The sequence below is a fragment of the Methylobacterium sp. WSM2598 genome (genome assembly GCF_000379105.1).
Classification (GTDB): Bacteria; Pseudomonadota; Alphaproteobacteria; order Rhizobiales; family Beijerinckiaceae; genus Methylobacterium.
In genome coordinates this window covers 1022240-1077625 of the sequence record NZ_KB900609.1, presented here as the reverse complement: position 1 = coordinate 1077625, position 55386 = coordinate 1022240, and the positions used below count along the sequence as shown (strand labels likewise).

The window sequence follows — 55386 nt, the reverse complement described above, 5'->3', positions numbered from 1 at the left end:
TGTTTGTCACGGGGCACGAGAGCCGAAATCGACCGAGTCCCGGCCCCGATGAGATTACGATTTGGTCACCTGCTCTCATCCCGCCGCTCCGCTCGACCGCGGCCGCACTGACCTGACAGTTCGCGAGATTTGAAATGGTTCCGCCTCGGCAGCGTCGCCGCGCCGGCACGCGGCGCCTATCTGGGCCCTGTTTCGCCTGTTAAGGACGGCGCGCGCGGCACGCGTGACGGGCCTGCCGCCGGGAGGATGATGATGGATCGAGAAAAGGTCAGCGGGTTGCAGGTGGCGCGGGTGCTCCACGACTTCGTGGTCCGCGAGGCATTGCCGGGCACGGGCGTGTCGCCCGAGGTGTTCTGGGGCGGGCTCGCCGCCGTCCTGCGCGACCTGACGCCGAGAAACCGCGCCCTGCTCGCCAAGCGCGACGCGCTGCAGGACCGGATCGACGCGTGGCACCGCGAGCGCGCGGGCAGGCCCGTCGACGAGGCCGCCTACGAGAGCTTCCTGCGCGAGATCGGCTATCTCCTGCCCGATCCGGGCCCGGTGCGCGCCCGCACCGAGAACGTGGACGACGAGATCGCCAGCATCGCGGGCCCCCAGCTGGTGGTTCCGGTCTCGAATGCCCGCTACGCCCTCAACGCCGCCAATGCCCGCTGGGGCTCGCTCTACGACGCGTTCTACGGCACCGACGCGATCTCGGACGAGGGCGGCGCGGTCCGCGGCCCGGGCTACAACCGCACCCGCGGCGCCCGCGTCGTCACCCGCGCCCGTGCCTTCCTGGACCGCACCGTGCCGCTCGCGGGCGGGCGCCATGCCGACGTCGTGACCTACGCCATCGAGGGCGGCGCCCTCGTCGGCAACATGAACACCGGCGACACCATCCCGCTGGCGCGGCCCGAGGCCTTCGTCGGCTATCGCGGCCGGGCGAGCATGCCCTCGGCGCTGCTCCTGCGCCACAACGGCCTGCACATCGAGATCGTCCTCGACCGCACCCACCGGATCGGCCGCTTCGACGCCTCGGGCGTGGCCGACATCCTGATCGAATCCGCGATCTCGACCATCATGGACCTGGAGGATTCCGTCGCGGCGGTCGACGCGGACGACAAGGTCGTCGTCTACCGCAACTGGCTCGGCCTGATGAACGGCAGCCTCTCGGCGACGTTCCAGAAGGACGGCCGCGTGCTGGAGCGCCGCCTCAACCCCGACCGGCACTACACCGCCCCGACCGGCGGCGAGGTGACAGTGCCCGGCCGCAGCCTGATGCTGGTGCGCAATGTCGGCCACCACATGTTCACGGACGCGGTGCGCGATGCGGAGGGCAACGAGGTGCCGGAAGGCATCCTCGACGCCGCCGTCACGGCGATGATCGCGATCCACGACCTGCGCAACGAATCCGGCCTGCGCAACAGCCGCAAGGGCTCGGTCTACATCGTCAAGCCGAAGATGCACGGGCCCGAGGAGGTCGCCTTCGCGGTCGAGCTGTTCGGCCGGGTCGAGGCGATGCTGGGCCTGGAGCGCAACACGCTCAAGATGGGCATCATGGACGAGGAGCGCCGCACCACGGTCAACCTCGCCGCCTGCATCAAGGCCGCCGACGAGCGGGTCGTGTTCATCAATACCGGCTTCCTCGACCGCACCGGCGACGAGATCCACACCGCGATGGAGGCGGGACCGGTCATCCGCAAGAACGACATGAAGGCGACGCCCTGGATCAAGGGCTACGAGGAGAACAACGTCGATGTCGGGCTGGCCTGCGGGCTGCTCGGCCGGGCGCAGATCGGCAAGGGCATGTGGGCGGCGCCCGACGCCATGGCCGACATGCTGATGCAGAAGGGGGCCCACCCGAAGGCCGGCGCCAGCACGGCCTGGGTCCCGTCGCCGACCGCCGCGACGCTCCACGCCCTGCACTACCACGAGACCGACGTGCGCGCCCGCCAGGAGGAGCTCGCGCGCCGGCCCCGCTCGGCCCTGCACGAGATCCTGCAGATCCCGCTCGCCCGCTCCAACTTCGCCCCCGACGACGTCCAGCAGGAGATCGACAACAACGCCCAGAGCATCCTCGGCTACGTGGTGCGCTGGATCGATCAGGGCGTCGGCTGCTCCAAGGTCCCGGACATCCACGATGTCGGGCTGATGGAGGACCGCGCCACCCTGCGCATCTCCTCCCAGCACATCGCCAACTGGCTGCACCACGGCGTGGTCAGCGAGGAGCAGGTGATGGAGACGCTCCGGCGGATGGCCAAGGTCGTGGATCGCCAGAATGCCGGCGACCCGCTCTACACGCCGATGGCGCCGGGCTTCGACGGGCCGGCCTTCCGGGCCGCCTGCGACCTCGTCTTCAAGGGCCGCGTGCAGCCGAACGGCTACACCGAGTGGGTGCTGCATGCCCGCCGCCGCGAGGCGAAGGCGGCCGGAGCCCCGACCGAGAAGGCCCGCGAGGGCGCCACGGCGTGACGTCGCGGGCCGGCTCCCCCGGGAGCCGGCCCCGTCGGCAGGCGTCAGGCCGCCGGCCCGCCGGCGGGCGTCGAGCCGCCCTCCAGGCTCGCCCCGAGCCAGGGCTGGCTGTTGACCATCCCGACCCGCCAGCCGGCCCCGTCCGGGCCCTCGTAATGGTCGAGCCGGGTGAGCGAGCAATTCTCCACCGCGAAGGCCAGCCCGCCCTGGGGCGGCAGGGCGAGGGCGAGGGCGATCGCGGCCCGGATCGTGCCGCCATGCGCCACCGCGACGATGTCGCGGCCGCGGTGCTCCGCCGTCAGCTCCGCGATCGCGGCATGGACTCTCCCGCACAGCTCCGAAAAGCTCTCGCCGTTGGGCGGGCGCTCGTCGGCGGGGGCGAACCAGTAGCTGTCCGCCAGGGGCTGGCGCTCGGCGAAGAAGCGGGCGCGCTCCCGGCCCTGCCAGTCGCCGAGATCCTGCTCCGCCAGCGCGGGCAGCGCCGTCAGGGCGGGCGCGATCCCGTCGACCGTGAAGTCGCGCGCCTGCCACAGGGCCTCGGCGGTCTGGCGCGTGCGGCCGAGATGGCTCGACACCCAGGCCGCGCCGAGCGGCAGCACCGGGGCGAGGCCCGCGAAGACGTGGGCATCCCCGCAATCGCAGGCGATGTCGGAGCCGCCGTAGATGCGGCCGTTGTCGCCGCGCACGGGCGCGTGGCGCACCCACCACCAGCGGGTGCGGACGAAGGAGGGGGGAGGGGCCTTGCTCATCACCCCGCTATAGCCCGAATTGCCGGGAAGCCCGAATTGCCAGGACGGCGAACGCACCATACCGTCCTTTCGAAATGCGGAGCGGGCGGATGGCGGACGGGGCGGCGGATCTGATCTTCGGGGCGGACATCCCCTTCGCGCGGCTCTGCGGCGTGGAGGCGTTGCGCTTCGAGGAGGGGCGGACGCATCTGCGCCTCGCCCTCGGGCCCGCGCACGCCAACAATCTCGGCATCGCGCACGGGGGCGTCCTGTGCACGCTCCTCGACATTGCCATGGGGACCGCGGCGCGGCTCAATGCGGGGCGGCCGGTGGTGACGCTCGACATGCAGACGCGCTTCCTGTCCCCGGGGCGGGGCGTGCTCCTGGCGGAGGGGCGCGTGGTGCGGGCCGGGCAGTCGATCCTGTTCTGCGACGCCGAGGTGCGCACCGAGGGCGGCGCCCTCGTCGCCACGGCGAGCGGCGTGTTCAAGCCGACCGGCCTCGCCGAGCCGACCTCGCGGCCGGCCGGCGCAGCGAGCCCGTGAGGGAGCCGCGCCTCACGCGGCCAGGACGCCGCGCCTCACGCGGCCAGGACGCCGCGCCTCACGCGGCCAGGACGCCGCGCCTCACGCGGCCAGGAGTGTGCGCCCGTCGTGACCGGTGATGGCGAGGCGGCGCAGCGTGCCGGGCGCGACGCCCTCCGGCAGCCGCACCGGCAGGAACCCTTCCGTGCGGCCGGTGCCGCCGCGCTCGGCCAGCACCTCGCGCCGCTGCCCGACCTCCGCGGCGAGGCGGCGGGCGAGGGCGGCGGCGCCCGCCTCGCGCAGCCGCGCCGCCCGGGCGCGCGCGACCTCGCCCGGGACCTGCGGCATCCGCGCGGCCGGCGTCTCCGGGCGTGGCGAGTACGGGAAGACGTGGAGCTGCGTCAGCCCGCATTCCTCCACCAGGGCGAGCGAGCGGGCGAACTGCGCCTCGGTCTCCGTCGGGAAGCCCGCGATCAGGTCGGCGCCGAGCACGATCTCCGGCCGCAGGCGCCGGACCGTCTCGCAGAAGGCGACGGCGTCGGCGCGGGTGTGCCGGCGCCTCATGCGCTTGAGGACGAGGTCGTCCCCCGCCTGCAGCGACAGGTGCAGCTGCGGCATCAGCCGCGGCTCGGTCGCCAGCGCGTCGAGGAGGTCGGCATCCGCCTCGACCGAATCGATCGAGGACAGGCGCAGCCGGGCGAGGTCGGGCAGCGCCCGCAGCAGCGCCTTGACGAGACCCCCGAGGCCCGTCCCCGCGCCGAGATCCCGGCCGTAGGCCGTGAGGTCGATCCCGGTCAGCACGATCTCGCGGACCCCGTCCTCGACGAGATCCCGCGCCTGGGCGATCGCCGCCGCGACCGGCAGCGAGCGCGAGGGGCCGCGCCCGAACGGGATCACGCAGAAGGTGCAGCGGTGGTCGCAGCCATTCTGCACCGGCAGGAAGGCCCGGGTGCGGCCCGGCATGCGGGGCGCGGGGGCGGGCGAGGCGTGCCGCACCGCCATGACGGCGCCGACGCCAGCGGGATCCGGCGCCGCCCGGCTCTCGCCCGACCAAGTTCCGCCCAACCAAGTTCCGCCCGACCAAGTTCCGCCCGACCAAGCCCCGTCCGACCAAGTCCCGTCCGACCAAGTCCCGTCCAACCACGTCGCCGGCGCGAGCTTCGCGTGGTTGCCGACGAGGCCGGAGACCTCCAGCATCGCCCGGTAGGCCCGCGCCTCGACCTCGGCGCCGCAGCCGGTGACGACGATCCGAAGCCCGGGCCGCTCGCGCGCCGCCTGCCGGATCGCCTTGCGCGCCTGGCGGGTCGCCTCCGCGGTGACCGCGCAGGTATTCACGACCAGGAGGTCGCCGCCCGCCGGCCTGGCCGCCCCGGCCGCCCTCCTGACCGCCTCGCCCTCGACGGCGTTGAGGCGGCAGCCGAAGCTCAGCACCTCCACGGGCATCAGGCCGCGCCCGCGAACAGGGCAGGGGGGAAGCGGCCCTCCCATTCGAGCTCCGTCGGCCCGGTCATCCGCACGTGGTCGTCCTCGCCCCAGGCGATCACGAGGTCGCCGCCCGGCAGGGTCACGGTGGCGCGCCGGCCGGTCAGCCGCAGCCGCGCCGCCGCCACCAGGGCGGCGCAGGCCGCCGAGCCGCAGGCCCGGGTGAGGCCGGCGCCGCGCTCCCACACGCGCAGCCGGATGCGGTCCGCCGCGACCACCTGGGCGAGCGAGATGTTGGCCCGCTCCGGGAAGAGCGGATGCGCTTCGAGGAGCGGCCCGATCCGGCCGAGATCGTAGGTCTCGGGATCGCGGTCGACGAAGAACACCGCGTGCGGGTTGCCCATGCTGACCACGCCCGGCGAGTGCAGGATCGGCGCATCGATCGGTCCGATCTGCAATTCGATCCGCCGCGTGTCCGGGAAGGGCTCCGAGAGCGGGATCTCGTCCCAGCGCAGGTGCGGGTGGCCCATGTCGACGGTGAAATCCGTGTCGGAGACGCGGGTGACGGCGAGCAGCCCCGCCGCGCTCTCCAGGGTGAGCTGCTCGCCCGCGCGCCCCATGACCGGATCGGCGCGCATCGCCCAGGCGACGCAGCGGGTGCCGTTGCCGCAGGCGCCGGATTCCGAGCCGTCCCGGTTGTAGATCCGCAGGCGGGCGTCGGTGCCGGGCGTGACCGGATCGTGAAGCACCATGAGCTGGTCGAAGCGGGAGCGGGGATCGGCCGCGATGGCCCTCGCCTCCTCGGGCCGCACCACGTGGCTGCTGGCGCGCAGGTCCAGCACCACGATCTCGTTGCCGAGACCGTTCATCTTCAGGAAGCGGTGATCCGCGAGGGGGGACATGGTTGTGGCGGCTCGTCTTCAGGTCGCCCGTATATGGCCCGAAACGCCGCCGCGCGCGAGCGCCGCTCTCGCCGGGGCAGGCGAACCGGATTACGGTCTCGCCCGTTCGGATGGTGGCGCACGGCGCCGGCCCGACCCCCGATCCCGACCGGAGCGCTTCGCCCGTGATTGTGTCCCGTCTCCCGCTCGCCGCGCTCGGATTGGCCCTCGCCCTCGCCGCCGGATCGGGCGCCCCGCGGGCCCAGCAACCGCCCGCGCAGGCCAACCCGCTCCCGACCACCACCGATCCGGGGCCGGGGCCCCGCTCCGGCGAGGCGCCGGCCCCGCCGCTGCCCGAGAAGGCGGTGCCGCCGGGCCCCGCGCCGGTCGGCCCGCGCCAGACCCTGGTGCCGAATCCCGGGGATCCCTCGGACGTGGACGAGGTGATGCTGCCGGCCAAGCCCGCCGCGATCCTCGCCGGCAACGCCAAGTGGGACGCGGCGGTGCCGACCCTGCGCGACGCCTTCGCGCGGCTGGAGGGCGACCTCGCCAAGGCGGGCGTGCGGGCGGTGGGCCGGCCGGTCGCGGTCTTCACCCGCACGGACGACGACGGGTTCCAGTTCGAGGCGATGCTGCCGATCGAGCAGGTGCCGGACCCGAGGCCCGCCGGCCTGCCGGCCGATCTCCGCTTCGGCAGCACGCCGAGCGGCAAGGCCCTGCGCTTCGTGCACAAGGGCGCCTATGACGAGATCGACCAGACCTACGAGACGGTGACGGCCTATCTCGACGCCAAGGGCATCATCGTCCAGGACGCCTTCGTGGAGGAGTACCTGACCGACCTGAGGAGCGCGAGCGACACCGGGCTCGAGGTGAACATCTACGCGCTGCCGAAGGAGGGTGGGCCGCGGTGATACGACGTCCGACTGATCCGGGATCCGCTGCGGTCAACCGGAGCCCGGATCAGACCATCCGGCGGCCGGCCTGACCCGGCGCCGGCCCGCCCGCCTACTTCGCCGCGGCCCGCACCTTCTCCAGGAAGCTCTCGTAATTCTCCGCCGTCAGGATGCCGACGAGCTTGTCGCGGATGCGGCCGTCCGGGCCGATGATGAAGGTCTCGGGCACCCCGTAGACCCCGAAATCGATGCCGACGCGCCCGCTCTCGTCCATGCCCACGGCCCGGAACGGGTTGCCGTGGCGGCCGAGGAAGCGCCGCCCGTTCTCGGGCGCGTCCTTGTAGTCGATGCCGACGAGGTTCACCCCGTCGCGCGACAGGCGCATCAGCATCGGGTGCTCGATCTGGCAGGGCGCGCACCAGGACGCCCAGACGTTGAGCACCGTCACCTTGCCGGCGAAATCGGCGCTGGCGAGGCCCGGCACCGGCCCGTCCTGCCCCGCGAGGCCGGGCAGCCCGGGCAGCGCGAAGGCGGGGGCCGGGCGGCCGATCAGGGCCGAGGGCACCGCCGAGGGGTCGTAGCCCCGCGTGAGCAGGCGCCCGAGGAAGATCCCGGCCAGCGCGAGGAAGACCACGAGCGGCAGCAGGAAGAGGATCCGGCCGCGCCGGGCGGACGCCGCCTCGGCCTCGTCGGCGGCGCTCACGCGTCCCTCCCGTCCTGGAGCCGCGCCAGGGCGCGGCGCTGGGCGCGGAAATCGAGCACGGCGTGCAGGATCAGCGCCGCGACCACCAGGGCCGTGAAGGCGTAGGAGGCGAGGATGAAGGTGGCGTGCGGTCCGAGATCCACGGCGGGTCCGATCGGTCAGGCGATTTGGGGCGTCGGCACGGCGTCGAGCCGCTCCGCTTCGAGGATCGCCAGCGTCCGCACCCGGCGGCGCAGGATCTCGGTGCGCATCGTCGCGAGGTGCAGCGTGATCCCGAGCACCGAGAAGGCCGCGATCATCACCAGCAGCGGGTAGAGCATGGTCGGGTGGATGGTCGGCCCACCCATCCGCAGGATCGAGGCCGGCTGGTGCAGCGTCGACCACCAGTTCACCGAGAACTTGATGATCGGCAGGTTGACGGCGCCGACCAGGGTGAGGATCGCCACCGCCCGGGCGGCCCGGCCCGGATCCTCGATGGTGCGCCACAGCGCGAGCAGCCCGCAATAGATCAGCAGCAGCACCAGCATCGAGGTCAGGCGCGCGTCCCAGACCCAGTAGGTGCCCCACATCGGCTTGCCCCAGAGCGAGCCGGTGACGAGGCAGATCAGCGTGAAGGCGGCGCCGATCGGGGCGGCGGCGCGCTGCGCCACGTCGGCCAGCGGGTGGCGCCAGACCAGCGTGCCGAGCGCCGAGACCGTCATCGCCCCGTAGAAGAACACGCCGAGCCACGCGGCCGGCACGTGCAGGAACATGATCCGCACCGTCTCGCCCTGCTGGTAATCGGCGGGCGCGACGAAGAACGACAGGTAGAGGCCCGCGGCCAGCAGCACGGCGCTGAGGCCGCCGAGCCAGGGCAGGGCGGCGCCCGACCAGCGCATGAAGTGGCTCGGCTGCGCGAGCCGGGTGAGGAGGCCTTGTGCCATGGGGCGGGATCTAGCCCGGGGCCGCGGCCGCCCGCAATGCGGATGATCGGCGCATCACGGAACGCGCGCGGGAGAACCCCGTTGGGCTGCGGTTTCTCGGTCAAGGTTCCGCGACATGCTGAAATGGGCCCTCATCTTCTTCGTGGTCTCGCTGGTGGCGGGCGCGCTCGGATTCACCAACGTGGCGGCGGGCGCCCGCGGGATCGCCCGCCTGCTGTTCGGCCTCTTCCTCGTCGTCGCCGTGGTGATCGTGGTGGTCGCCTTCGCGCTCGGGCAGGCGGTGTTCTGAGCCTCGCGGCCGAGCCGGGGGCGCCGCGCGCGGCGGCGCGGGTCACTCGCTGGCGCGCAGCGCCGCGGCGGCCCCGAGCGTGCCGACGACGCCCGCCACCAGGCTGAGCGCGCCCAGGATCATGAGCGGCGTCGCGAAGGGCACGGTGCCGCCCGTGGCGGCCTCCGCCGCCGAGACCCCGAAGATCAGGGTCGGGATCATCAGGGGCAGCACCACCACGGCGAGGATCAGCCCGCCGCGGCGGATCGAGGCGGTGAGCGCGGCGCCCACCGCACCGATGAAGGTGAGGGCGGGCGAGCCCACGAGGAGCGTCAGGCTCGTCGCCGCCATGGCGGTCGGCGTGAGCGCCACCAGGAGCCCGAAGAGCGGCGCCGCGAGGGCGAGCGGCAGGCCGGTCGTCAGCCAATGGGCCAGGGCCTTGGCCAGCACCACGAGTTCGAGCGGCACCGGCGCCCCCGTGAGGAGGTCGAGGGAGCCGTCCTCCTCGTCGGCCTGGAACAGCCGGTCGAGGCCGATCAGGGTCGCCAGCACGGCCGAGAGCCACAGGATGGCCGGGCCGATCCGGGACAGGAGGTTGAGGTCGGGTCCGAGCGCGAAGGGCACCAGCACCACGATCATCAGGAAGAAGACGAGCGACAGGGCGCCCGAGCCGCCGATGCGGCCGGCGAGCCGCAGGTCGCGCAGGAGCACTGCGAGGAAGGAGCGGGTCATCGGGCGGCCTCGGCGAGGGGGTCGAGGCGCGCCGGGCGATGGGCCTCGATGGCGATCTCGCGGGCGCCCTCGAGCCCGAGCGCCTGGTGGGTCGCCGCGATCACGAGGCCGCCCTCGCGCAGGTGGGCGCGCATCAGCGCGGCGAGGATGCCCTGCGAGGCGACGTCGAGGGCGGCGGTCGGCTCGTCGAGGAGCCAGAGCGGGCGGCGGCAGACGAGGAGCCGCGCGAGCGCGACCCGCCGCCGCTGCCCGGCCGACAGGTAGGCGACCGGCAGGCCCGCCGCGTGGGCGAGCCCCATCCGGCCGAGCGCCTCGCGGGGCGACAGCGCCGCCTCGCCGAGGAGGTCGCGGGCGAAGGCGAGGTTCTCCTCGGCGGTGAGCGCGCTCTTGAGCCCGTCCCGGTGGCCGACCCCGTGCAGGCATTCGGGGATCGTGCGCTCGCCGACATCCTCCGCGCGCAGCCGCCCGGCCTCCGGCGCGAGACGCCCGGAGACGAGGGCGAGCAGGGTGGACTTGCCCGCGCCGTTGCGGCCCGTCACGACCAGCGCCTCGCCGGGGCCGAGGGCGAAGGAGAGGCCGGAGAAGATGCGCCGCCCCGAGCGGCGGCAGGCGAGCCCCTCGGCGATCAGCCGCACGGGGCCGCCCCGGCCGCGCCCGCGACGCCGCGTCCCGGCCCGCCAGGGAAGGGCGCGCGCCGCCCCCCGGGCGCGTCCCGGTGCCGCCTCGCCTGCGCGTCTCGTCTCGCCACCTCACACCCCCGTAGCGGCCACATTCGAAGTGTTCTATACGCATCCCTGGCTGCGCCGCGCGACCTTGAAGGCGTCCAAACCGTCTCTCGCGCAATCCCAGTCCGGGCACCCCCGGGGCGGCGCGCGCACCGTGGCCCTCCCGGCCCTGCCCGGGATGCCGCACGGGAAGCGGAGTCGTGCCCGCACAGGGGACCGGCGCCGCTCGCGCATCCGGCCGAACACATGACGTCTGGCGCAGGTCATCCCTGCGCCGTGTTCGACAACCCCTCGCGAGGACCACGCCGTGGCTTCCATCGACAGCTTCAAATCCCGTCAGACCCTGCAGATCGGCGNNAAGNCNTACGCCTANTACNCNATCCCNGNGGCCGAGAAGAACGGCCTGCCGGANGCGNGCCGGCTGCCCTTCTCNATGAAGGTGCTGCTGGAGAACCTGCTCCGCTTCGAGGACGACCGCTCCGTCAAGCGGGCCGACATCGAGGCCGTGACCGCCTGGCTCGACAACCGCGGCAAGGTCGAGACCGAGATCGCCTTCCGGCCCTCGCGCGTGCTGATGCAGGACTTCACCGGCGTGCCCGCCGTGGTCGACCTCGCGGCCATGCGCGACGCCATGGTGGCGCTCGGCGGCGACCCGAAGAGGATCAACCCGCTCGTGCCGGTCGATCTCGTCATCGACCACTCCGTGATCGTGGACGAGTTCGGCACCCCGAAGGCGCTGGCCGACAACGTCGCCCTCGAATACGAGCGCAACGGCGAGCGCTACACCTTCCTCAAGTGGGGCCAGACGGCGTTCGACAACTTCTCCGTGGTGCCGCCCGGCACCGGCATCTGCCACCAGGTCAACCTCGAGTACCTCGCCCAGACGGTCTGGACCAAGGCCTTCGAGAACGGGCAGGAACTGGCCTATCCGGACAGCCTCGTCGGCACCGANTCGCACACCACGATGGTGAACGGCCTGGCGGTGCTGGGCTGGGGCGTCGGCGGCATCGAGGCCGAGGCGGCGATGCTCGGCCAGCCGCTCTCGATGCTGATCCCCGAGGTGGTCGGCTTCAAGCTCTCGGGCAAGCTGCCGGAGGGCACCACCGCCACCGACCTCGTGCTGACCGTCACCCAGATGCTGCGCAAGAAGGGCGTGGTCGGCAAGTTCGTGGAGTTCTACGGCCCCGGCCTCGACGACATGGCGGTGGCCGACCGCGCCACGATCTCCAACATGGCGCCCGAATATGGCGCGACCTGCGGCTTCTTCCCGGTCGACGCCAAGACCATCGACTTCCTGAAGGTCACCGGCCGCGCCGACGAGCGCATCGCGCTGGTCGAGGCCTACGCCAAGGCGCAGGGGATGTGGCGCGACGCCGCGACCCCCGACCCGGTCTTCACCGACACGCTGGAACTCGACCTCGCCGACGTGAAGCCCTCGCTCGCTGGCCCCAAGCGCCCGCAGGACCGGGTGCTGCTCGATTCCGCCAAGGCCGGCTTCGCCGCCTCGATGGAGAGCGAGTTCCGCAAGGCCGCCGACATCGCCAAGCGCTACCCGGTCGAGGGCGCCAATTTCGACATCGGCCACGGCGACGTGGTGATCGCGGCGATCACCTCCTGCACCAACACCTCGAACCCGAGCGTGATGATCGGGGCGGGGCTGCTCGCCCGCAACGCCGTCGCCAAGGGCCTGCGCTCGAAGCCCTGGGTGAAGACCTCGCTCGCCCCCGGCTCGCAGGTCGTCGCCGAGTACCTGGAGAAGGCCGGGCTGCAGCAGAGCCTCGACGCGCTCGGCTTCAACCTCGTGGGCTTCGGCTGCACCACCTGCATCGGCAATTCCGGCCCGCTGCCGGCGCCGATCTCCAAGGCGATCAACGACAACGACGTGGTCGCGGCCGCCGTGCTGTCGGGCAACCGCAACTTCGAGGGCCGGGTGAATCCGGACGTGCGGGCGAACTACCTCGCCTCGCCGCCCCTCGTCGTCGCCTACGCGCTCGCCGGCTCGCTCCAGGTCGACCTGACCCGGGAGCCGCTCGGCACCGGCTCGGACGGCAAGCCGGTCTACCTGAAGGACATCTGGCCCTCCTCGGCGGAGGTGAACGCCTTCATCGAGCAGACCATCACCTCCGCCCTGTTCAAGAGCCGCTACGCCGACGTGTTCGGCGGCGACGCGAACTGGAAGGCGGTCGAGGTGACCCCGGCCCAGACCTTCCAGTGGAATTCCGGCTCCACCTACGTGCAGAACCCGCCCTACTTCGTGGGCATGGAGAAGACCCCGGCGCCGGTCACCGACATCGTCGGCGCCCGCATCCTCGGGCTGTTCCTCGACTCGATCACCACCGACCACATCTCGCCCGCGGGCAACATCCGGGCGGCCTCGCCGGCCGGCGCCTACCTGCAGGAGCATCAGGTCCGGGTGCAGGACTTCAACCAGTACGGCACGCGCCGCGGCAACCACGAAGTCATGATGCGGGGCACCTTCGCCAACATCCGCATCAAGAACCAGATGGTCCGCGACGCGTCCGGCACGGTGGTGGAGGGCGGCTGGACCCTCTACCAGCCTACGGCTGAGAAGATGTTCATCTACGACGCGGCGATGCGCTACCAGCAGGAGGGCACGCCGCTGGTCGTGTTCGCCGGCAAGGAATACGGCACCGGCTCGTCGCGCGACTGGGCGGCCAAGGGCACGAAGCTGCTCGGGGTGCGGGCGGTCATCGCCGAGAGCTTCGAGCGCATCCACCGCTCGAACCTCGTCGGCATGGGCGTGGTGCCGCTGGTCTTCCAGGGCGAGACCAGCTGGGCCTCCCTCGGCCTCAAGGGCGACGAGACCGTGACGATCCGCGGCCTCGCCGGGGAGCTGAAGCCGCGCCAGACCCTGGTGGCGGAGATCACCGGGGCGGACGGCGCGACCCGGGAGGTGCCGCTCACCTGCCGGATCGACACCCTCGACGAGCTGGAATACTTCCGCAACGGCGGCATCCTTCCCTACGTGCTGCGCCAGCTCGCGGCGTAACGAACCGGGCCGGGCGCCCGCCCGGCCCCCTCCCGAGGGCCCTTCCGCGCCGCGGAGGGGCCTTTTTGCTGGGCGCCGCGCGCCCCGGAGACAGCGCATGACCGCGGATGACAAGATCAACGGCCTCACCGTCCTGTCGGCGAGCCACGGCGAGATGATCGCCCGCCTGTCGGAGGCCCAGGCCGACGTGGCGGCCAAGCAGGTGGCGCTGCAGATGGCGATCGGCTTCCTCGCCCGGATCCTGCGCGGGATCGATTCCGACCATTACCGCCACGAACTCGGCGGCTATCTCGCGATGCTGGAGGACGCGCTCACCCGCGACGACCCGGATTCGGACCTCGCCAAGCGGGTGCTCGCCACCGTGCGGGCGACCCTGGAGACCGGCGACGCCGAGGAGGAGTGATCCGGGATCCGCTCGATCGAAGCGGATCCCGGATCACGAGCCTGCGCGGCGCCTGAGGGACGCCGACAGCCGCATTACTGCGCCACCGCGGCGGCCTGCGTGGCCTGCGCCTCGGCGCCGGACTGGGTCCAGCGCGTCGCCTCGATGATGTTGGTGCCGAGCATCGTGCGCACCGAGATGCGCAGGGGCAGCAGCACCCGCGCGCCCTCGACCGGGGCGAGCCACACCGACATGTCGGTGTTCTCCTCCATGAATTTCACGCCCGGCTTGTCGGGCCGGTGGCCCGTGATCGGCCGGTAGCGGGCGTTGCAGACCAGGACCGGCCCCGCATAGCCCGGCTTCTCCACCCGGCGGGTCTCGCCGTAGCTCAGGATCACGTCGAACCGGCTCGCCCCGTCGAAGACCGGGATCACCCGGTTGCAATTCTGCGGGTCGGTGAGGTCGCCCCGTCCCTGGGCGGGCATCAGCAGCGCGCTCACCGGATCGACCACGGCCCGCTTGCTCGCCGCGTCGACCGGCACCCGCTCGGGATCGACCAGGAGCGGCGGCACGATCTCGGAGGCGACCACGTTGCCCCGCGCCAGCGCCATGCGGACGGTGATCGAGGTGCTCGACGAGTGCGAGGACACCGCGAAGGTGCCGGGGATCGGGCGCCCGGACCCCGCGACCCCCGAGGCCCGGCCCGAGCCGTAGCCGCCGGTGATCGCGCCGACGAGGCCCGTGAGCTTGGCCGTCACGTCCATCCGGTAGCGCTGGCCCTCGATCGCTCCCGTCATCTGCGCGGTCCCGATCGGCACGCCGGCCAGCATGATGCCGTAATCCACCGTCACCGCGGTCGCGGCCGCCCGTGCGCGGGCCGCCGCGGCAGGGTCCGCCGGCCCCATCCCGAGCAGCAGGCCCGGGGCGAGGAGGGCCGGGAGGAAGGGCTTGGCACGCATGGCACAGACCGTGGTGAGGGGACGCGGGACGAGCCCGCCATCCGCAGGAATCGCGCGGCATCGTGACGAGTTTAAGGTTAACGCTTCGTCTCGGCGCCCGCGGGCGCGCGGACGTGACGCCGCTCACGCTTGACGAAACCGCCCTCTCTCCCCTATAGGCGCGAGCCTTCCTGGCTTTCGCGCGGTCCGGTCGCCGCCGCGGTCGCTGTTCCAGCGCCCGGCGTGAGCGTCAAGCGGCCCGTGGCCTATCGGATTGTGAAGGACTGATACCATGTCGCGTCGCTGCGAACTCACCGGCAAGGCCGTGCTCACCGGCCACTTGGTGAGCCACTCGAACCGCAAGACCAAGCGCCGGTTCCTGCCGAACCTGTGCAACGTCACCCTGCTCTCCGACACGCTCGGCCGCTCCGTGCGCCTGCGCATCTCGGCCAACGCCCTGCGCTCGGTCGAGCACCGGGGCGGGCTCGACGCCTTCCTGGTCAAGGCCGGCGAGCAGGACCTGTCGCAGAACGCGCGCCTGCTGAAGCGCGAGATCGAGAAGAAGCTCGCCGCCGCGGCCTGAGCGGCCCCCGCCGGGCGCGGCGTTCCGCGCCGCCGGCGGGCCCCCCGGGCACCCGATCGAGAGCCGCCGCCCGACCCGGGCCGGCGGCTCTTCGCGTCCGGGGCGGGATCGCGGCTGTGACGCCGTGTCGGGGCGGCCGCCCTTGCCGCGCTGCGCGTTCTGCCGCAGCGTGCTGCCCAACAGCCCGGCCGTGCCGGGATCCATCGGCCCGCTCGCGGCCGGGGTTGAGGGAGGCGTCCCGTGACGAAGGGTGGGCGCGCGCATCTGTGCGGCGTGCAGACCGCGTGGTCGGAGCTGGACCGGGCCGAGGAGGCCGTGGCGGCCATCGCCGACGCGATCGACGCGCGGCGGGTCGGCCAGCTCCTCGTCTTCTTCTCGCCCGCCTACGGGGCCGACGCGGTCGCGGCGGCGCTGGCGCGCCGCTTTCCGGGCATTCCGGTGGCGGGCTGCACCTCCTCGGGGGAGATCAGCCCGGCGGGCGGCCTCGATCGCGGCCTCGTCGCGGTCGCCTTCCCGCGCGAGGGCTTCCGGGTCGTCTCGACCGTGCTCGCCGACGTGGAGCAGCTCGACGTCGAGGCGGCGGTGGCCCGCGTGCGCAGCCTGCGCCTGCGCCTCGGCACCGAGGGGGCGGAGTACGGCCAGCGCTTCGCGATCTCGCTCATCGACAGCCTGACGCTGGCCGAGGAGCGGGTGACCTCGGCGGTCGCCTTCGGCCTCGACGCGATCCCCCTGGTGGGCGGCTCGGCGGGCGACGCGCTCACCTTCGCCCACACGGCGCTGATCCACGACGGGGTGGTCCATCACGGCGCGGCGATCCTGCTCATCGTGGCGACCGACCACCCGATCCAGGTGTTCAAGACCGACAACCTGGAGCCGCGGGCGGTGAAGTTCGTGGTCACCCAGACCGACGCCGAGCATCGCACGGTGCGCGAGCTCAACGCCGAGCCGGCCGCGGCCGAGTACGCGCGGGCGCTCGGCCTGCAGCCCGAGATGCTGACCCCGACGGTGTTCGCGGCCAATCCGCTCGCCGTGCGGGTCGGGGGCGACTACTTCTGCCGCTCGATCCACCGCCTCAACCCGGACGGCTCGCTGAGCTTCCTGTGCGCGGTCGACGAGGGGGTCGTGCTGACGCTGGCCGGCCGCAAGGATCTCGTGGCGACGACCCGGGACGAACTCGCCCGGCTCGACGCGTCGCTCGGCGGCCTCGACCTCGTCATCGGCTTCGACTGCGTGCTGCGCCGGCTCGACGCCGAGTCGCACCAGGTCCGCCACCGCCTGTCCGATCTCTATCGCCGCTACAACGTGATCGGGTTCGAGACCTTCGGCGAGCAGTACCGGGCGATCCACCTCAACCACACCTTCACGGGAATCGCGATCGGGGCGGGGTCGCGGGCGTGAGGGCGCGCCGCATCCCGGCGCGCGGGTGATCCGCGCGGCCGCGCCGGCAGCGCCCTCCTCGCCGCGCGCCATCCCGGCGGCCCGGGACGCCGACGCATCGGGCCGTCGCCGATGGCGGACCCGGGCTTCGCTCAGGCGCCGCGCGGGCTTGTGATACGTTTTCCGGAAGTGATCTTCCGGAAAACGTATCAGACCTTCGGCAAGGCGCGCGCGTCGCCGTGGTAGGAGCGGTTCGGCCGCATGTCGACCGCCGAGGCCATGCGGTTCGTCATGTTGAAGAAGCTCGCCACCGCCGCGATGTCCCAGATGTCCTTGTCGGTGAAGCCGGCATCGCGTAGCGCCTCGCGGTCCTCCTCCTCCACCGTCCAGGGCGCCTCGGTGAGCGCCACCGCGAAGTCGAGCATCGCCCGGTGGCGCGGCGAGAGCGACGCGGCCCGGTAGTTCATCACCAGCATCTCGCCGAGGACCGGGTCGCCCGAGAGCACGCGCACCGCCGCCCCGTGCGCGGTCAGGCAGTAGTAGCAGCGATTGGCGCTCGACACCGCCACCGCGATCATCTCGCGCTCCAGCTTCGACAGGCCCGACGGCGCCAGCATCAGGTCGCTGTAGAAGGTCACGAAGGCGTCGAGCTTGGCCGCGTCGTGCGCGTAGGCGAGCAGCACGTTCGGCACGAAGCCGATCTTCTCCCGGCACTTGTCGAAATAGGCGGCGAGGTCGGGGGGCAGCTCGGCCGCCGGCTCCAGGTCGAGGGCCATCACGGCGCCCTCGGTCTCCTGGAGGCGCGGGTGCTCGCCGACCTCCTCCTTGGCCACCTTCCTCTTCGGCTTCGCCCCGGCCATCGCGTCGTCTCCCTGTCGTCGCGACTGAGCTATAGATCGGGAAACGCACGCGGACGAGACGCCAGGGTTGCGGGCCGCCGAGGTCTATGTCACCCGTCGCCCGCTGACACCTCGGCGGGAGGGACGAGCCGTGGACCTGTCGACCGCGACGCCCGAAGCGCGGGCGAGCCGCACCGACCTCATCGCCGCCGCCGTCGCGGCGGCGGAGGCCCGCCGGGAGCCCGGCGACTTCGTCCGCGACCTGTTCGGCCGAGTCCCGCCCGAGGATCTCAACGCCTACGCGCCCGAGACCCTGGCCGACCTCGCCCTCGCGGCCCGCCAGCACCTCGCCGCGGCGCGGCCCGACGAGAGCGGCGCGGATCTGCGCCTCAACGACGTGGTGGTGGAGCGCGACGGCGGGCGGCGCGACGTCACCGTCCTGGAGGCCATCAATCCGAACCGGCCCTTCCTGCTCGATTCGACCCTGGCCGAGCTGGTGGCGCGGGGCTACGAGCCGCGCCTCGTCGCCCACCCGATCCTGGCGGTGGAGCGCGGCCCCGACGGCGCCCTGCTGCGCCTCGTGGGCGAGACCACCGCGGGAGCCGGCGACGCGCTGAGCCGCGAGAGCTTCATCCACATCCATCTCGACCGGATCGACGACGAGGGCGAGCGGGCGGGCCTCCTCGACGGCCTCGCCCAGGTCTACGCCGACGTGGCGGTCTCCACGCAGGACCACCGGGCGATGCTGGCCCGGCTCGACGCGGTCGCCGCCGCCTACGAATCCGCGCTGCCGCCGGTGGCGGCCGAGGAGGTCGCGGAGGCCCGCGCCTTCCTCGACTACATCCGGGCCGACCAGTTCACCTTCCTGGGGATGCGCGAGTACCGGCTCGGCGAGGGCGCCGAGTACCGGGGTGTGCGCGAGAGCGGCCTCGGCCTCCTGCGCGACGGCTCCGTCGAGGTGCTGCGCCGCGGCCGCACCATGGTGGCGATGACGCCCGAGATCCGCGCCTTCCTGGAGCGGCCCGAGGCGCTGATCATCACCAAGGCGAGCCTGATCTCGCGGGTCCATCGCCGCACCCACCTCGACATGGTCGGGGTCAAGCTCTTCTCGGGCGACGGGCGCGTCGCGGGCGAGCTGCGCATCGTCGGGCTCTTCGCGAGCACCACCTACACGAGCCGGGCCGAGGAGGTGCCGTACCTGCGCCGCAAGGTCGCGACCGTCGTGGCCGAGGCCGGGCTCGACCCGACCAGCCATGCCGGCCGCTCGCTCCTGCACGTTCTGGAGACCTATCCGCGCGACGACCTCTTCCAGATCGACACCGATCTCCTGCGCCGCTTCGCCCTCGCCATCGTGCTCCTGGCCGAGCGCCCGCGGGTGCGGGTGCTGGCGCGGGCGGACAAGTTCGGCCGCTTCGTCTCGCTCCTCGTCTTCGTGCCGAAGGACCGCACCGACGCGGCCCTGCAGAAGCGAATCGCCGCCCACCTCGCCATGCGCCTCGGCGGGCACATCTCGGCGATCTACCCGGATTATCCGGAGGGGCCGCTCGCCCGCTTCCACATCGTGATCGGCCGCCGCGAGGAGGTTCCGCCGGCGATCGATCCGGCCGAGCTCGAGGCCGAGGTGACGGCCCTCTCGCGCACCTGGGCCGACGGCCTGCGCGACGCCCTCGCCGAGGCCATGGACGGCGGCCGCGCCCGGGCGCTCGGAGCCTACTACGCCGAGGCGTTCCCGGCGGGCTACCGGGAGACCTACGACAGCGCTCAGGCCCTGTCCGACATCGCGATCCTGGAGCGGATCACGGCGGAGCGCCCGCGCGCCGTCGACCTCCACCGCCACCCGGGCGACCCCGAGACGCGGATCGGCCTCAAGGTATTCTCGAAGGGCAGCGCGCTGCCCCTCTCGGATCGGGTGCCGGTGCTGGAGAATTTCGGGTTCCGGGTCATCGACGAGCGCACCTTCCTGATCGGCCGGCCCGGCGCGCCGGAGACGGACGGGATCTGGCTGCACGACATGCTGCTCGAGCGCGCGGGCGGCGGGGCGATCGATCTCGCCCGGCTCGACCGCCCCGTCGAGGCGGCCCTGCTCGCCATCGCGCGCGGCCTCGCCGAGACCGACGCCTACAACCGGCTGATCCTGGAGGCCGGCCTCGGCTGGCGCGACGCGGCCCTGCTGCGCGCCCTCGGGCGCTACCTCCGGCAGTTGCGGATCCGCTACGGCCAGGGCTACCTCGCCGCCACGCTGAGCCGCCACCCCGCCCTGGCCGCCGGGATCGTCGCCCTGTTCTACGCGCGCTTCGATCCCCGCGCCGAGGGCGGTGCCGAGAGCCGCGCCGCCCGCGAGGCGGCCCTGCGCGCCGAGATCGAGGCCGGCCTGTCCGCGGTGACGAGCCTCGACGAGGACCGCATCCTGCGCCGCTTCGTGAACCTCGTGGAGGCGGCCCAGCGCACCAACTTCTTCCAGGTCGCCCCCCACGGCCTGCCGCCCGACACCATCGCGTTCAAGTTCCGCTGCGCCAAGGTCGACGGGATGCCGCTGCCGCGGCCGCTCTTCGAGATCTTCGTCTATTCCCCGCGCGTCGAGGGCGTGCACCTGCGCTTCGGCTACATCGCCCGCGGCGGCCTGCGCTGGTCGGACCGGCCGGAGGATTTCCGCACCGAGATCCTCGGCCTCGTGAAGGCCCAGCAGGTCAAGAACGCCGTGATCGTGCCGGTGGGCGCCAAGGGCGGCTTCTTCCCCAAGCGCCTGCCGCCCGCCTCCGACCGCCAGGCCTGGATGGCCGAGGGCACCGAGAGCTACCGGATCTTCATCCGCACCCTGCTCTCGCTCACCGACAACATCGTGGACGGGGCGATCGTCCCGCCCGCCGACACGGTGCGCCACGACGGGGACGACGCCTACCTGGTGGTCGCGGCCGACAAGGGCACCGCCACCTTCTCGGACATCGCCAACGCGATCTCGATCGAGCGCGGGCACTGGCTCGGCGACGCCTTCGCGTCGGGCGGCAGCCAGGGCTACGACCACAAGGCGATGGGCATCACCGCCCGGGGCGCCTGGGAGGCGGTCAAGCGCCATTTCCGCGAGATCGACGTCGACGTGCAGAGCCAGCCGGTGACGGTGGTCGGCGTCGGCGACATGTCGGGCGACGTGTTCGGCAACGGCATGCTGCTCTCGCGCTGCCTCAAGCTCGTGGCCGCCTTCGACCACCGGGACATTTTCCTCGATCCGGACCCGGACCCGGCCACCTCCTACGCCGAGCGCCGCCGCCTGTTCGAGCTGCCGCGCTCGTCCTGGGCCGATTACGACCGGGACAAGATCTCGGCCGGCGGCGGGGTCTTCCCGCGCTCGGCCAAGACGGTGCCGCTCTCGCCGGTGATCCGCGCCCGCCTCGGCTTCGACCGGGCCGAGGCGACCCCCGCCGAGGTGATGCAGGCGATCCTGAAGGCGCCCGTCGACCTGCTCTGGTTCGGGGGCATCGGCACCTACATCCGCGCCTCGGGCGAGAGCGACGACGAGGCGGGCGACCGCGCCAACGACGCCCTGCGCATCACCGGCGCGGAGGTGCGCGCCCGGGTGATCGGGGAGGGGGCCAATCTCGGCGTGACCCAGCGCGGGCGCATCGAGGCGGCGCGGCGGGGCATCCGCCTCAACACCGACGCGATCGACAACTCGGCCGGCGTCAACACCTCGGACGTCGAGGTGAACATCAAGATCGCGCTCACCACGCCCGAGCGCGACGGGCGGCTCGGCCCGGAGGCGCGCAACGCCCTGCTCGCCGGCATGACCGGCCAGGTCGCCGACCTCGTCCTGCGCAACAACCAGATCCAGACCCTCGCCCTGTCCCTCGCCCAGCGCCAGGGCGCGGCCGAGTCCGGCTTCGCGACGCGGCTGATGCAGGCCCTGGAGGCGGAGGGCCGCCTCGACCGCTCCGTCGAGTTCCTGCCCTCGGACGCGGCCCTCGCGGAGCGCGCCCAGGCCGACGAGGGCCTGACGCGGCCCGAACTCGCCGTGCTCCTCGCCTACGCCAAGCTGTCGCTCAAGGACGCGCTCCTCGACAGCGCCGTGCCGGACGATCCCTATCTGTCGCGCGAGCTCGATCGCTACTTCCCGCCGGTGCTGCTCGCCCGCTACCCGGACGCGGTGGCGAGCCACCGCCTGCGCCGCGAGATCATCGCGACGGGCCTCGCCAACGCGATCATCAACCGCGGCGGCCCGACCCTGGTGAGCCGCCTCTCCGACGAGACCGGCGCCGAGGCGCCGACCGTGGCGGCGGCCTACGCGGTCACCCGCGACGCGTTCGGGCTCCTCGACCTCAACCGGGCCGTGGACGGGCTCGACGGCGCCGTCTCGGGCGCCCAGCAACTCGCCCTCTACGCGGAGCTCCAGGACCTCCTGCGCCAGCGCATGGTCTGGTTCATCCGCCACGAGAGCCTCGGGGAAGGGGGCATCGACGCCGTGGTGGCGCGCTACCGGGACGGGATCGCGGCCGTGGCCTCCTCACTGTCCTCGGTGCTGCCGGCCGGCGCGCGCGAGGCCCTCGCCAAGCGCGGTCGGAGCCTCGCCGACCAGGGCGTGCCGGAGCCCCTCGCCGGGCAGCTCGCGGCCCTCGCCGAGCTCGGCGCCGCCCCCGACATCGTGCGGGTCGCCGAGGCGACCGGGCGCCCGCCGGTCGCCATCGCGGCGACCCACTTCGCCATCGAGGAGCTGTTCCGCCTCGGCCCGCTCACCCGGGCGGCCCGCGCCGTGCCGGTCTCCGACACCTTCGACCGCATCGCCCTGGAACGGGCGGTCGCCGGCATCGCCGCCGCGCACCGGGCGCTGACGGCCGAGGCGGCCGCGACGGGGGCCCAGGGCCAGGCGGCGGTGGAGAGCTGGAGCGCCGCCCGCGGCGCCTCGCTCGCCCGCATCCGCACCGCCGTCTCGGCGATCGCGGCCTCAGGCCTCACCGTGTCGAAGGTCTCGGTGGCGGCGAGCCTGCTGGCGGACCTGTCCAGGCCGTGACGGAGGCTCCCGCCTTTGACGCCGCCTTCCGCGAGCGTCTCGCGGACCTCGTCGCGTGGCGGCGCGACGTGCGCCGCTTCCGGCCCGACCCGGTGCCGGAGGAGGACCTGCGCGCCTGCCTCGCCCTCGCCTGCCTGAGCCCCTCGGTCGGCAACAGCCAGCCCTGGCGCTTCGTGCGGGTCGGCGACCCGGACCGGCGTCGCGCCGTGACGGAGAATTTCGCCCGCTGCAACGACGAGGCGGCGCGGGCCTACCCGGACGCGCGCGCCGCCGCCTACCGGCGCCTGAAGCTGGAGGGGCTGCGCGAGGCGCCCGTCCACCTCGCGGTGTTCTGCGACGAGGCGACGGAGAGCGGCCACGGGCTCGGCCGCGCCACCATGCCGGAGATGCTGCGCTACTCGGTCGTGCTGGCGATCCACACCTTCTGGCTCGCCACCCGCTCGCGGGGCCTCGGGGTCGGCTGGGTCTCGATCCTCGACCCGGCGCCGCTGACGGCGCTCCTCGGCGTGCCGGAGGCGTGGCGGCTCGTCGCCTACCTGTGCGTCGGCTACCCCCAGGAGGAGCACGCCGATCCGGAACTCGTGCGCCACGCCTGGCAGCCGCGCCTGCGGGCCGAGGACCTCGTCGTCGAGCGCTGACCGCCCCGGCGCCGGCAAAAAGGAAGACCGCACTCCGGGGAGGCGGCCTTCAAGGAAGGGTCTCGAAACCTCTGGAGGAGGCCCGGATCCTTCGCCGCCCGCGCAGCCGGGGCTGGCCGGGTGCCGGAGGGGCCGGACCGAGAGGTCGTGCCGTGAATACAGCGGCTTCGCGGCCGGGCGAAGGCACCATTTCGGCGGAATGATGACGCGTGGCCGGTCCGGGCGCGGCGGGGCGGCCGCCGGCCGAGACCTGTGCGAAGCCGGCAACGCGATGCGCCGCGTCGCCCTTGCGGGGCCGGGAGCGGCATCCCATCATGCCCGGCAGGGACGTGCGGAGACGTCCGGCGAGACCAGCGGAGGAACGATGACGGAAGGAGAGACCCCGGACAGTCGTCTACCGGGGGCTGAGGCGCGGGTGATCCCGTTTCCCCGCGCTGCCCCCCCGCCGGTCTCGTTCCATCGCAGCGAGCTGCGCGAGATCCTCAACCTCTACGGGCGCATGGTCGCGGCCGGAGAGTGGCGCGACTACACGATGGATTTCACCCGCGAGAAGGCGGTGTTCTCGATCCATCGCCGCACCTCGGAGCGCCCGCTCTACCGCATCGAGAAGGATCCCCGGCTCGCCCGCCGCCAGGGCGCCTACGCGGTGGTGGCCGAGACCGGCCGCATCCTGAAGCGGGGCCACGATCTCGCGCAGGTGCTGCGCGTGCTGGAGAAACCCCTGCGCGTCGTGTCCTAGGACCCTGACGCCAGCTTGCGCCAGCCTCAGGCAAGGTTGCGACCCTAGACCTCGGGATACGGAATGGTTCCGAGGATCCGACATTGAGCGGCATCTACCTCTTCGGCCTCGCGTCCCGGCAGGCGCAGTACCTCTCGGTGCGGCAGGCGACGGTCGCGGGCAACATCGCGAATGCCGACACGCCCGGCTACAAGGCGCGCGACGTCGTGCCCTTCGCCGAGGTGCTCTCCCGCGCGGGGCTGGACCTCGCGGCGACGTCCCAGGGCCATCTCAGGGCCGGCACGACCACTCCCACCGCGAAGGTGAAGCCGAGCGAGAGCTGGGACGCGATCCAGGGCGGCCACTCGGTCAGCCTGGAGCAGGAGATGCTGAAGTCCAACGACATCGCGCGCGACTTCAACCTCAACACGGCGGTGGTGAAGGCCTTCCACCGGATGATGCTGTCGGGCGTGAGGAGCGGCTCGTGATCGACCCTCTGACCGCCTCGGCGCGCCTCGCCAGCGCCGGGATGGAGGTGCAGTCGCTGCGGCTGCGCGTCGTGGCCGAGAACATCGCCAACGCCCAGTCGACGGGCGTGGACCCGGGCTCGGACCCCTACCAGCGCAAGACGATCACCTTCCGCAGCGAACTCGACCGGGCGGCGGGGGCCGCCACCGTGGGCGTGCGGGAGATCGGCGTCGACCGGGCGCCCTTCCGCGTCGAGCACGAGCCCGGCAACCCGGCGGCCGATGAGAACGGCGACGTCAAGTATCCCAACGTCAATGTCCTCATCGAGATGACGGACATGCGCGAAGCCAACCGCTCCTACGAGGCGAACCTGCAGATGATCAAGCAGGCCCGGGCCCTCGTGGCGAGCGTCATCGATCTCCTGAAGAGCTGAGGCGTGGCGCCATGATCGAGGCCGTCGCATCCCTGAACGCGCTGATCGACCGGACGGGACCGGTCTCCGGCCCCTCCTCGGCCGGGCTCCTTCAGGGCGTTCTCAGCCCCGCCCCGACCGCGATCCCGACGGGTCCGGCCTTCGGCGACGTCATGGCCCAGATCGCCTCCGGCATGCGCGACACCCTGCGCGCCGGCGAGGCGACCGCCATCGCCGGGCTCCAGGGCAAGGCTTCCGCCCAGCAGGTGGTGGAGGCAGTGCTCTCCGCCGAGCAGAGCCTGCAGACCGCCATCGCCATCCGCGACAAGGTCGTGGCCGCCTATCTCGAAATCAGCCGCATGGCGATCTGAGGATCCACCCCGACATGAGAGCGCTCGCCATCGCCGCCACGGGCATGAATGCCCAGCAGCTCAACCTCGAAGTCATCGCCAACAACGTCGCCAACCTGAACACGACCGGCTTCAAGGGCGCCCGGGCGGAGTTCACGGACCTGCTCTACCAAGCCGAGCGGCAGCAGGGCGTGCCGAACCAGACCGGACAGGAGGCGGTGCCCGAGGGGGCGCTCCTCGGCCTCGGCGTGCGGGCGGCCGCGATCCGCAACCTGCACCGCCAGGGTCCGCTCGCCCAGACCTCGAACAACCTCGACCTCGCCATCAACGGCCGCGGCTACTTCCAGGTCACGAACCCGAACGGCGAGGTGAACTACACCCGCGCCGGCTCCTTCAACAAGAGTTCGACCGGCCAGCTCGTCACCCTCGAAGGCTACGTGGTGGAGCCGGCAATCCTGTTCCCGGCCAACACCGTCGACGTCGTGATCAACCAGTCGGGGCAGGTCTACGCCAAAGTCGACGGGCAGGCGACGCCGCAGCTCCTCGGCCAGCTCTCGATCGCCAACTTCGCCAACGAATCGGGCCTGGAGCCCCTCGGCAACGGCCTCTACCGCGAGACCGCCGCCTCGGGCGCCCCCGTCACCGGCGTCGCGGGGGATACCGGCTTCGGCAAGGTCCAGCAGGGCTACCTGGAGAGTTCGAACGTCGATCCGGTCAAGGAGATCACCAGCCTGATCACGGCCCAGCGCGCCTTCGAGATGAACTCGAAGGTGATCCAGGCCGCCGACGAGATGGCCGGCACGGTGTCGAAGGGCATCCGGTAACCCGGCGCGCCGCGGCGGCGCCCGCGAGCGGCGCGGCCCCGGCGCGCCCGCGAAGGCGAGGATGCGATCACGATGGTCATGAGCAGTCGAACCCGGCGGGCGCTCGCGCTCGCCCTCCTGGCCGGCGCCTCGGGTGCCGGCATCGGCCCCTGCGCGGCCGCTCCCGCCGCCGCGGAGGCGCCGCCCGAGCGCGCGCCCGACCTCGTCCTCCCGGTCCCGGCCGTGACGATCTACCCGGGCGACATGATCAAGGAGACGATGCTGCGCGAGCAGTCCTTCCCGCCGACCTTCCGCGCCCGCGCCGCCGTGATCGACGCGCCCCTCGCCATCGTCGGCCGGGTGGCGCGGCGCACGCTCCTGCCCGGGGAGCCGGTGCCGGTCAACGCGGTAGACGATCCGCGCCTGGTCAGCCGCGGCACGCCCACCACGATGATCTTCGAGGAGAACGGCCTCATCATCACCACGCTCGGCACGCCGCTGCAGAATGGCGGCCTCGGCGAGGTCATCCGGGTGCGCAACACCGATACGGGCCGGATCGTCGTCGGCGTCGTCCAGGGCGACGGCCGCATCCGCATCGGGGACATGCGCTGATGGACCGGATCCTCGCGCTGCTGCTCGCCCTGCTGGTCGCGCCCCTCGCCGCGCTCCCGGCCCTCGCCGGCACCCGGATCAAGGACATCGCCGCGCTCCAGGGCGTGCGCGACAACCAGCTCGTCGGCTACGGGCTCGTCACGGGCCTCCAGGGCACCGGCGACACCCTGCGCAACGCGCAGTTCACCGAGCAGTCGCTGCAATCGATGCTCGACCGGATGGGCGTCAACGTGCGCGACTCGCGCCTGCGCACCCGCAACGTCGCGGCCGTGATGGTGACGGCCGACCTGCCGCCCTACGCGACCGTGGGCTCGCGCATCGACGTCACTGTGACCTCGCTCGGCGACGCGACCTCGCTCAAGGGCGGCACGCTCCTGATGACGCCGCTCTCGGGCGGCGACGGGCAGGTCTACGCCGCCGCCCAGGGGCCGATGGCGGTCTCCGGCTTCTCGGTGGGTGGCCAGGCCGAGACGGTCACGCAGGGCGTGCCGACCGCCGGGCGCATTCCGAACGGCGCCCTGATCGAGCGGCAGGTGCCGGGCTCGCTGCAGGACCTGCCGCAGCTCGTCCTCGAACTCAAGAACCCCGACTTCAAGACCGCGACCCTGATCGTCGACGCGGTCAACGCCTACGCGCTGCAGCGCTTCGGCCGGCGCGTGGCGATCCCGCGCGACCAGCGCTCGGTGGTGCTGCACAAGCCGCCCGCGATCGCGCAAACCCGCTTCATCGCGGAGGTCGGCGACCTGACCATCCAGCCCGACACCCCGGCGCGGGTGGTGGTGGATCAGCGCACCGGCACGGTGGTGATCGGCCGCAACGTCCAGATCTCCACGGTGGCGGTCACGCACGGCAACCTGACGGTCCGGGTCACCGAGACGCCCGAGGTCTCCCAGCCCAATCCCTTCTCCCGCAACGGCCAGACCGTGGTGGTGCCGCGCACCGAGGTCTCGGCCCAGGAGCAGCAGGGCCGCCTCGCCGTCCTGGGCGGCTCCGACCTCCAGACCCTCGTCAAGGGCCTCAACCAGGTCGGCCTGAAGCCGAGCGACATCATCTCGATCCTCCAGGCCGTGAAGACGGCCGGCGCCCTCCAGGCGGAGCTCGTGGTGCAATGAGGCGGCGTCCCCTCCCGGCGGGCTTCCTCCCGCCGCTCGCGGGCCTGCTGTCGCTCGCGGGGCTCGCGGGCCTGCTGTGGCTCGCGGGGCTCGCGGGCCCCGCCCGCGCCGCCGAGGAGGCGCCGCCCTCGCGGGCCGCGGCCTATTGCAACGGCATCGTGGACGCGGCCGCGGATGCGCGCGTGGCGTGGCAGAAGGAGACGCTGACCGCCCTCGAGAAGCAGGTCGAGGAGCGCATCAGGCAGCTCGAGGCCAAGCGCGCCGAGTACGAGGAGTGGCTGCGGCGGCGCAACGAGTTCCTGGCCAAGGCCGACGAGACCGTGGTGGCGATCTACATGAAGATGCGCCCCGACGCGGCGGCCCTCCAGCTCGCCAACATGCCGGACGAGGCGGCGGCGGCCCTCCTCACCAAGCTCAATGCGCGCACGGCGAGCAGCATCCTGAGCGAAATGGAGGCGTCGCGCGCCGCGCAGCTCGCCCGGATCATGACCGACGCCAGCAAGAAACCGAAGGACGGCGAGAAATCCTGATGAAGCGCCTGCTGACCTGCGCGGCCGTGGCGGGGCTCGGCGCCTGCGCCCAGCCCCTCGACCCGATCGGACGCCCGCCGCTGCTGACGCCGATCGGCACGGGCCTCGCCGCCCCGCGCGAGCCGCTGCCGGCCTCCTTCGCGGCCACGCCCCGGCGCAGCTACAGCTCGACCTGGGCACCCGGCGCCGCCGACCTGTTCCAGGACCCGCGCGCCCGCAACATCGGCGACGTGATCACGGTGAGCATCTCGATCAACGACAAGGCGCAGTTCGACAACGCCACCGATCGCTCGCGCAGCCAGAAATCGTCGCTCGGCTTCGATTTCAGCTACGGCGTCTCGGGCGTGAAGGACTCGGCCACCGCCGATGCGGGCATCCGCTCGGGCACCGAGACCAAGGGCAACGGCACCATCGACCGCAAGGAGAACCTGAGCCTGTCGGTCGCGGCCGTGGTCACCGACACGCTGCCGAACGGCAACCTCCTGATCAGCGGCTCGCAGGAGGTGCGCGTCAACAGCGAGGTGCGCGTGCTCACCGTGGCGGGCATCGTCCGGCCGCGCGACATCACCCGCAAGAACACGATCGACTACGACAAGATCGCGGAGGCGCGGATCTCCTACGGCGGGCGCGGCCGCATCACCGACGTGCAGGACCCGACCATCGGGCAGCGGGTCTTCGAGACCGTCACGCCGTTCTGATCCGCTGTCCGGACGATCACGTCCGTTCAGCGGATGACGAGCCCGCGCGGCGCCTGAGCGAAGCCCCAATCCGCCATCCCGAAGGGATCAAGCGGATGTGGGACGACAAGCCCGCGCGGCGCTTGAGCGACGCCGACATCCGCGTTGCCGAAATGGGAGATGGCGAAGCAATCAGCCGGATGTCGGATGACGGCGCCGGTTCTGCGGTGTTCGGGGCATACCCATTCCGCTCGATCCCTTCCGCATGGCGGATTGGGGCGTCGCTCACGCGCCGCGCGGGCGCGCGATCCGGGATCCGCTGCGATCAACCGGATCCCGGATCAGCCCTCGCCCTCCGGCGGCGGGCCGGGCGGGGCGAAGAGATCCTCGGGCGGCGCGATCGTCACGCGGCCGGCCGCGATCTCGACCTTCGGCACGAAGAGGCGGGTGAAGGGCAGGAGGGCCGGGCGTCCGCCGCCCTCGGGCTCGATCTCCAGGAGGTCGCCGCCGCCGTAATTCGGCACCGCCCGGATCGTGCCGAGCCGCGTGCCCGCCGCATCCACCGCGGCGAGACCGACGAGGTCGGCGGTGAAGAACTCGTCCTCGTCCTCGGGCGCGCCGAGGCGGTCCCGGGGCACCGAGAGGGTGAGGCGGTTGAGGCCCTCGGCCGCGCTGCGGCCCGCGACGCCGGCCACCCGCGCCACCAGGATGTCGGGCGTTCCCGCGGCGGGGCGCAGCGCCGTCAACTCCACCACGCGGCCGTCGGAGGCGAGGAGCGGCCCGTAGCCGCCGATCGCCATCGGCTCGGCGGTATAGGATTTCAGCCGCACCTCGCCCTGGAGGCCGTGCGCGCGGCCGAACTCGCCGAGCACGACGAGTCTCGCGTCCGGCCCCGGCGGGGCCGCGCCGGCCGCGCCCCGTCCCGCGCCGGCGCGACCGGATGGGGCGGGGCGCTGGGGCCGGCGCGCCATGGAGGCGTTACGCCGCGGCGTCGTCGCCGGCGCCGGCCTTCTCGGCGCGGGCGGCGGCGCGCTCCTTGGCCTTCTGGCCCGGCTCGGCCTTCTTCGGGTTGTTGCGGGCCGGGCGCTTGGCGAGGCCGGCGGCGTCGAGGAAGCGCAGGACGCGGTCGGTCGGCTGCGCGCCCTTGGCCAGCCACGCCTGGATCTTCTCGGATTCGAGCGACACGCGGGCCGGGTCGTCCTTCGGCTTCATCGGGTCGTACACGCCGACCTTCTCGATGAAGCGGCCGTCGCGCGGCGAGCGCGAATCGGCGACGACGATGCGGTAATAGGGGCGCTTCTTGGCGCCGCCGCGGGTCAGGCGGATCTTCAGGGACATTGTCTCACCTCTTCACTCAGTCGCTTGTCACCACGTGCGCGGGAGACGCGCGATCGCGCTCCCGCCTTCCGGAGGGGCCGCCGGGCGGCACGCCTCCCCATCGATCTTCCCGCTCTCGAGAACGTCGATCCCCAAGCCGGGCCGGTCGGCCCGATCACTTCCCAAGCCGGGCCGATCGGCCCGGTCACTTCCCAAGCCGGGCCGGTCGGCCCGCTCACTTCTTCTTGCCGAAGGGCAGGCCCCCGAGGCCCGGCAACCCCGGCATCTTGCTCCCGCCGAGGCCCGGCAGGCCCGGCGCCTTCCCGGGCGCGCCCCCGAGCCCGGGCGGCATCGGCGGCAGCTTGCCGCCGAACTGCTTCTCCAGGGCGGCGATCTGCTCGGGCGTGGGCTCCGGCATGCCGCCGCCCATCATCCGGCCCAACCCCCCGAGGCCGCCGCCGGGGCCGCCCCCGCCGAGCCCGAACATCGAGCCCAGCGCCTGGCCGATCCCGCGCTTGCCCGACCCCATCGCCTTCATCATGTCGGCCATGGTCCGGTGCATCTTCAGCAGCTTGTTGATCTCCGCGACGTCGACGCCCGCGCCCTTGGCGACGCGCTTCTTGCGCGAGGCCTTGAGGATGTCGGGGTTGCGCCGCTCCTCGGGCGTCATCGACGAGATGATGGCGCGCTGGCGCCGGAACATCTTCTCGTCGAGATTGGCGCCCTCGACCTGCTTCTTGATCTGGCCCATGCCCGGCAGCATGCCCATCAGGCCGCCGATGCCGCCCATCTTCTCCATCTGGCCGAGCTGCATCGCGAGGTCGTCGAGGTCGAACTTGCCCTTGCGCATCTTCTCGGCGACGCGCAGGGCCTGTTCCTGGTCGATGGTCTCCGCCGCCTTCTCGACGAGCGAGACGATGTCGCCCATGCCGAGGATGCGGTTGGCGACGCGGGCGGGATGGAATTCCTCGAGCGCGTCGACCTTCTCGCCGGTGCCGACGAGCTTGATCGGCTTGCCGGTGACGGCGCGCATGGAGAGGGCCGCGCCGCCGCGCGCGTCGCCGTCCATGCGGGTGAGCACGATGCCGGTGACGCCGAGGCGCTGGTCGAAGGCGCGGGCGGTGTTGACCGCATCCTGACCGGTGAGCGCGTCGGCGACGAGCAGCACCTCGTGCGGGCGGGCCGCCGCCTTCACCTCGGCGGCCTCCTGCATCAGCGCCTCGTCGAGGGTGATGCGGCCGGCCGTGTCGAGCATCACCACGTCGAAGCCGCCGAGCCGGGCGGCCTCCATGGCGCGCTTGGCGATCTGCACCGCCGATTGGCCGGCCACGATCGGCAGGGTCTCGACGCCGACCTGCTTGCCCAGCACCGCCAGCTGCTCCATGGCGGCCGGGCGGCGCGTGTCGAGGGAGGCCATCAGCACCCGGCGCTTCTCGCGGCCGTTCAGGCGCCTGGCGATCTTCGCCGTGGTGGTGGTCTTGCCCGAGCCCTGCAGGCCGACCATCAGGATCGCCACGGGGGAGGGGGCGTTGAGGTCGATGATCTCGGCCTCGGCGCCCAGCATCGCCACGAGCTGGTCGTTGACGATCTTCACGACCATCTGGCCGGGCGTGACCGATTTCAGCACGGTGGCGCCGACCGCCTGCTCGCGCACCTTCTCGGTGAAGTCGCGCACCACTTCGAGGGCGACGTCGGCCTCCAGGAGGGCGCGGCGCACCTCCCGCAGGGCGGCGGTGACGTCCGCCTCGGTCAGCGCGCCGCGGCGGGTGAGCCCCGACAGGATGCCGGAGAGGCGATCGGAGAGGCCTTCGAACATCGGATCCTCGCGCCTACTCGTCGTTGCCCGCGCTGGCCGCCCGGCGCACCTGCAGGGCGCCCTCGAAGTGCCGGATCGCGGCCTCGAACTTGTCGCGGCAATCGGGATTGCAGAATCCCACCACGGCGCCGTTGTAGAGCGTCAGCGAATCGGCGGCGATCGGCCGGCCCGACCAGGGGCAGGCCGTGTTCACCGCGTCCTCGATGCGCAGTCGCGCGGGGCTGGTCTCAGTCATCCGTGATCCCGGCTCGCGGCGCCGCTCCGCCCAACGCCGGACGCGCCCGAGGGCGCGTCGCGCTGTCGGGCGTTGGCCTCCGGCCTCGGGGGACCGGTCGGCGGGTCGGGTCGGGACGAAACGTCGCCTGGAAGCCGGAGCCCCTAGAGGGTGTCGAGGCGAATGTCAACGCAGGGCGGAGGCGCGCTCCCGCGCGGCCGCGAGGTGCCCCTCCAGGAAGGCCCCCGCCTCCGCCAGGGAGCGCCGGGCCTCGGGCAGGAACGAGGAGGCGAATTGCCAGGCATGGGGCACGACCGGCCAGACCGTGAGCGCCACCGTCACGCCCGCCTCCCGCGCCCGGGCGGCGAAGCGCACGGAATCGTCCCGCAGGATCTCGCGCTCGCCGACGTGGAGCAGGATCGGGGGCAGGCCGCGCAGGTCGCCGTGGAGGGGCGACACCAGGGGATCGGCCGGGTCGTGGCCGCCCAGATAGGCCCGCTGCAGCAGCGGGAAGCTCTCGACCGAGAGCATCGCCTCGCGCCCGGCATTCTCGGTCAGCGAGGGGCTGCCGCCGAGGAGGTCGGTGGCGGGCGAGAAGGCCGCCGCCGCCGCCGGGAGCCGCCCGCCCGCGTCCCGGAGGCGCAGCAGCAGGGCGAGGGCGAGGTTGCCGCCCGCCGATTCGCCCGCGAGCACGGCCGGCCCTTCGGCCGCGAAATCCGCCCAGGCCGCCGCCGCGTCGTCGAGGGCCGCCGGGAAGGGATCCTCGGGGGCGAGGCGGTAGTTCGGGGTGAAGATCCGGAAGCCCTGCCGCGCGAGCCCGCCGATCAGGGGTCGGTGGGTGCGCGCCGAGCAGGCGACGAAGCCGCCCCCGTGCAGGTAGAGGAGGCGCGGCGCGGCCGCCGCGAGACCCTGGCGCTCCGCCCATTCCCCCGCGATCCCGCCGACCTCGCCGGGCCGGAAGGCGATGCCGGGCGGGTCCGGGAAGGCGGCGGAATCGAAGACGCGCCGGACCTGTCGGACGTCGGTGACGCCGGACAGGCGCCGCTTGACCTGCCGCCGGACGATCCAGGCGAGGAGATGGGCGCGCAACGAGGCCATGCCGCGAGAATCCTCCTACTCGCCGAGCGCCCGGCGGATCACCGCCCAGTAGCGCACCGGCATCAGGCGCTGCAGGAGGACGACCTGCCGCGCGTCGGCGCCGACGATGAGGCGGGGCGTGCGCCGCGCGATCCCGGCGAGGATCCGGTCCGCCGCCGCCGCGGGGGCGAGGCGCAGGTGGCGCTCGAAGGCGGCGCGGCCGCGCGCGGCCTCGGCCGGGTCGACCCCGGCCCCGGTGCGGGCATTGCGGGCGATGGCGGTGGCGACGCCGCCCGGATGCACCACCATGACGTGGAGCCCCGTCCCCTCGTATTCGTGGCGCAGGGCCTCCGAGAAGCCGCGCAGCGCGAACTTGCTCGCCGCGTAGGCGGTCTGGCCCGCCGGCGCGATGATCCCGTAGAGGCTCGACAGGTTGACGATCATCGCCTCCGGCCGCCGGCGCAGGGCCGGCAGGAAGGCGTGGGTCATCCGCACCGCGGCGCGGAAGTTGATGTCCATCAGCCACTCGAACTCGTCGAGGGCGAGGTCCTCGAAGCGGCCGGCGAGCGCCACCCCGGCATTGTTGACGAGGAGGTCGAGGTCGCCGTGGCGCTCCTGCACGGCCTCCGGCAGGGCCGCGATGCAGGCCGCCTCGCGCAGGTCGAGGGGGTGGGTGCTGAGCGCGGGCGCGCGCCCGTCCAGGGCGGCCGCGACCCGGGCGAGACCCTCGGCATCCCTGTCGACCAGGGCGAGGCGGGCGCCGCGCGCGGCCAGGGCCTCGGCCAGGGCCGCCCCGATCCCGCTCGCCGCGCCGGTGATCAGCGCCGTCCTGCCCCGCAGCCCGAATGATCCCGCCACCGACCGGCCCCCTCGCCCCGCAAGGCCTCTTGGCCCCGCAGGGCTCCCTCAGCCCCGCAGGGCCTCTTGGCCCCGCAAGGCCTCTTGGCCCCGCAAGGCCTCTTGGCCCCGCAGGGCCTCCCCGCGTCATCGCGCGAAGGAGGCCCGGGTTGCAAGCGCGAGGGGCCCGGTCTCCGGGGCGCGGGCCGGTCAGGCCCGCTTGCGGGCGGGCTCGCGGGTCTCGGGGACGGGCCGGGCCGGCAGCTCGACGTCGATCTCCAGGAGCGAGACCCCCTCGCCGCGGTCCATCGACACCTTGACCTTCTCGCTGTCGATGGTGACGTGCTTGGCGATGACGGCGAGGATCTCCTCGCGCAGCACCGCCGCGAGGTCGCTCCGGCCGGAGGCGGCGCGCTCGTGGGCGAGCAGGATCTGCAGGCGCTCGCGCGCGATGGGGGCGCTGGCGCGGCGGGTGAAGAACGGCAGGAGTGTCATGCGGCCCTCCGCGACAGGAGACGGTTGAGGAAAGACTTGCGCTCGCTGGGGATCGTCATTGCGACGGTCTCGCCGCAGAGCCGGCGCGCCGCGTCCAGGTAGGCGCGGGCGGGCGCGCTCGCCGGGTTGTTGAGCGTCACCGGGTTGCCGACGTTGGAGGCCTTGAGCACCTCCTCGCTCTCCGGCACCACGGCGAGCAGCGGAATCGACAGGATCTCCAGCACGTCCTCGATCTTGAGCATCTCGCCCTTGTCCGCCCGCGAGGGGGCGTAGCGGGTCAGGATCAGGTGCTTGTCGATCGACTCGCCGGCCTCGGCCCGCACCGTCTTGGAATCGAGCAGCCCGATGATCCGGTCCGAGTCGCGGACCGAGGACACTTCCGGGTTGGTGACCACCACGGCCACGTCGGCGTGGCGCATCGCCAGGGTCGCGCCGCGCTCGATCCCGGCCGGGCTGTCGCAGACGATCCAGTCGAAACGCTCCCGCAGGGCCTCGATCACGCGGGCGACGCCCTCCTCGGTGAGCGCGTCCTTGTCGCGGGTCTGGGAGGCGGGGAGGAGGGAGAGGGTGTCGAGGCGCTTGTCGCGGATCAGGGCCTGGGCGAGCTTGGCGTCGCCCTGGACGACGTTGATGAGGTCGTAGACGACGCGGCGCTCGGCGCCCATCACCAGGTCGAGGTTGCGCAGGCCGACGTCGAAATCCACCAAGCAGACATTCGCGCCTCCCTTGGCGAGGGCGGCGCCCAGGGCGGCGGTCGTGGTGGTCTTGCCGACCCCGCCCTTGCCCGATGTGACCACCACGACCTTTGGCATGCTGCACCTCGTTGTTCGTTGGGCGGTCCCGGCCGCCTGCCGTTCGGGGGTCGCCCGGGCGCCCGAGGGCGCGGGGCGGACGTCAATCGAGCACTTTCATCCGCATCGCGTCGCCGTCGAGCCAGACATGCACCGCCCGTCCGAGCAGGGACGGCTCGATGTCGTCGGCGACGCGGTAGAGGCCGTCGATCGCCAGCAGTTCCGGCGCGAACCGGCTGCTGACGATCCGGGCATTGGCGTTGCCGGCCGCCCCCGCGATCGCCCGCCCGCGCAGGGCCCCGTAGACGTGGATCGACCCGCCCGCGATCACCTCGGCGCCCGAGGCGACCGACCCCATCACGGTCACGTCCCCCTCCGGGAACAGGACCTGCTGGCCCGAGCGCACGGGTGCGTCGAGCACCAGCGAGCCGACGGTGGTCGGCCGCTCCGGCAGGGCGATCGGCGCCGGCGCCGGTTCCGGCTCGCCCGGCACCGGGATCTCGCCGCCGGCCCGGCCGCCGGTCAGCCGCGGCGGCAGGCCGCTCGTGAAACCCGCCGCGCCCGCCCCTTCGAGCCCCATGATCGGGATCCCGCGGGCGGTCAGATCCCCCACGAGGACCGTCAGCGCCTCGGCCGAGGGCTTCAGCGCGGTCACGTCGAGGATCACGGCGCGGCCGGCGAAGAAGGCCGGCGAGCGCTGCATCAGGGCGTCGAGGTCTGAGAGCCAGGCCTCGACGGGCGCCTCGGGGGCGAGGACCACGGCCAGGAAGGAGCGGCCGCGGAAGCGGATCGGCGGGCGGGCGGGGGTTGAGTGGGTCACGGGTTGATGATTCGTTACCGTTCTATTTCGCGCCCGGATGGTTAGCGAGTGGTTAACACCAGAGCGCGAAGTTTAAATTTCCCTAACGTCATACGCGAGTCTCCCCCGTCAGCGGCCGGCGGCGCGCCGCTCCCCGGCCCAGCGGCGGCGGGCCGTCCAGGCGTAGCGGGCGTCGCCGTCGAGGAGGTGGAGGTGATCCGCGAGGCGGTTGCGTTCGAGCCATGCGAGGGCCGCCTCGAGCTCGGCCACCGTCATGGCGGTGCGGGCCTTGTTCCCGAACAGCCGCTTCAGCACGGCGTTGTAGCGGTGGGCGAGGCGGCCGGTGCGCGGCAAACGCAGCTCGGCCTCGTCCTCCACCGCCTGCGCGGTGACCAGGGCGGCGACCCGCCGGCGCAGCTGCCGCTCGGCGGCGGAGGGCGGCAGCGGTGGGTCGGCCGGCATCTCCGGCCGCACCAGGGCGAGCGCCGGCCCCGGCCGCAGCATGGCGTAGCGCAGCCCGAGGGCGTTGCTCTCCAGGGGCACGATGCCCTCCTCGCCGCGGGGCGGGAGCGGATCGCGCGGCGCGGCCGAGATGCTCCGCGTCCGGCGCGCGGCGGCCCCCTGCTCGGCTTCGATCCGCGCCCGGAAGCGGGCGAAGAGCGGGTCGTCCGGGTGGAAGACGACGGCGTGCTGCTCCCCGTAGGGCCCGGCCTGGGGGTCGACCCGCGTCGCCCGGGCGATCATCTGCTCGAGCCAGGGGCGGCTGCGGATGTGGGTGAGCGCCGCCACCACGGCCACCTCGGGCGCGTCGAGCCCCTCGTAGGCCATGGCCACGGTGACGAGCGCGGCCGGCTCGGGCGCGAGCCGGAAGCTGGCGAGCGCCGCGTGGGCCTCGGGCTCGGAGGAGACGGCGATGCGCGCGTCGCGGGCGGCTTGGCCGGCGGGCATCCAGCCGCGCAGCATGGCGAGGTAGCTCTGCGCGCTCGCCTGGTCGGGCGCCACCACCAGGAGCTTGCCGAGCCCGCGCGCCGCCTCGCCCGGTCCGAGGCCGCGGGCCGCCCGCCGCGCCGCCCGCAGGCGCCGCGTCGCCAGGAAGGCCTCGTGCAGCAGCGCGCGGGCGAAGCCGGTGCGCAGGGCCGTGAACAGGGCCGGCCGGGTCGTCGCGCGCGGCGCCGAACCCGACAGGCGGTGCGGGCCGACCCGGGCCTGCCCGTCCGCCCGGCCGCCCTCGAGCCAGCTCGCCTCGCCGTCGAGGGCCCCGAACTGAACCGGCAGCACCGCGCGCTCGGCGAGCGCCTGCGCCCGCGAGTAGCCGATCACCGCCCAGCCCGGCGCCGCCGTGTCCGGCACCGGGGCGCGGCCGGCCTCGCCGTCCCGGTAGGGGAGCCACAGGATGCGCCTCCCATCCGCCCGCTCCAGGGTGCCCGACAAAAGGAGGCGCAGCCGCGCGTGCTGGAACAGCGGCAGCAGCGCCCGGCTCCAGGCCGCCGCCTCGCCCTCCGGCACCTCCCCGCCCAGGGCGGGGAGGTGGTGCACCTCGTCGATCACCAGCAGGGTGTCGCTCCGCCGCATCTCGGCGAGGTGCAGGGAAGGGGCGGCGGCGACTGCCTGGTAGGTGGTGACGTAGCCGGAAAGGCCCCTGGCGGGATCGGGGGTGTTGTCGGCGGCGCGCACCGAGAGGGCGTGGCCGAGGGCCGCCCGCCAGGCCGGATCCGCGAAGGCCTCCTCGGCCTGCAGGCGCAGGGAGTCGCGCGGCACCACCCAGACCACCCGCCGCACGGTGCCGGCCGCGATCAGGCGGGCGGCCGCGATGACGGGCAGGAGCGACTTGCCCCCGCCCGGCGTGACGGCCGCGAGGATGTCGGTGACCTCCGCCGCCGCGCCGCCGGCGATGGCGGCGACCAGTTCGGCGAGGGCGCGCTGGTGGCTGCGCAGGGGACGGGGGGCGCTCACGGGGCGAGGATGCGACTCATTCCGGCCAGCATGGCCGAACATCGCGCATTTGTGAATCCTTACGCTGTGTCAGGTTCAGTCGCGGCCCGACCGTCATGCGGTACTGTCCGGTTTCGAGCTCGCAAGAACTGCGAGACGACGGCACTCGGGCGGGGCTGGAGCGCAGGTTTTCGTCGAGACATTCTGGGGAAGAGGGCGAGTTCAGTCCGGCGGGGCGGCAGCGATCGGGCGGCGGGCGCGGCGGTCTCGTCCTCGATCCCGGAGCGCTGGTCTCTCGTCCGCCCTGCCGGCGCGGCGCGGTCTTGTGCCGGGATCATGCCTCGCAGGCGCGCGGACGGGCAGGCGGGCCGCCCGCGCCGCGGGGAAGACTGCGGCGGAGCGGGGCCGCGTCGTCGGCCGACCCGTCCCGGCCCTGCTTCGCGGGCCGTCCCGCCGGCGCTCAGCCGGCCCGGGCGGCCATGTAGGCGCGCCAGCCGCCGTGATGCGTCACCTCCTCGGCCCCGGCCACCGCGTGCGCCTCGCACAGGAAGCCCGGGACGGCGCTACCGTCGTCGAGGGTGATGCGACCGAGCCCGAGGGGGGCGGGGATCGCGGCCGCGAAGCGCCCGAAGGCGGCGGGGTCGAGGGTCCAGACCTCGACCGCGAGCCCGGGGCCGGCATGGCCCGGAACCCGCACGAGCCCGGGCTTCGGCGGCTGCGTGCCCGGCAGGGCGTAGAGCCTGTAGTCGGGCGCCGTGCGGGCCTCCCGCAGCAGCCGGCCGCCGAGGGCGGTGAGTTCGCGGTTGAGGGGCATGCCCGACAGGTGCGCCCCCACCACCACGATCGCCAGCCGCTCCTCGGGCTCCGCCCCGACGCGGCTCTCCTTCGGCAGCGGCGCGTCGCGCCGCGCGCCGAGCCCGCACGACGCCGCGCGGTGGAGCGCGTCGGCGAGGGGCAGGAGGGCGTCGTCCTGGAAGGCCCGGGCGACCAGGGTGACGCCGGCGGGCAGCCCGTCCGCGCGGAACCCCGCCGGCACCGCGACCGCCGCGCAGTCGAGCAGGTTGGCGAAGTTGGTGTAGCGCCCGAGCCGGCTGTTGAGGGCGATCGGGTCGGCCCGCATCGCCTCGACCGTGTAGGTGGTGGGCGCCGTGGGGAGGAGCAGCGCGTCGACCCGCTCCCAGGTCGCCTCCGTGCGCCGCCGCAGCGCCTCCAGCCGGTACTGGCCCCGGAAGGCATCCGCGGCCGAGAAGGCGCGGGCGGACTCGACGATGCGGCGCACCGCGGGGTCGAGGGCGTCCGGGTTCGCCGCCGCGAAGGACTCGATCGCCGCGAGCCGCTCGGCCACCCAGGGGCCCTCGTAGAGCAGCTCCGCCGCCTCGCGGAACGGCCCGTAATCGAAGGGCACCAGGGGGCAGCCGAGCGCCTCGGCGCGGGACGCGGCCTCGTCGTAGAGGCGCGCGGTCTCGGCATCGCCGTAGAACTCGCGCTCCGCCCCGGCCAGCACCCCGAGCCGGGGCCGGGCCGGCAGCGGGCGCGGAGCGCCGCGCCGCGAGTAGGGGTCGTCCGGGTCGAAGCCCTCGGCGATCCGGCGCACCGCCGCCGCGTCGCCCACCGTGAGGGCGAAGATCGAGACGCAGTCGAGGCTGCGGCAGGCCGGGACGAGGCCGCGCGCGCTGAGGAGGCCCTTGGTCGGCTTGATGCCCACGAGGTTGTTGAACGCCGCCGGCACCCGGCCGGAGCCGGCCGTGTCGGTGCCGAGGGCGAAGGCGCAGAGGCCCGACGCGACCGCGACTGCGGAGCCGGAGCTGGAGCCGCCCGAAATGTAGGCGTCGTCGAAGACGCTGCGCGGCGCCCCGTAGGGCGAGCGCGTCCCGTTGAGGCCGGTCGCGAACTGGTCGAGGTTGACCTTGCCCACCACGAGGGCGCCCGCCGCCCGCAGGCGCGCCACCACGGCGGCGTCGGCCGGCGCGGTGGTGGCGAAGGCCGGGCAGGCGGCGGTGGTCGGCAGCCCCGCCACGTCGATGTTGTCCTTCACCGCGAAGGGCACGCCCCAGAGGGGCAGGCTGCCGGGCTCCGGCGCCCGCTCCATCAGCTCCCGCGCCGCGTCCCGCAGGGCGCCCGCGCGGGCGGGCGTGATGAAGATGGCCGGGTCCGCCCCGGCGATGCGCGCGCTGAGCGTCTCGGCGAGGTCGAGGGGCGTGAAGGCCCCGGACGCGTAGAGCGCCCGCAGGGCCGTGAGATCGAACACCGCCGGCAACATGACGCCAGAAGACCCTCCGCGCGGCGCAGCCTGGCGCCACCGCACCCGCGCAGGCAAGAGCCGGACCGTCCGGCCCGCGCGCCGCCCTCAGCCGAGGGCGCGCGGCATGCGGAAGGGCAGCATCAGCCGCACCAGCGGGTGGCGGAAGCGGTCGAGGCAGAGCGCCTCGTGCACCGGCTCGACCGCCTCGCCGCAGATCCGCGCCGCGAGCTGCGAGCGGGAGTAGAAGGGCGCGTCCTCGAAGCGGCGCAGCACCCTGGCCTGCCCGTCGTCGCTGCGCGTCGCCCGCTTCAGGCGCCAGAGGGTCGGCGGCAGCGCGGCCGGGATCGGCGGCTCGATCGGGCGCGGCGTCCCGTCCGGGTCGAAGCGCAGCGAGAGGTCCTGCCGGGTGCCGTCCCGCCGCAGCACGTCGTACAGGATCGCGGCGCCGTGCCGGAGGGTCGCGCGCGACCACGTCCAGCTCCGGAACGAGGCTTCGAGGGGGGTGTCGCCGTCATTCGTGTCGAAGTAGGCGTGGCCGCGCCAGCGCAGGGCGGGCCGGTCGAGGTCCACCTCGATCCGCGAGGCGGGGGCGATCGGCCACCAGCGGTGGCGCCCCTCCGCGTCGAGGGTGAAGGGGCCGGGCGTGATCCCGCGCGGGTAGACCCGGATCGTGCCCGAGAGGCGCGAGGGCAGGGGGGCCGTCACCTCGCTGACCCGGATCGTCAGGGCGCTGCCGTCCCAGGCGAGGGAACTCGGGCCGATGCTGAGCGAGGCGGCGTCCCGCGCCACGCTGCGGCGGCGGCGCTCGGTCATGGCCCAGCGGGCCGGCGCCCCGTACAGCACGACGTTGACCGCGCTGTGGTCGAGCGGGTCCTGGCGCCCGCTCCAGGCGTAGTAGGGCGAGAACACGCTGCCCAGGAAGGCGATGACGGTGAGGCCGTGGCGGCCGTCGTCGCTGACGCCGTCCACGTACCACCACGCGTAGCCGCCGGGCGGCACGCTCAGGTCGAAGCGAGGTCCCGCAGCACCTGCCGCGCCGCGAGCCGGCCCGACTGGGCCGCCATCGGCACGCCCGGCCCCGGATGCGCGCTCCCCCCCGCCAGGTAGAGGCCCGGCAGCCGCGTGCGCGCCCCCGGCCGGCGGAAGGACGCCGTCCAGCCGTGCGAGGCCCGGCCGTACAGCGCCCCCCCGGTCCCCGGGAAGAGCGTCGCGAAATCCGGCGGCGCCGTCACCGTCTCGGCCTCCGGCGCGAGCGTCAGGCCGCAGGCGGACAGCCGCCGGCTCATCGTGGCGTGGCATCGGGCGATCTCCTGCGGGGAAAAGGGTTCGTCGCGGGCGGGCGCGTTGACGAGGGCGAGCAGGGCTTCCGGCGCGTGGTCCGGGCCCCGGCCCGTCTCCGGCACGCCGTCGTCGCCGCGGTCCTGGGCGCAGACGTAGACGGTCGGGTCCTCCGGCAGGCGCCGCCGCCGGGTCAGGTCCACGAACTCGCTCTGGTAGTCGCGCGAGAAGAACACGTTGTGGCGCACCAGGGGGAAGCCGTCCGGGCGGCCGGCCACCGCGAAGGTGACCGCCGAGAGCGAGCGCGCCTCGCGCGGGACCGGGTCGACCGCCCGCGCCGCCTCCGGCCCGAACAGGCCCGCGGCGAGGGCCGCCACGTCCGCGTTGGCGACGACGCGGGTCGCCGGGAGGCGCTCGCCGCTCGCCAGGGCGACCCCGGCGACGCGCCCGCCCGCCGTGACGATCCCGGTCGCCTCGGCCCCGTAGCGCAGGGCGGCGCCCTTCTCGGCGGCGAGCTCCGCCACGGCGGCGGCGAGGCGCGACAGCCCGCCGGCGATCGTCCAGACCCCCTCCTGCTCCACGTGCGCGACCAGCATCAGGGTCGCGGGCGCCTCGAAGGGCGAGGAGCCGCAATAGGTCGCGTAGCGCCCGAACAGCTGGCGCAGGCGCGGGTCGCGGAAATGCGCGCAGAGCGCGGTCCAGAGCGTCGCGAAGGGCTGGATGCGCCAGAGGTCGCCGAGGCCCCGGGGCCCGACCCGCAGGGCGAGTTCCAGCGGGTTCGGGCGGGGCTCGCGGATGAAGGGGGTCTCGAGGGTGCGGTAGATCTCGGCCGCGCGGGCGCGGAAGCGGCGGAACCCCTCCGCCTCCCGGGGGCCGGCGAAATCCGCGATCGCCGCCTCCGAGCGGGCCGGGTCGGCGAAGAGGTCGAGGCGCTCCCCCGCGCTCCAGGCGTGCCGCGCCAGGATGCCGGCCGGCGTCAGCGAGACCCGGGCGGCGAGGTCGGCGCCCGCCTCGGAGAAGATCTCCTCGAACACCCAGCGCATGGTGAAGACCGTGGGGCCGGCCTCGACCCGGCGCGGGCCGGCCGCCACCGCGCGCATCTTGCCGCCCGGCGCGGCCGCCTTCTCCACCACGGTGACGTTCAGGCCCGCGGCCGAAAGGCCGAGGGCCGCCACCAGCCCGCCGATTCCCGCCCCGATCACCACCACCCGTTCGTCCGTCACGCCGTTGATCTCCCGGCCCAAGAGTGTCAATCATAGTGGACAGTTTCTGTCGTTCAAACAAAATGACACCGGCAGAATGATACCGGCAGAATGACCCCGGACGGAGGGAGAGGCGCATGGACGACGGTGGGCGCATCGAGCGGGCCCTTGACGTGGCCGTGTCCCACGCGGAGGCGCCGGGGGCGCCGCCGCTCCTGGCGGAGGCGATCCGCTACGCGGTCTTCCCGGGCGGGCACCGGATCCGGCCGCGCCTGTGCCTCGCGGTGGCGCGGGCCTGCGGCGACGACGACCCGGCGGCGTCCGACGCGGCCGCGGCCGCGATCGAACTCCTGCACTGCGCCTCGCTCGTGCACGACGACCTGCCCTGCTTCGACGACGCGCCGATGCGCCGGCAGAAGCCCTCCGTGCACGTCGCCTTCGGCGAGCCGATCGCGCTGCTCGCCGGCGACGCGCTAATCGTGCTCGCCTTCGAGACGCTGGCGCGCGGCGCCGCGCGGGTGCCCGAGCGGCTCGGCACCCTGGTCGGGCTGGTCGCGCGCGCGGTGGGCTCGCCCGCCGGCATCGTGGCCGGGCAGGCCTGGGAATCGGAGCCGAGCGTCGGCCTCTCGGCCTACCAGCAGGCCAAGACGGGCGCGCTCTTCGCGGCCGCGACCGTGACCGGGGCGGCGGCGGCCGGGGCCGAGGCGATGCCCTGGCGGCTGCTCGGAGAGTATCTGGGCGAGGCCTACCAGGTGGCGGACGACCTGCGCGACGTGGCCTGCCGCCAGGAGGAGGTGGGCAAGCCGGTCGGGCGCGACGCCACCCTCGGGCGGCCCAACGCCGCGGCGCTCCTCGGCCTCGACGGGGCCCTGCGGCGCCTCGCGGACCTCGCCCAGGAGGCGGTGGCGGTGATCCCGGACTGCCCCGGCGCCGAGAGCCTCCGGCGCGAGATCCAGGCCCAGACGCGGCTCTTCCTGCCGGCGCGGGTGGCCCAGAGCCTGGTCGCGTAGGCGAGCGCCTCCCGCGCTCTCCGGGCCCGACGGGCCCGGAGAGGGGAGTGCCCGGCGGGAGGGGCAAGGCCTCCGCCGGACCCGCACGCCCCGCCATTCCCTCGCCCGGAGCACCGCCCATGCACGGCACCGGCCCGCACGCGCTGACGGCCCGACCGGCCGCCCCGCCCCCCCGCCCCTGGCGCGAGCGCTGGCTCGCGCTCCGCCACCGGCTGATCGCCAGCCCGCGCTTCCAGCGCTTCGCCGCCGCCTTCCCGCCGACGCGCCCGGTCGCGCGCCGCAACGCGCGGGCCCTGTTCGACCTCTGCGCCGGCTTCGTCTACGCGCAGGTGCTGGCGGCCTGCGTCGCGCTCGACCTCTTTCGCCTGCTCGCGGACGGCCCCCTGGCGCCCGACTGCATCGCCCGCCGCCTCGACCTGCCGCCGGAGCGGGCGCTGTGCCTCCTGCGCGCCGCCGCCTCCCTCGACCTCCTGACCGCCCTGCCGGACGGCCGCTTCGCCCTGGCGGATCTCGGCGCGGCCCTCCTCGGCAATCCCTCGGTGGGCGCGATGATCGCCCACCACGCCCTGCTCTACGACGACCTGCGCGACCCCGTGGCGCTCCTGCGCGGGCGGGCGGGGCCGAGCCGGCTCGCGGGCTACTGGGCCTATGCGGGATCCGCGGCACCCGCCGCCCTCGGCGAGGCCGCCGTCGCGCCCTACGGCGCCCTGATGGGGGCCTCCCAGGCCCTCGTCGCGGGCGACATCCTCGACGCCTACCCGCTCGCCCGGCACCGCCGGCTCCTCGACGTCGGCGGCGGGGAGGGCGCCTTCGCGGTGGCGGCCGCGCGGCGCGCCCCCCACCTCGCCGTCACCCTGTTCGACCTGCCCCCGGTGGCGGCCCGCGCCGCGCGGCGCTTCGCCGAGGAGGGGCTGGGCGGGCGCGCCACCGCCCTCGGCGGCAGCTTCCACGACGGGCTGCCGCCCGGCGCCGACCTGATCTCCCTGGTGCGCGTGGTGCACGACCACGACGATGCGCCCGCCGCCGCCCTGCTGCGGGCCGCCCACGACGCCCTGCCGCCCGGCGGAACCCTGCTCCTCGCCGAGCCGATGGCCGGGACGCGGGGCGCCGAGCCGGTCGGCGACGCCTATTTCGGCTTCTATCTCCTCGCCATGGGCAGCGGGCGCCCGCGCCGCGCGGAGGAACTCGCCGCGATGCTGCGGCAGGCCGGCTTCGGCGACATCCGCGAGCGCGCCACCCGCCGCCCGCTCCTGGTCCGACTCCTCGTCGCGCGCCGCGGATCCGTGTCAAAAGTGTAAACTCAACTTGACGCCACACCGTGACAATCTAAATTGACATGAGCCGCACGAAGCGGCACCGCTGCCGACGCAGCGCTGGGAGGGGCGGATCGCATGCACGCGCTGGCCGTGATCCTCGACGGGCCCGAACGCCTCGGCCTCGACCGGCTCGCCCTCGACGCGCCCGGCCCGGCCGACGCCGTGGTCGAGGTGGCGTGGAGCGGCATCAGCACCGGCACCGAGCGCCTGCTCTGGTCGGGCCGGATGCCGGACTTCCCCGGCATGGGCTATCCCCTGGTCCCCGGCTACGAGTCGGTCGGGCGCGTGGTCGAGGCCGGCCCCGAATCCGGCCGCCGCCCCGGCGAGACCGTCTTCGTGCCCGGCGCCCGCTGCTTCGGCCCGGTGCGCGGCCTGTTCGGCGGCGCGGCCTCGCACCTCGTGGTCGAGGGCGCGCGCCTGCTGCCCATCGACGCGGCGCTCGGCGAGCGCGGCATCCTGCTGGCCCTCGCCGCGACCGCCTACCACGCCCTGGCGGGGGCGGAGCGCGGCGAGCGCCACCTCGTCGTCGGGCACGGCGTGCTCGGGCGCCTCCTGGCGCGCCTCGCCCGGCTCAGCGGTCAGGACCCGGTGGTCTGGGAGCGCGATCCGGCCCGCCGCGGCGGCGAGCACGGCTACCCGGTGCTCGACCCGGCCGCCGACGAGACCGGGCGCTACGCCCGCATCACCGACGCGAGCGGCGATGCCGGCCTCCTCGACGGGCTGATCGCCCGCCTCGCGCCCGGGGGCGAGGTGGTGCTGGCGGGCTTCTACGAGGCGCCGCTCTCCTTCGCCTTCCCGCCGGCCTTCCTGCGCGAGGCGCGCCTCCGGGTCTCGGCGCAGTGGCGGCCCGGCGACCTCGACGCGGTCGCGGGCCTCGTGCGCGCGGGCGCGCTCGGCCTCGACGGCCTGATCAGCCACCGCCGGCCCGCCGCGCAGGCCGCGAGCGCCTACCGCACGGCCCTCACCGATCCCGCCTGCCTCAAGATGGTCCTCGACTGGAGAGCCCGCTCATGACTGCCGCCCCGCACGCAGCCGCTCTCCGCCACCCCGATCCCCGCCCGGCGGGCCCCTCGGTCGCGCCGCCCGATCCGCGGGAGGGCGCGGCCCGGCGCGAGACCCAGGTGATCGCGATCTACGGCAAGGGGGGCATCGGCAAGAGCTTCACCCTCGCCAACCTGTCCTACATGCTCGCCCAGCAGGGGCGGCGGGTGCTGCTGATCGGGTGCGATCCGAAGAGCGACACCACCTCGCTGCTGTTCGGCGGCCGGGCCTGCCCGACCATCATCGAGACCTCGACCCGCCGCAAGCTCGCGGGCGAGGCGGTGGCGATCGGCGACGTCTGCTTCAAGCGCGACGGCGTCTTCGCCATGGAACTCGGCGGACCGGAGGTGGGCCGCGGCTGCGGCGGGCGCGGCATCATCCACGGCTTCGAACTGCTGGAGAAGCTCGGCTTCCACGAATGGGGCTTCGACTACGTCCTGCTCGACTTCCTCGGCGACGTGGTCTGCGGCGGCTTCGGCCTGCCGATCGCCCGCGACATGTGCCAGAAGGTCATCGTCGTCGGCTCGAACGACCTGCAATCGCTCTACGTCGCCAACAACGTCTGCTCGGCGGTGGAGTATTTCCGCAAGCTCGGCGGCAATGTCGGGGTGGGCGGCCTCGTCATCAACAAGGACGACGGCACCGGGGAGGCGCAGGCCTTCGCGGCGAGCGCCGGCATCCCGGTGCTCGCCTCGATCCCGGCCGACGACGACATCCGCCGCAAGAGCGCCAATTACGAGATCATCGGCCGGCCCGACGGCCGCTGGGGACCGCTCTTCGCCGAACTCGCCGCCAACGTGGCGGCGGCCGCGCCCCACCAGCCGCTTCCCCTGAGCCAGGACGCGCTGCTCGGCCTGTTCAAGGGCGAGGCGGTCGGCCGCGGCGTGGTCCTGGACCCGGCGAGCGACGAGGACATGCGCGGCCGGCCGGTCCAGCCGCGGGCCTCCCTCGAAGTCGTCTACGACGCGGTGTGAGCATGGGCGCCTCTCTCGACATCGGGGCGCTGCGCGCCCGCGGCGAGGCCCGGCAGGGGCCGGAGCCGGCTGCTCCCGGGCCGGACCCGATTCCGGCGCCGGACGGGCCCGGCTGCCACGCGGGACGGGCGCAGCTGCGCGCCGCCGCCGAGGCGGCGGGCATGGGCGAGACCCTGCAGGCGCTCCGGCGCGACTACCCGGCGGGCCCCCACGACCAGCCCCAGAGCATGTGCCCGGCCTTCGGCGCCCTGCGGGTGGGGCTGCGCATGCGCCGCACGGCCACGATCCTGTCGGGCTCGGCCTGCTGCGTCTACGGGCTCACCTTCACGTCGCACTTCTACGGGGCGCGCCGCACGGTCGGCTACGTGCCCTTCAACTCGGAGACCCTGGTCACCGGCAAGCTGTTCGAGGACATCCGCGACGCCGTCCGGGCGGTGGCCGACCCGGCCCAGTGCGACGCCGTGGTGGTGATCAATCTCTGCGTGCCGACCGCCTCCGGCGTGCCCCTGCGGCTGCTGCCGCGGGAGATCGACGGGGTGCGCATCATCGGCATCGACGTGCCGGGCTTCGGGGTGCCGACCCATGCCGAGGCCAAGGACGTGCTCGCCGGCGCGATGCTGCGGGTCGCGCGGGCCGAGGCCGAGCGGGGACCGGTCGCGGCGCCGCGCCAGGGCCGCGACGGTCGCCCGACCGTGACGCTGCTCGGCGAGATGTTCCCGGCCGACCCGGTGCAGATCGGCGCCCTGCTCGAGCCGCTCGGGCTCAGCCCCGGCCCGGTCGTGCCGACGCGGGAGTGGCGGGAGCTCTACGCGGCCCTCGACTGCGCCGCCGTCGCGGCGATCCATCCCTTCTACACCGCGGCGATCCGCGAGTTCGAGGCGGCCGGGCGGACGGTCCTCGGCTCGGCGCCGGTGGGCCACGAGGGCACCGCCGCCTGGCTCGACGCGGTCGGCGAGGCCTGCGGGGTCGCCCGCCTCACCGTCGAGGCGGCCAAGAACCGGATCCTGCCGGCGATCCGCGGGGCGCTCGCCGCCAACCCGATCCGCGGGCGGATCACGCTGTCGGGCTACGAGGGGTCCGAACTCATCGTGGCCCGGCTCCTCGTCGAGAGCGGGGCCGAACTGCCCTATGTCGGCACCGCCTGCCCGCGCACCCGCTTCGCGGAGGACGACCGGGCGTGGCTGGAGGCGCGCGGCACCCGGGTGCAGTTCCGCGCCTCCCTGGAGCAGGATCTCGCCGCCCTGGAGGAGTTCCGGCCCGACCTCGCGGTCGGCACCACGCCGGTCGTGCAGAGAGCCAAGGAGCGGGCGATCCCCGCCCTCTACTTCACCAACCTGATCTCGGCGCGCCCGCTGATGGGCATTGCCGGGGCGGGCTCGCTCGCCCAGGTCGTGAACGGGGCGCTCGCCCAGCGGGAGCGGTTCTCCGCCATGCGCGCCTTCTTCGAAGGCGTCGGCGAGGGCCACGCGGCCGGGATCTGGGAGGACGTGCCGCAGCGCCGCGCGCCCCCGAAGCGCGCCCCCGCCCCGGCGCCGATCGGGGAGGGCGCCTGATGCTCGTCCTCGATCACGACCGCGCCGGCGGCTACTGGGGCGCCGTCTACGTCTTCACCGCGGTGAAGGGCCTGCAGGTCGTCATCGACGGCCCGGTCGGCTGCGAGAACCTGCCGGTGACCTCGGTGCTGCACTACACCGACGCATTGCCCCCGCACGAATTGCCGATCGTGGTGACCGGCCTCGCCGAGGAGGAGCTCGGCCGCCACGGCACCGAGGGCGCGATGAAGCGCGCCCACGCCACCCTCGACCCGACCCAGCCGAGCGTCGTGGTCACCGGCTCGATCGCCGAGATGATCGGCGGCGGCGTCACCCCCGAGGGGACCAACCTCCAGCGCTTCCTGCCCCGCACCATCGACGAGGATCAGTGGCAGGCGGCCGACCGCGCCCTGTCCTGGCTCTGGGCCGAGTACGGGCTGAAGAAGGCGGCCCGGAAGGGCGCGATCCCGCCCCGCCCGGCCCGCACCCCGGCGGTGAGGCCGCGGGTCAACATCATCGGGCCGGCCTACGGCAGCTTCAACACGCCCTCCGACCTCGCCGAGATTCGGCGGCTCGTCGAGGGGATCGGCGCCGAGGTGAACCTCGTCTTCCCGCTCGGCTGCCACCTCGCGGACATCCCCCGCCTCGTCGAGGCGGACGCCAACATCTGCCTCTACCGCGAATTCGGCCGGCTCCTGTGCGAGTCCCTCGACCGGCCCTACCTTCAGGCGCCGTTCGGCATCCACAGCACCACCAAGTTCCTGCGCGCCCTCGGCGAGATCCTCGACCTCGATCCCGAACCCTTCATCGCGCGCGAGAAGCACACCACGCTGAAGCCCCTCTGGGACCTCTGGCGCTCGGTCACGCAGGACTTCTTCGGCTCGGCGAGCTTCGGGGTGGTCGCGACCGAGACCTACGCGCGGGGCCTGCGCCACTTCCTGGAGGAGGAGATGGGACTGCCCTGCCGCTTCGCCTTCGCGCGCACGGCCGGGGTCAAGCCCGACAACGCCGCCGTCCGGGCGGCGATCCGGGAGACGCCGCCGCTGGTGCTGTTCGGCTCCTACAATGAGCGGATGTACCTCGCCGAGAGCGGGGGCCGGGCGGTCTACATCCCGGCCTCGTTCCCGGGAGCGGTGGTGCGGCGCCACACCGGCACGCCCTTCATGGGCTATGCGGGCGCGACCTACCTCGTGCAGGAAGTCTGCAACGCGCTCTTCGACGCGCTCTTCCACATCCTGCCGCTCGCCCGCGACCTCGACGCCGTCGAGGCGACGCCGGCCCGCGCGCACCGCGAACTGCCCTGGGACGAGGAGGCGCGGGCGCGCCTCGACGCTTCGGTGGCGGCGAGCCCCGTCCTGGTGCGGATCTCCTACGCCAAGCGCCTGCGCGACGCCGCCGAGCGCGAGGCGCAGCGGGTCGGCGCCGAGCGGGTCACGGAACTCTGCGTCGAGCGCGCCCGCAGCGCCCTCGCCGCGGCCGCCTGATCCCCCCGGCGGCGGGTGACGGGCGGCCCCGGCCGCCCGCCGCGGGCCGCGCCGCCCGCGGTCGAGCACGACGGAATGCGCGCGCCGCGCGGTCATCGCGCGGCGCGCCCCAGGGATTTGGCAGGCGCGCGGAGCGCGTCACGGATTCGGCACGCGCGCGGAGCGCGCCAGGGAGGAGATCAGACGCATGACCCGTCCGTTCACCACGGCCTCGCGCTCCCGGTCGGAACAGGCCCAGTTCCGCCTGATCCTGGCGGCGACCTACCCGGTCTTCCTGGCGGCGGCCGTCGTCCAGCGCGTGCTCCCGGGCCGCGGCGTCACGCCCCCGGGGCTGCGGCGCTCCGTGTTCGGCGAGGCGCGGGCGATGGCGCTCTCGGCCATCCCCTTCGCCTTCATGGGCTGAACCCGGGCGGCCCCCGGCCCCCCGGTTTGCCGGCCACCGGCCCGCAGGGCCGACCGGAGAGTTTCCGTCGCCGTCCCGGCGACGGAGAGACCGCCCGTTCCCGCCGCGCGGGGGCGGGCGACCACCCCCGCGCGGCAGCCCCGCGCGGACCCGCATCCGGAGGTTCGGCAATGGCCAATGGAATGGACAAACCAAGTACCCTCTCGGGACTCACCGAGGAGGAGGCGAAGGAATTCCACGGAATCTTCGTCACCAGCTTCATCATCTTCACGGCGATCGCGGTGGTCGCCCACTTCCTCGTCTGGCTGTGGCGGCCCTGGCTGCCGGGACCGAACGGCTACTCGTCGCTGACGGACGGCGTGACCTACGCCGCCCACGGCCTCCTGCCCTTCATCGGCTGAGGACGGAGCTCTCGCCATGCACAAGATCTGGCTTCTGTTCGATCCGCGCCGCACCCTGGTGGCGCTGGCCGTCTTCCTGTTCACGCTCGCGATCCTGATCCACTTCATCCTGCTCAGCACCAACCGGTTCAACTGGCTGGAGGGGCCCGCGGTGAAGAGGGCCGAGATCCCGCACAGCCTCGTGCTGCCGACCTGACGGCCCGAAAGGGGCGCCGCTCTCGGCGCTCCACACCGCGGACGGCGGCCCGGACCGACACCGGGGCACCGCCCGCGGGCGACTGCGCTCCATCGCGGGGAGGCGGCCACCATGGCCATGCTGAATTTCGAGCGGAAATACCGGGTCCGCGGCGGCACGCTGCTCGGCGGCGACCTGTTCGACTTCTGGGTCGGGCCCTTCTACGTCGGGTTCTTCGGGGTCACGACGATCTTCTTCAGCCTGCTCGGCACCGGGCTGATCCTCTGGGGCGCGGCGCTCGGCCCGACCTGGAACGTCTGGCAGATCAGCATCGCGCCGCCCGACCTCAAGTACGGGCTGGCCCTCGCCCCGCTGCGCGAGGGCGGGCTGTGGCAGCTCATCACCGTCTGCGCCATCGGGGCCTTCTGCTCCTGGGCGCTGCGCGAGGTCGAGATCTGCCGCAAGCTCGGCATCGGCTACCACGTTCCCTTCGCCTTCTCGGTGGCGATCCTCGCCTACGTCACCCTCGTGGTGATCCGCCCCTTCCTGATGGGCGCCTGGGGGCACGGCTTCCCTTACGGGATCCTGAGCCATCTCGACTGGGTGTCGAACGTCGGCTACCAGTACCTGCACTTCCATTACAATCCGGCCCATATGCTCGGCGTGACGTTCTTCTTCACGACGACCTTCGCGCTGGCGCTTCACGGCTCGATGATCCTGTCCGCGACCAATCCCGGCAAGGGCGAGGTGGTGAAGACGCCGGAGCACGAGGACACCTACTTCCGTGACACGATCGGCTACTCGATCGGCACGATCGGCATCCACCGGCTCGGCCTGTTCCTCGCCCTCTCGGCGGGTTTCTGGAGCGCCGTCTGCATCGTCATCAGCGGCCCGTTCTGGACCCGCGGCTGGCCCGAATGGTGGGGCTGGTGGCTGAACCTGCCGGTCTGGCGCTGAACCGCTCCCCGCACCGTCACCCTGAAGAAGGCATCCGCCGCCATGGGGTATTACCAGAACATCTACACGCAGGTGCAGGTGCATCCCCTGCGCCCTGAGCCCGGGGTCAGCATCCCGCACATCGAGAAGCGGGTCGGCACCGGCCACTTCAACTATCTCGCGGGCCTCGTCGGCAACGCGCAGGTCGGCCCGATCTACCTCGGCACGACCGGCACGCTGTCCCTGGTGAGCGGGTTCATCGCCTTCGAGATCATCGGCCTCAACATGTGGGCCTCGGTGAACTGGGACCCGATCCAGTTCCTGCGCCAGCTGCCCTGGCTCGCCCTGGAGCCGCCGCGCCCGCAATACGGGCTGATGATCCTGCCGCCGATGGCGGAGGGCGGCTGGTGGCTGCTCGCCGGCTTCTTCCTGACCGTCTCGATCCTGCTCTGGTGGTTCCGGATGTACCGGCGCGCCAAGGCGCTCGGGCTCGGCTACCACGTGCCCTGGGCCTTCGCCTCGGCGATCTGGCTCTACCTCGTGCTCGGCTTCATCCGGCCGATCCTGATGGGGTCCTGGAGCGAGGCGGTGCCCTTCGGCATCTTCCCGCACCTCGACTGGACCGCCGCCTTCTCGCTGCGCTACGGCAACCTGTTCTACAACCCCTTCCACATGCTCTCGATCGTCTTCCTGTACGGGTCGACGCTGCTCTTCGCCATGCACGGGGCCACCATCCTGGCCACCAGCCGCTACGGCTCCGAGCGCGAGATCGAGCAGATCGTGGACCGGGGCACCGCCACCGAGCGCGCCGCCCTGTTCTGGCGCTGGACCATGGGCTTCAACGCCACGATGGAATCCGTCCATCGCTGGGCGTGGTGGTTCGCGGTCCTGACCACGCTCACCGGCGGCATTGGCATCCTGCTCACCGGCACCGTCGTCGACAATTGGTACCTCTGGGCCGTCAAGCACGGCGTCGCCCCGAGCTATCCGGCGGTCTACGGGCCGGTGGTCGATCCCCTGAGCCTGACGGGAGGCGCGCGATGAGATTGGCCCTTCAACTCCTCGGCGTCGTCGTCGCGGTGCTGCTGACGGGCGCGATGCTCGGCACGGCGGGCTGGACCCATCCCCCCGTGCGCTCCGAGCAGGTCGGCTACCGCGGCACCGGCATGGTGCAGGTGACGAACCCCCGCACCCAGGCCGCGCTCCTCGCCGCCAACGCGGTCCCGGCCCCGCAGGACCCGGCGCCTCCCGGCGGCGAGCCCGCGACCCAGACCTACCAGAACGTCCAGGTCCTCACCGACCTCACGACCGACCAGTTCAACCGCGTGATGGTCTCGATCACCGAGTGGGTCTCGCCCGAGCAGGGCTGCGCCTATTGCCACAACGTCGAGAACATGGCCGATGACAGCGTCTACGCCAAGACGGTGGCGCGCGCGATGCTGCGCATGACCCGCCACGTCAACGCCGATTGGAAGAACCACGTCGGCACCACCGGCGTGACCTGCTACACCTGCCACCGCGGCAACCCGGTGCCGGCGAATGTCTGGCACAACAACCCGGGCCCGGCCCATGCCCTGGGCTTCGCGGCCCGCGACAACGGCCAGAACCACCCGAGCCTCGCGGCGGGCCTCGCCTCGCTGCCCTACGACCCGTTCAAGGACCTGCTCGGCGACAAGGGCATCGACAACGGCGCGATCCGGGTCGCCGCGACCACGGCCCTGCCGGTGAGCCCCGGCAAGCCGATCATGACCACCGAGAAGACCTACTCGCTGATGATCCACATGTCGGAGGGGCTCGGGGTCAACTGCACCTACTGCCACAACAGCCGCGCCTTCTCGAACTGGGGCGAGAGCACGCCCAAGCGCGTGACGGCCTGGCACGGCATCCGGATGGTGCGCGACATCAACGGCTCCTACATCGAGCCGCTCGCTCCGGCCCTGCCGCAGGTGCGTCTCGGCCCCGAGGGCGACCCGCCCAAGGCCAATTGCACCACCTGCCACCAGGGCCTCGCCAAGCCCCTCAACGGCGCCAGCATGCTCAAGGACTATCCGGAACTCGCCGGAGGACCCCTGCCGCGGCCCTGACCGAGAGTTGCGGCTCGTCGGGACGGCCCCTGCCGAAGCGGCAGGGGCCGTGCTGTTTCGGTCACGGTGAGATCACGGCGTAATTCGTAAATTGTTAGACTGGTATTTACGCCTCGCGCGACAGTGTACGGGCCTCCGGAAGGGCCCCATGCCGATTCTGCACCACACCCGATCGCTCGCGGCGCGCATCGTCCTCGCGGCCCTGGCGCCGTGTCTCGTCCTCGCCGGCGCCGTGCTGCTGGCGGGGAGCGAGCGGGCGCGGCAGTGGGACGAGATGGGCCGGGTCGAGCGGCACGTCGACCTCGCGGCGGCGCTGAGCCGCTTCGTCCACGAGGCGCAGATCGAGCGCGGCGCGTCGAACCTGTTCCTCGGCGCGAAGGGCGGCCAGTTCCGGGCCGAGGTGGCGGCCCAGCGCGAGCGGACGGACGCCGCCCTCGCCGCCCTGGCGGAGATCCTCCCCGCCGAGGCGGCGGATCCCGGCGAGGGGCTCGCGCGCCGCGCCGCGGCGCTGCGCCGGGCGCCCGCGCTGCTGCGCGGCCACCGGTCCGCGGTCGACGCGCTGGCGGCGACGGCCAAGCAGAACCTCGCCCTCTACACGGGCCTGATCGACGAGGCGCTCGGCATGGTCGGGGAGCTGTCGCGCCGCGCCGCGCACCCGGCGATCGCGGCGCGGCTCCTCGCCTACGCGGCGCTGCTGGCGCTCAAGGAGGAGGCGGGGCGCGAGCGGGCCACCGCGGCGGCGATCTTCGCGGCGGGCAGCGCCGACCTCGCGGCGTTCGAGCGCCTCGCGGGGCTGGCGGCCAGCCAGGCCGGGCGGGAGGGCGCCTTCCGCCTCTGGGCGGAGCCGGACGCCGCGGAGGCGGTCGCGGCGGTCGAGGCCCAGGAGGCGTCCCGGGAGGTGGCGCGGCTGCGCCGCCTCGTCCTCGACGCGCCGCCGGGCTCCCCGCTCGCCTTCCGCGACGCGCCCGCGTGGTTCGGGCTGGCGACGCGCCGGATCGAGGGCCTGAAGGGGGTCGAGGACCGGCTGACGGCGGAGATGCGCGAGGCTGCGCGGGCGGTGCGGGCCGAGGCGGGCCGCGCGCTCGCGGCCTGGACCGGCGCGGGGCTCGGCGCGGTCGGCCTCTCGGTCCTGCTGGCGGCGGCGATCGCGCGCGCCATCGCCCGGCCGCTCGTCCTGGTGTCGCGGACCATCGCGGCGATCGGTCGGGGCGAGGAGGCTCCGGCCCTGCCGCTGGGCGGCCCGCGCGAGGTCCGCGCGCTCGCCGAGGCGGCCGAACGCCTCCGCGAGGGCGTGAGCGAGCGGCGCCGGATCCGCGCCGCGCAGGAGGAGGA

General features: G+C 73.6%; 55 protein-coding genes (1 of these 55 running past the window's edge). 32 read left to right on the top strand and 23 right to left on the bottom strand.

The window, feature by feature from the left end; all coding sequences use genetic code 11:
• Window positions 1-252: 252 nt before the first annotated feature.
• Window positions 253-2451 carry a malate synthase G gene (locus tag MET2598_RS0105220; protein ID WP_036270269.1) on the top strand — a complete coding sequence of 733 codons (2199 nt, stop codon included), beginning with the start codon at window positions 253-255 and terminating at the stop codon, window positions 2449-2451.
• Window positions 2452-2495: 44 nt separating this feature from the next.
• Here the strand turns inward: MET2598_RS0105220 and MET2598_RS0105215 are convergent, their stop codons facing one another.
• Entirely contained in the window at window positions 2496-3260 is a 765-nt protein-coding gene (locus tag MET2598_RS0105215) for a histidine phosphatase family protein (protein WP_018260098.1), read from the bottom strand.
• Between the two features lie 29 nt (window positions 3261-3289).
• On the opposite strand from MET2598_RS0105215, the gene MET2598_RS0105210 reads away from it, so the two are divergent.
• Window positions 3290-3724 (top strand): PaaI family thioesterase, encoded by a 435-nt coding sequence (locus MET2598_RS0105210; protein ID WP_018260097.1) that lies wholly within the window; start codon window positions 3290-3292, stop codon window positions 3722-3724.
• A gap of 81 nt (window positions 3725-3805) precedes the next feature.
• Here the strand turns inward: MET2598_RS0105210 and mtaB are convergent, their stop codons facing one another.
• Window positions 3806-5146 carry a tRNA (N(6)-L-threonylcarbamoyladenosine(37)-C(2))-methylthiotransferase MtaB gene (mtaB, locus tag MET2598_RS0105205; RefSeq protein WP_026190525.1) on the bottom strand — a complete coding sequence of 447 codons (1341 nt, stop codon included), beginning with the start codon at window positions 5144-5146 and terminating at the stop codon, window positions 3806-3808.
• Complete coding sequence (dapF, locus tag MET2598_RS0105200) at window positions 5146-6027, bottom strand: diaminopimelate epimerase (protein ID WP_018260095.1); 882 nt, start codon at window positions 6025-6027, stop codon at window positions 5146-5148. Before dapF ends, mtaB begins: the two co-directional genes overlap by 1 nt.
• A gap of 110 nt (window positions 6028-6137) precedes the next feature.
• Between dapF and MET2598_RS0105195 the strand changes: the two genes are divergently transcribed.
• Window positions 6138-6917, top strand: coding sequence for a GyrI-like domain-containing protein (locus MET2598_RS0105195; RefSeq protein WP_018260094.1), 780 nt, complete (start codon window positions 6138-6140; stop codon window positions 6915-6917).
• A gap of 94 nt (window positions 6918-7011) precedes the next feature.
• Here the strand turns inward: MET2598_RS0105195 and MET2598_RS0105190 are convergent, their stop codons facing one another.
• The 3 genes from MET2598_RS0105190 to MET2598_RS0105180 are packed head-to-tail and all read right to left on the bottom strand — an operon-like array spanning window position 7012 to window position 8525.
• A complete protein-coding gene (locus MET2598_RS0105190; RefSeq protein ID WP_012333438.1) occupies window positions 7012-7602 on the bottom strand; it encodes a DsbE family thiol:disulfide interchange protein in 591 nt (196 codons plus the stop codon).
• Window positions 7599-7745 carry a heme exporter protein CcmD gene (gene ccmD, locus MET2598_RS0105185; RefSeq protein ID WP_012333439.1) on the bottom strand — a complete coding sequence of 49 codons (147 nt, stop codon included), beginning with the start codon at window positions 7743-7745 and terminating at the stop codon, window positions 7599-7601. The genes MET2598_RS0105190 and ccmD overlap by 4 nt, the downstream gene beginning before the upstream one ends.
• A gap of 15 nt (window positions 7746-7760) precedes the next feature.
• Window positions 7761-8525: a heme ABC transporter permease gene (locus tag MET2598_RS0105180; RefSeq protein ID WP_012333440.1), complete on the bottom strand. Its 765-nt coding sequence runs from the start codon at window positions 8523-8525 to the stop codon at window positions 7761-7763.
• A 115-nt stretch (window positions 8526-8640) separates the two neighbouring features.
• On the opposite strand from MET2598_RS0105180, the gene MET2598_RS38620 reads away from it, so the two are divergent.
• Window positions 8641-8814, top strand: a complete 174-nt coding sequence (locus tag MET2598_RS38620; protein WP_012333441.1) for a DUF1328 domain-containing protein — start codon at window positions 8641-8643, stop codon at window positions 8812-8814.
• A 42-nt stretch (window positions 8815-8856) separates the two neighbouring features.
• Here MET2598_RS38620 and ccmB read toward each other — a convergent pair whose 3' ends face one another.
• Both ccmB and ccmA read right to left on the bottom strand, forming a co-directional pair.
• Window positions 8857-9525, bottom strand: coding sequence for a heme exporter protein CcmB (gene ccmB, locus MET2598_RS0105170; RefSeq protein WP_012333442.1), 669 nt, complete (start codon window positions 9523-9525; stop codon window positions 8857-8859).
• Window positions 9522-10160 (bottom strand): heme ABC exporter ATP-binding protein CcmA, encoded by a 639-nt coding sequence (gene ccmA, locus MET2598_RS0105165; protein ID WP_012333443.1) that lies wholly within the window; start codon window positions 10158-10160, stop codon window positions 9522-9524. The genes ccmB and ccmA overlap by 4 nt, the downstream gene beginning before the upstream one ends.
• Before the next feature lie 397 nt (window positions 10161-10557).
• On the opposite strand from ccmA, the gene acnA reads away from it, so the two are divergent.
• Both acnA and MET2598_RS0105155 read left to right on the top strand, forming a co-directional pair.
• Window positions 10558-13260 (top strand): aconitate hydratase AcnA, encoded by a 2703-nt coding sequence (gene acnA / locus MET2598_RS0105160; protein ID WP_018260093.1) that lies wholly within the window; start codon window positions 10558-10560, stop codon window positions 13258-13260.
• 97 nt (window positions 13261-13357) lie between these two features.
• Entirely contained in the window at window positions 13358-13663 is a 306-nt protein-coding gene (locus tag MET2598_RS0105155) for a hypothetical protein (protein WP_012333445.1), read from the top strand.
• A 74-nt stretch (window positions 13664-13737) separates the two neighbouring features.
• On the opposite strand, the gene MET2598_RS0105150 is transcribed toward MET2598_RS0105155, so the two are convergent.
• Window positions 13738-14601 (bottom strand): DUF3108 domain-containing protein, encoded by an 864-nt coding sequence (locus MET2598_RS0105150; RefSeq protein ID WP_012333446.1) that lies wholly within the window; start codon window positions 14599-14601, stop codon window positions 13738-13740.
• 271 nt (window positions 14602-14872) lie between these two features.
• Here MET2598_RS0105150 and rpmB point away from each other — a divergent pair, with 271 nt between their 5' ends.
• Together rpmB and MET2598_RS0105140 are read left to right on the top strand one after the other, a co-directional pair.
• Window positions 14873-15163 (top strand): 50S ribosomal protein L28, encoded by a 291-nt coding sequence (gene rpmB, locus MET2598_RS0105145; RefSeq protein WP_012333447.1) that lies wholly within the window; start codon window positions 14873-14875, stop codon window positions 15161-15163.
• A gap of 240 nt (window positions 15164-15403) precedes the next feature.
• Window positions 15404-16561, top strand: coding sequence for an FIST signal transduction protein (locus MET2598_RS0105140; RefSeq protein ID WP_012333448.1), 1158 nt, complete (start codon window positions 15404-15406; stop codon window positions 16559-16561).
• Window positions 16562-16749: 188 nt separating this feature from the next.
• Here MET2598_RS0105140 and MET2598_RS0105135 read toward each other — a convergent pair whose 3' ends face one another.
• Complete coding sequence (locus tag MET2598_RS0105135; RefSeq protein ID WP_018260092.1) at window positions 16750-17400, bottom strand: peroxidase-related enzyme; 651 nt, start codon at window positions 17398-17400, stop codon at window positions 16750-16752.
• Window positions 17401-17530: 130 nt separating this feature from the next.
• Here MET2598_RS0105135 and MET2598_RS0105130 point away from each other — a divergent pair, with 130 nt between their 5' ends.
• The 11 genes from MET2598_RS0105130 to flgH all read left to right on the top strand — a co-directional run bounded on the left by MET2598_RS0105130 (window position 17531) and on the right by flgH (window position 28719).
• Window positions 17531-22378, top strand: a complete 4848-nt coding sequence (locus tag MET2598_RS0105130) for an NAD-glutamate dehydrogenase (RefSeq protein ID WP_018260091.1) — start codon at window positions 17531-17533, stop codon at window positions 22376-22378.
• Window positions 22375-23016 (top strand): 5,6-dimethylbenzimidazole synthase, encoded by a 642-nt coding sequence (gene bluB, locus MET2598_RS0105125; protein ID WP_012333451.1) that lies wholly within the window; start codon window positions 22375-22377, stop codon window positions 23014-23016. The genes MET2598_RS0105130 and bluB overlap by 4 nt, the downstream gene beginning before the upstream one ends.
• Window positions 23017-23380: 364 nt before the next feature.
• Window positions 23381-23755 (top strand): DUF2794 domain-containing protein, encoded by a 375-nt coding sequence (locus tag MET2598_RS0105120; protein ID WP_012333452.1) that lies wholly within the window; start codon window positions 23381-23383, stop codon window positions 23753-23755.
• Window positions 23756-23838: 83 nt separating this feature from the next.
• Window positions 23839-24222, top strand: a complete 384-nt coding sequence (flgB, locus tag MET2598_RS0105115; protein WP_018260089.1) for a flagellar basal body rod protein FlgB — start codon at window positions 23839-23841, stop codon at window positions 24220-24222.
• The gene (gene flgC / locus MET2598_RS0105110) at window positions 24222-24635 is read left to right on the top strand and encodes a flagellar basal body rod protein FlgC (protein WP_198293055.1); all 414 of its coding nucleotides are present in this window, start codon (window positions 24222-24224) and stop codon (window positions 24633-24635) included. The genes flgB and flgC overlap by 1 nt, the downstream gene beginning before the upstream one ends.
• 11 nt (window positions 24636-24646) lie before the next feature.
• Complete coding sequence (locus MET2598_RS0105105) at window positions 24647-24985, top strand: flagellar hook-basal body complex protein FliE (protein ID WP_018260088.1); 339 nt, start codon at window positions 24647-24649, stop codon at window positions 24983-24985.
• A gap of 14 nt (window positions 24986-24999) precedes the next feature.
• Window positions 25000-25788, top strand: a complete 789-nt coding sequence (flgG, locus tag MET2598_RS0105100) for a flagellar basal-body rod protein FlgG (RefSeq protein ID WP_012333456.1) — start codon at window positions 25000-25002, stop codon at window positions 25786-25788.
• 72 nt (window positions 25789-25860) lie between these two features.
• The gene (gene flgA / locus MET2598_RS0105095) at window positions 25861-26379 is read left to right on the top strand and encodes a flagellar basal body P-ring formation chaperone FlgA (RefSeq protein WP_018260087.1); all 519 of its coding nucleotides are present in this window, start codon (window positions 25861-25863) and stop codon (window positions 26377-26379) included.
• On the top strand, window positions 26379-27491 hold the full coding sequence (gene flgI / locus MET2598_RS0105090; protein WP_018260086.1) for a flagellar basal body P-ring protein FlgI: 1113 nt from the start codon (window positions 26379-26381) through the stop codon (window positions 27489-27491). Before flgA ends, flgI begins: the two co-directional genes overlap by 1 nt.
• Window positions 27488-28021, top strand: a complete 534-nt coding sequence (locus tag MET2598_RS0105085) for a MotE family protein (RefSeq protein WP_018260085.1) — start codon at window positions 27488-27490, stop codon at window positions 28019-28021. Before flgI ends, MET2598_RS0105085 begins: the two co-directional genes overlap by 4 nt.
• Window positions 28021-28719, top strand: a complete 699-nt coding sequence (flgH, locus tag MET2598_RS0105080) for a flagellar basal body L-ring protein FlgH (protein WP_012333460.1) — start codon at window positions 28021-28023, stop codon at window positions 28717-28719. The genes MET2598_RS0105085 and flgH overlap by 1 nt, the downstream gene beginning before the upstream one ends.
• Before the next feature lie 320 nt (window positions 28720-29039).
• Here the strand turns inward: flgH and rimM are convergent, their stop codons facing one another.
• From rimM to crtD, 13 genes are all read right to left on the bottom strand, one after another.
• Window positions 29040-29669 (bottom strand): ribosome maturation factor RimM, encoded by a 630-nt coding sequence (gene rimM, locus MET2598_RS0105075; protein ID WP_026190522.1) that lies wholly within the window; start codon window positions 29667-29669, stop codon window positions 29040-29042.
• A 7-nt stretch (window positions 29670-29676) separates the two neighbouring features.
• Window positions 29677-30036 carry a 30S ribosomal protein S16 gene (gene rpsP / locus MET2598_RS0105070; protein ID WP_012333462.1) on the bottom strand — a complete coding sequence of 120 codons (360 nt, stop codon included), beginning with the start codon at window positions 30034-30036 and terminating at the stop codon, window positions 29677-29679.
• 214 nt (window positions 30037-30250) lie between these two features.
• Complete coding sequence (gene ffh, locus MET2598_RS0105065; protein ID WP_018260084.1) at window positions 30251-31831, bottom strand: signal recognition particle protein; 1581 nt, start codon at window positions 31829-31831, stop codon at window positions 30251-30253.
• Window positions 31832-31844: 13 nt separating this feature from the next.
• Complete coding sequence (locus tag MET2598_RS0105060; RefSeq protein WP_012333464.1) at window positions 31845-32066, bottom strand: glutathione S-transferase; 222 nt, start codon at window positions 32064-32066, stop codon at window positions 31845-31847.
• A 165-nt stretch (window positions 32067-32231) separates the two neighbouring features.
• Window positions 32232-33143, bottom strand: a complete 912-nt coding sequence (locus MET2598_RS0105055) for an alpha/beta hydrolase fold domain-containing protein (protein WP_018260083.1) — start codon at window positions 33141-33143, stop codon at window positions 32232-32234.
• Between the two features lie 15 nt (window positions 33144-33158).
• Window positions 33159-33980, bottom strand: coding sequence for an SDR family NAD(P)-dependent oxidoreductase (locus MET2598_RS0105050; protein ID WP_018260082.1), 822 nt, complete (start codon window positions 33978-33980; stop codon window positions 33159-33161).
• Window positions 33981-34169: 189 nt separating this feature from the next.
• Complete coding sequence (minE, locus tag MET2598_RS0105045) at window positions 34170-34454, bottom strand: cell division topological specificity factor MinE (protein ID WP_012333467.1); 285 nt, start codon at window positions 34452-34454, stop codon at window positions 34170-34172.
• The gene (gene minD / locus MET2598_RS0105040) at window positions 34451-35266 is read right to left on the bottom strand and encodes a septum site-determining protein MinD (RefSeq protein ID WP_012333468.1); all 816 of its coding nucleotides are present in this window, start codon (window positions 35264-35266) and stop codon (window positions 34451-34453) included. Before minD ends, minE begins: the two co-directional genes overlap by 4 nt.
• An 82-nt stretch (window positions 35267-35348) precedes the next feature.
• Window positions 35349-36065 carry a septum site-determining protein MinC gene (gene minC / locus MET2598_RS0105035; protein ID WP_012333469.1) on the bottom strand — a complete coding sequence of 239 codons (717 nt, stop codon included), beginning with the start codon at window positions 36063-36065 and terminating at the stop codon, window positions 35349-35351.
• A gap of 108 nt (window positions 36066-36173) precedes the next feature.
• The gene (locus MET2598_RS0105030) at window positions 36174-38039 is read right to left on the bottom strand and encodes a DEAD/DEAH box helicase (protein ID WP_442918988.1); all 1866 of its coding nucleotides are present in this window, start codon (window positions 38037-38039) and stop codon (window positions 36174-36176) included.
• 397 nt (window positions 38040-38436) lie between these two features.
• The gene (atzF, locus tag MET2598_RS0105025) at window positions 38437-40236 is read right to left on the bottom strand and encodes an allophanate hydrolase (protein WP_018260080.1); all 1800 of its coding nucleotides are present in this window, start codon (window positions 40234-40236) and stop codon (window positions 38437-38439) included.
• A gap of 87 nt (window positions 40237-40323) precedes the next feature.
• Entirely contained in the window at window positions 40324-41217 is an 894-nt protein-coding gene (locus MET2598_RS0105020) for a carotenoid 1,2-hydratase (RefSeq protein ID WP_012333472.1), read from the bottom strand.
• Window positions 41218-41219: 2 nt separating this feature from the next.
• Window positions 41220-42719: a 1-hydroxycarotenoid 3,4-desaturase CrtD gene (gene crtD, locus MET2598_RS0105015; RefSeq protein ID WP_012333473.1), complete on the bottom strand. Its 1500-nt coding sequence runs from the start codon at window positions 42717-42719 to the stop codon at window positions 41220-41222.
• Window positions 42720-42835: 116 nt separating this feature from the next.
• Between crtD and MET2598_RS0105010 the strand changes: the two genes are divergently transcribed.
• From MET2598_RS0105010 to MET2598_RS0104950, 13 genes are all read left to right on the top strand, one after another.
• On the top strand, window positions 42836-43708 hold the full coding sequence (locus MET2598_RS0105010) for a polyprenyl synthetase family protein (RefSeq protein WP_012333474.1): 873 nt from the start codon (window positions 42836-42838) through the stop codon (window positions 43706-43708).
• A 119-nt stretch (window positions 43709-43827) separates the two neighbouring features.
• Complete coding sequence (locus tag MET2598_RS0105005) at window positions 43828-45006, top strand: methyltransferase (RefSeq protein ID WP_012333475.1); 1179 nt, start codon at window positions 43828-43830, stop codon at window positions 45004-45006.
• 93 nt (window positions 45007-45099) lie between these two features.
• Complete coding sequence (gene bchC, locus MET2598_RS0105000) at window positions 45100-46038, top strand: chlorophyll synthesis pathway protein BchC (protein WP_018260077.1); 939 nt, start codon at window positions 45100-45102, stop codon at window positions 46036-46038.
• The gene (locus tag MET2598_RS0104995; protein ID WP_012333477.1) at window positions 46035-47039 is read left to right on the top strand and encodes a chlorophyllide a reductase iron protein subunit X; all 1005 of its coding nucleotides are present in this window, start codon (window positions 46035-46037) and stop codon (window positions 47037-47039) included. Before bchC ends, MET2598_RS0104995 begins: the two co-directional genes overlap by 4 nt.
• A 2-nt stretch (window positions 47040-47041) precedes the next feature.
• Window positions 47042-48592 carry a chlorophyllide a reductase subunit Y gene (bchY, locus tag MET2598_RS0104990; protein WP_012333478.1) on the top strand — a complete coding sequence of 517 codons (1551 nt, stop codon included), beginning with the start codon at window positions 47042-47044 and terminating at the stop codon, window positions 48590-48592.
• Window positions 48592-50055 carry a chlorophyllide a reductase subunit Z gene (gene bchZ, locus MET2598_RS0104985; RefSeq protein ID WP_018260076.1) on the top strand — a complete coding sequence of 488 codons (1464 nt, stop codon included), beginning with the start codon at window positions 48592-48594 and terminating at the stop codon, window positions 50053-50055. The genes bchY and bchZ overlap by 1 nt, the downstream gene beginning before the upstream one ends.
• A 187-nt stretch (window positions 50056-50242) precedes the next feature.
• A complete protein-coding gene (locus MET2598_RS0104980) occupies window positions 50243-50458 on the top strand; it encodes a hypothetical protein (RefSeq protein WP_012333480.1) in 216 nt (71 codons plus the stop codon).
• A gap of 170 nt (window positions 50459-50628) precedes the next feature.
• Complete coding sequence (gene pufB / locus MET2598_RS0104975) at window positions 50629-50859, top strand: light-harvesting antenna LH1, beta subunit (protein ID WP_012333481.1); 231 nt, start codon at window positions 50629-50631, stop codon at window positions 50857-50859.
• Window positions 50860-50875: 16 nt separating this feature from the next.
• A complete protein-coding gene (gene pufA / locus MET2598_RS0104970) occupies window positions 50876-51055 on the top strand; it encodes a light-harvesting antenna LH1, alpha subunit (RefSeq protein WP_012333482.1) in 180 nt (59 codons plus the stop codon).
• A 111-nt stretch (window positions 51056-51166) separates the two neighbouring features.
• Complete coding sequence (gene pufL, locus MET2598_RS0104965; protein WP_012333483.1) at window positions 51167-51991, top strand: photosynthetic reaction center subunit L; 825 nt, start codon at window positions 51167-51169, stop codon at window positions 51989-51991.
• 42 nt (window positions 51992-52033) lie between these two features.
• Window positions 52034-53014 (top strand): photosynthetic reaction center subunit M, encoded by a 981-nt coding sequence (gene pufM / locus MET2598_RS0104960; RefSeq protein WP_012333484.1) that lies wholly within the window; start codon window positions 52034-52036, stop codon window positions 53012-53014.
• On the top strand, window positions 53011-54054 hold the full coding sequence (pufC, locus tag MET2598_RS0104955; RefSeq protein WP_018260074.1) for a photosynthetic reaction center cytochrome PufC: 1044 nt from the start codon (window positions 53011-53013) through the stop codon (window positions 54052-54054). The genes pufM and pufC overlap by 4 nt, the downstream gene beginning before the upstream one ends.
• A 148-nt stretch (window positions 54055-54202) precedes the next feature.
• A protein-coding gene (locus MET2598_RS0104950; protein WP_018260073.1) for a methyl-accepting chemotaxis protein crosses the window boundary here: on the top strand, window positions 54203-55386 show its 5' portion. The gene runs 871 nt beyond the window's last position; 1184 of the gene's 2055 nt are visible here — the first part of the coding sequence; the start codon lies at window positions 54203-54205; its stop codon lies off the right edge, out of view.

Excerpts from the sequence above, each read along its gene's own strand:
- minE (WP_012333467.1), bottom strand. The coding sequence starts at position 34,454 with ATGACACTCCTGCCGTTCTTCACCCGCCGCGCCAGCGCCCCCATCGCG.
- MET2598_RS0105120 (WP_012333452.1), top strand. The coding sequence starts at position 23,381 with ATGACGGAAGGAGAGACCCCGGACAGTCGTCTACCGGGGGCTGAGGCG.
- bchY (WP_012333478.1), top strand. The coding sequence starts at position 47,042 with ATGGGCGCCTCTCTCGACATCGGGGCGCTGCGCGCCCGCGGCGAGGCC.
- MET2598_RS0105180 (WP_012333440.1), bottom strand. The coding sequence starts at position 8,525 with ATGGCACAAGGCCTCCTCACCCGGCTCGCGCAGCCGAGCCACTTCATG.
- MET2598_RS0105135 (WP_018260092.1), bottom strand. The coding sequence starts at position 17,400 with ATGGCCGGGGCGAAGCCGAAGAGGAAGGTGGCCAAGGAGGAGGTCGGC.
- minD (WP_012333468.1), bottom strand. The coding sequence starts at position 35,266 with ATGCCAAAGGTCGTGGTGGTCACATCGGGCAAGGGCGGGGTCGGCAAG.
- MET2598_RS0104980 (WP_012333480.1), top strand. The coding sequence starts at position 50,243 with ATGACCCGTCCGTTCACCACGGCCTCGCGCTCCCGGTCGGAACAGGCC.
- MET2598_RS0105150 (WP_012333446.1), bottom strand. The coding sequence starts at position 14,601 with ATGCGTGCCAAGCCCTTCCTCCCGGCCCTCCTCGCCCCGGGCCTGCTG.
- MET2598_RS0105005 (WP_012333475.1), top strand. The coding sequence starts at position 43,828 with ATGCACGGCACCGGCCCGCACGCGCTGACGGCCCGACCGGCCGCCCCG.
- rpsP (WP_012333462.1), bottom strand. The coding sequence starts at position 30,036 with ATGTCCCTGAAGATCCGCCTGACCCGCGGCGGCGCCAAGAAGCGCCCC.
- ccmB (WP_012333442.1), bottom strand. The coding sequence starts at position 9,525 with ATGACCCGCTCCTTCCTCGCAGTGCTCCTGCGCGACCTGCGGCTCGCC.
- pufC (WP_018260074.1), top strand. The coding sequence starts at position 53,011 with ATGAGATTGGCCCTTCAACTCCTCGGCGTCGTCGTCGCGGTGCTGCTG.
- MET2598_RS0105105 (WP_018260088.1), top strand. The coding sequence starts at position 24,647 with ATGATCGAGGCCGTCGCATCCCTGAACGCGCTGATCGACCGGACGGGA.
- MET2598_RS0105055 (WP_018260083.1), bottom strand. The coding sequence starts at position 33,143 with ATGGCCTCGTTGCGCGCCCATCTCCTCGCCTGGATCGTCCGGCGGCAG.
- pufB (WP_012333481.1), top strand. The coding sequence starts at position 50,629 with ATGGCCAATGGAATGGACAAACCAAGTACCCTCTCGGGACTCACCGAG.
- MET2598_RS0105085 (WP_018260085.1), top strand. The coding sequence starts at position 27,488 with ATGAGGCGGCGTCCCCTCCCGGCGGGCTTCCTCCCGCCGCTCGCGGGC.
- pufM (WP_012333484.1), top strand. The coding sequence starts at position 52,034 with ATGGGGTATTACCAGAACATCTACACGCAGGTGCAGGTGCATCCCCTG.
- MET2598_RS0105060 (WP_012333464.1), bottom strand. The coding sequence starts at position 32,066 with ATGACTGAGACCAGCCCCGCGCGACTGCGCATCGAGGACGCGGTGAAC.
- MET2598_RS38620 (WP_012333441.1), top strand. The coding sequence starts at position 8,641 with ATGCTGAAATGGGCCCTCATCTTCTTCGTGGTCTCGCTGGTGGCGGGC.
- flgI (WP_018260086.1), top strand. The coding sequence starts at position 26,379 with ATGGACCGGATCCTCGCGCTGCTGCTCGCCCTGCTGGTCGCGCCCCTC.
- pufL (WP_012333483.1), top strand. The coding sequence starts at position 51,167 with ATGGCCATGCTGAATTTCGAGCGGAAATACCGGGTCCGCGGCGGCACG.
- rimM (WP_026190522.1), bottom strand. The coding sequence starts at position 29,669 with ATGGCGCGCCGGCCCCAGCGCCCCGCCCCATCCGGTCGCGCCGGCGCG.
- flgH (WP_012333460.1), top strand. The coding sequence starts at position 28,021 with ATGAAGCGCCTGCTGACCTGCGCGGCCGTGGCGGGGCTCGGCGCCTGC.
- MET2598_RS0105215 (WP_018260098.1), bottom strand. The coding sequence starts at position 3,260 with ATGGTGCGTTCGCCGTCCTGGCAATTCGGGCTTCCCGGCAATTCGGGC.
- atzF (WP_018260080.1), bottom strand. The coding sequence starts at position 40,236 with ATGTTGCCGGCGGTGTTCGATCTCACGGCCCTGCGGGCGCTCTACGCG.
- MET2598_RS0105210 (WP_018260097.1), top strand. The coding sequence starts at position 3,290 with ATGGCGGACGGGGCGGCGGATCTGATCTTCGGGGCGGACATCCCCTTC.
- flgG (WP_012333456.1), top strand. The coding sequence starts at position 25,000 with ATGAGAGCGCTCGCCATCGCCGCCACGGGCATGAATGCCCAGCAGCTC.
- ffh (WP_018260084.1), bottom strand. The coding sequence starts at position 31,831 with ATGTTCGAAGGCCTCTCCGATCGCCTCTCCGGCATCCTGTCGGGGCTC.
- pufA (WP_012333482.1), top strand. The coding sequence starts at position 50,876 with ATGCACAAGATCTGGCTTCTGTTCGATCCGCGCCGCACCCTGGTGGCG.
- flgA (WP_018260087.1), top strand. The coding sequence starts at position 25,861 with ATGGTCATGAGCAGTCGAACCCGGCGGGCGCTCGCGCTCGCCCTCCTG.
- MET2598_RS0105030 (WP_442918988.1), bottom strand. The coding sequence starts at position 38,039 with ATGTTCGGCCATGCTGGCCGGAATGAGTCGCATCCTCGCCCCGTGAGC.
- rpmB (WP_012333447.1), top strand. The coding sequence starts at position 14,873 with ATGTCGCGTCGCTGCGAACTCACCGGCAAGGCCGTGCTCACCGGCCAC.
- MET2598_RS0104995 (WP_012333477.1), top strand. The coding sequence starts at position 46,035 with ATGACTGCCGCCCCGCACGCAGCCGCTCTCCGCCACCCCGATCCCCGC.
- MET2598_RS0105010 (WP_012333474.1), top strand. The coding sequence starts at position 42,836 with ATGGACGACGGTGGGCGCATCGAGCGGGCCCTTGACGTGGCCGTGTCC.
- mtaB (WP_026190525.1), bottom strand. The coding sequence starts at position 5,146 with ATGCCCGTGGAGGTGCTGAGCTTCGGCTGCCGCCTCAACGCCGTCGAG.
- MET2598_RS0105220 (WP_036270269.1), top strand. The coding sequence starts at position 253 with ATGGATCGAGAAAAGGTCAGCGGGTTGCAGGTGGCGCGGGTGCTCCAC.
- MET2598_RS0105195 (WP_018260094.1), top strand. The coding sequence starts at position 6,138 with ATGGTGGCGCACGGCGCCGGCCCGACCCCCGATCCCGACCGGAGCGCT.
- bchC (WP_018260077.1), top strand. The coding sequence starts at position 45,100 with ATGCACGCGCTGGCCGTGATCCTCGACGGGCCCGAACGCCTCGGCCTC.
- dapF (WP_018260095.1), bottom strand. The coding sequence starts at position 6,027 with ATGTCCCCCCTCGCGGATCACCGCTTCCTGAAGATGAACGGTCTCGGC.
- MET2598_RS0105155 (WP_012333445.1), top strand. The coding sequence starts at position 13,358 with ATGACCGCGGATGACAAGATCAACGGCCTCACCGTCCTGTCGGCGAGC.
- bchZ (WP_018260076.1), top strand. The coding sequence starts at position 48,592 with ATGCTCGTCCTCGATCACGACCGCGCCGGCGGCTACTGGGGCGCCGTC.